This is a genomic window from Nocardia sp. NPDC003693, from assembly GCF_053981095.1.
In genome coordinates, this window is sequence record NZ_JBSFNO010000028.1 from 55466 (window position 1) to 109509 (window position 54044).

General features: G+C 68.3%; 64 protein-coding genes and 1 tRNA gene (2 of these 65 running past the window's edge). 35 read left to right on the plus strand and 30 right to left on the minus strand.

Translation table 11 applies throughout. The features are described 5' to 3' along the window. Positions 1-645, minus strand: partial view of a proteasome ATPase gene (gene arc, locus ACWDOP_RS26880; protein ID WP_454206453.1) — the 5' end (the start) only. Its footprint begins 1116 nt before the window's first position; the window shows 645 of its 1761 coding nt (coding positions 1-645); its start codon is at positions 643-645; its stop codon lies beyond the left edge, outside the window. Between the two features lie 243 nt (positions 646-888). Here arc and ACWDOP_RS26885 point away from each other — a divergent pair, with 243 nt between their 5' ends. Further along, positions 889-1350: a hypothetical protein gene (locus ACWDOP_RS26885; protein ID WP_456347255.1), complete on the plus strand. Its 462-nt coding sequence runs from the start codon at positions 889-891 to the stop codon at positions 1348-1350. 356 nt (positions 1351-1706) lie between these two features. Here the strand turns inward: ACWDOP_RS26885 and ACWDOP_RS26890 are convergent, their stop codons facing one another. Then, positions 1707-2540, minus strand: a complete 834-nt coding sequence (locus tag ACWDOP_RS26890; protein WP_454206458.1) for a tRNA (adenine-N1)-methyltransferase — start codon at positions 2538-2540, stop codon at positions 1707-1709. A gap of 86 nt (positions 2541-2626) precedes the next feature. Here ACWDOP_RS26890 and ACWDOP_RS26895 point away from each other — a divergent pair, with 86 nt between their 5' ends. Then, on the plus strand, positions 2627-3550 hold the full coding sequence (locus ACWDOP_RS26895) for a RecB family exonuclease (RefSeq protein ID WP_456347256.1): 924 nt from the start codon (positions 2627-2629) through the stop codon (positions 3548-3550). A 57-nt stretch (positions 3551-3607) separates the two neighbouring features. Here the strand turns inward: ACWDOP_RS26895 and hisG are convergent, their stop codons facing one another. The 4 genes from hisG to ACWDOP_RS26915 form a co-directional block, all read right to left on the minus strand. Continuing rightward, positions 3608-4459 carry an ATP phosphoribosyltransferase gene (gene hisG, locus ACWDOP_RS26900; RefSeq protein ID WP_454206462.1) on the minus strand — a complete coding sequence of 284 codons (852 nt, stop codon included), beginning with the start codon at positions 4457-4459 and terminating at the stop codon, positions 3608-3610. An 87-nt stretch (positions 4460-4546) separates the two neighbouring features. After that, positions 4547-4810, minus strand: coding sequence for a phosphoribosyl-ATP diphosphatase (locus ACWDOP_RS26905; RefSeq protein ID WP_067710097.1), 264 nt, complete (start codon positions 4808-4810; stop codon positions 4547-4549). Positions 4811-4981: 171 nt separating this feature from the next. Next, positions 4982-5563 carry a TerD family protein gene (locus ACWDOP_RS26910; protein WP_456347257.1) on the minus strand — a complete coding sequence of 194 codons (582 nt, stop codon included), beginning with the start codon at positions 5561-5563 and terminating at the stop codon, positions 4982-4984. Positions 5564-5648: 85 nt separating this feature from the next. Then, positions 5649-5861, minus strand: a complete 213-nt coding sequence (locus tag ACWDOP_RS26915; protein ID WP_456347258.1) for a hypothetical protein — start codon at positions 5859-5861, stop codon at positions 5649-5651. Positions 5862-6199: 338 nt separating this feature from the next. Between ACWDOP_RS26915 and ACWDOP_RS26920 the strand changes: the two genes are divergently transcribed. Next, positions 6200-7099, plus strand: a complete 900-nt coding sequence (locus ACWDOP_RS26920; protein ID WP_454206468.1) for a helix-turn-helix domain-containing protein — start codon at positions 6200-6202, stop codon at positions 7097-7099. Next, positions 7096-7299 (plus strand): DUF397 domain-containing protein, encoded by a 204-nt coding sequence (locus ACWDOP_RS26925; RefSeq protein WP_456347259.1) that lies wholly within the window; start codon positions 7096-7098, stop codon positions 7297-7299. The genes ACWDOP_RS26920 and ACWDOP_RS26925 overlap by 4 nt, the downstream gene beginning before the upstream one ends. A 43-nt stretch (positions 7300-7342) precedes the next feature. Here ACWDOP_RS26925 and ACWDOP_RS26930 read toward each other — a convergent pair whose 3' ends face one another. The 3 genes from ACWDOP_RS26930 to ACWDOP_RS26940 all read right to left on the minus strand — a co-directional run bounded on the left by ACWDOP_RS26930 (position 7343) and on the right by ACWDOP_RS26940 (position 9505). Then, positions 7343-7831, minus strand: a complete 489-nt coding sequence (locus ACWDOP_RS26930; protein ID WP_456347260.1) for a hypothetical protein — start codon at positions 7829-7831, stop codon at positions 7343-7345. A 35-nt stretch (positions 7832-7866) separates the two neighbouring features. Then, entirely contained in the window at positions 7867-8550 is a 684-nt protein-coding gene (locus ACWDOP_RS26935) for a DUF998 domain-containing protein (RefSeq protein WP_456347261.1), read from the minus strand. Positions 8551-8638: 88 nt separating this feature from the next. Continuing rightward, on the minus strand, positions 8639-9505 hold the full coding sequence (locus ACWDOP_RS26940; RefSeq protein ID WP_456347262.1) for a helix-turn-helix domain-containing protein: 867 nt from the start codon (positions 9503-9505) through the stop codon (positions 8639-8641). 69 nt (positions 9506-9574) lie between these two features. Here ACWDOP_RS26940 and ACWDOP_RS26945 point away from each other — a divergent pair, with 69 nt between their 5' ends. Further along, the gene (locus tag ACWDOP_RS26945; RefSeq protein ID WP_456347263.1) at positions 9575-10348 is read left to right on the plus strand and encodes an ATP-grasp domain-containing protein; all 774 of its coding nucleotides are present in this window, start codon (positions 9575-9577) and stop codon (positions 10346-10348) included. 96 nt (positions 10349-10444) lie between these two features. Here ACWDOP_RS26945 and ACWDOP_RS26950 read toward each other — a convergent pair whose 3' ends face one another. Both ACWDOP_RS26950 and ACWDOP_RS26955 read right to left on the minus strand, forming a co-directional pair. Further along, positions 10445-12970 (minus strand): ABC transporter, encoded by a 2526-nt coding sequence (locus ACWDOP_RS26950; protein WP_456347264.1) that lies wholly within the window; start codon positions 12968-12970, stop codon positions 10445-10447. A gap of 143 nt (positions 12971-13113) precedes the next feature. Then, entirely contained in the window at positions 13114-13314 is a 201-nt protein-coding gene (locus ACWDOP_RS26955; RefSeq protein WP_456347265.1) for a CsbD family protein, read from the minus strand. Between the two features lie 226 nt (positions 13315-13540). Here ACWDOP_RS26955 and ACWDOP_RS26960 point away from each other — a divergent pair, with 226 nt between their 5' ends. The 3 genes from ACWDOP_RS26960 to ACWDOP_RS26970 all read left to right on the plus strand — a co-directional run bounded on the left by ACWDOP_RS26960 (position 13541) and on the right by ACWDOP_RS26970 (position 16662). Further along, positions 13541-14335: a hypothetical protein gene (locus ACWDOP_RS26960; protein WP_456347266.1), complete on the plus strand. Its 795-nt coding sequence runs from the start codon at positions 13541-13543 to the stop codon at positions 14333-14335. 63 nt (positions 14336-14398) lie between these two features. Further along, positions 14399-14944: a hypothetical protein gene (locus ACWDOP_RS26965; protein ID WP_456347267.1), complete on the plus strand. Its 546-nt coding sequence runs from the start codon at positions 14399-14401 to the stop codon at positions 14942-14944. Positions 14945-15129: 185 nt separating this feature from the next. Next, positions 15130-16662, plus strand: coding sequence for an alpha/beta hydrolase (locus tag ACWDOP_RS26970; protein WP_456347268.1), 1533 nt, complete (start codon positions 15130-15132; stop codon positions 16660-16662). 212 nt (positions 16663-16874) lie between these two features. Here the strand turns inward: ACWDOP_RS26970 and ACWDOP_RS26975 are convergent, their stop codons facing one another. From ACWDOP_RS26975 to ACWDOP_RS26990, 4 genes are all read right to left on the minus strand, one after another. Beyond that, complete coding sequence (locus ACWDOP_RS26975) at positions 16875-17543, minus strand: response regulator (RefSeq protein WP_456347269.1); 669 nt, start codon at positions 17541-17543, stop codon at positions 16875-16877. Next, a complete protein-coding gene (locus tag ACWDOP_RS26980; RefSeq protein ID WP_456347270.1) occupies positions 17540-18742 on the minus strand; it encodes a sensor histidine kinase in 1203 nt (400 codons plus the stop codon). Before ACWDOP_RS26980 ends, ACWDOP_RS26975 begins: the two co-directional genes overlap by 4 nt. 162 nt (positions 18743-18904) lie before the next feature. Beyond that, a complete protein-coding gene (locus ACWDOP_RS26985; protein WP_454206484.1) occupies positions 18905-19408 on the minus strand; it encodes a nitroreductase/quinone reductase family protein in 504 nt (167 codons plus the stop codon). Positions 19409-19596: 188 nt separating this feature from the next. Then, complete coding sequence (locus ACWDOP_RS26990) at positions 19597-19965, minus strand: VOC family protein (RefSeq protein ID WP_456347271.1); 369 nt, start codon at positions 19963-19965, stop codon at positions 19597-19599. Between the two features lie 237 nt (positions 19966-20202). On the opposite strand from ACWDOP_RS26990, the gene ACWDOP_RS26995 reads away from it, so the two are divergent. The 5 genes from ACWDOP_RS26995 (at position 20203) to ACWDOP_RS27015 (ending at position 22843) form a co-directional block, all read left to right on the plus strand. After that, entirely contained in the window at positions 20203-20541 is a 339-nt protein-coding gene (locus ACWDOP_RS26995) for a DUF1330 domain-containing protein (RefSeq protein ID WP_456347272.1), read from the plus strand. A gap of 257 nt (positions 20542-20798) precedes the next feature. After that, positions 20799-21260 carry a DUF4189 domain-containing protein gene (locus ACWDOP_RS27000; protein ID WP_456347273.1) on the plus strand — a complete coding sequence of 154 codons (462 nt, stop codon included), beginning with the start codon at positions 20799-20801 and terminating at the stop codon, positions 21258-21260. 17 nt (positions 21261-21277) lie between these two features. Continuing rightward, entirely contained in the window at positions 21278-21709 is a 432-nt protein-coding gene (locus ACWDOP_RS27005; protein WP_456347274.1) for a DUF4189 domain-containing protein, read from the plus strand. Positions 21710-21821: 112 nt separating this feature from the next. Next, positions 21822-22226, plus strand: coding sequence for a hypothetical protein (locus tag ACWDOP_RS27010; protein ID WP_456347275.1), 405 nt, complete (start codon positions 21822-21824; stop codon positions 22224-22226). Positions 22227-22381: 155 nt separating this feature from the next. Continuing rightward, a complete protein-coding gene (locus ACWDOP_RS27015) occupies positions 22382-22843 on the plus strand; it encodes a hypothetical protein (protein WP_456347276.1) in 462 nt (153 codons plus the stop codon). Between the two features lie 61 nt (positions 22844-22904). Here ACWDOP_RS27015 and ACWDOP_RS27020 read toward each other — a convergent pair. The 3 genes from ACWDOP_RS27020 to ACWDOP_RS27030 all read right to left on the minus strand — a co-directional run bounded on the left by ACWDOP_RS27020 (position 22905) and on the right by ACWDOP_RS27030 (position 23840). Continuing rightward, a tRNA-Glu gene (locus ACWDOP_RS27020) sits at positions 22905-22980 on the minus strand. Positions 22981-23044: 64 nt separating this feature from the next. After that, positions 23045-23581: a hypothetical protein gene (locus tag ACWDOP_RS27025; protein ID WP_456347277.1), complete on the minus strand. Its 537-nt coding sequence runs from the start codon at positions 23579-23581 to the stop codon at positions 23045-23047. Positions 23582-23594: 13 nt separating this feature from the next. Further along, complete coding sequence (locus ACWDOP_RS27030; protein ID WP_456347278.1) at positions 23595-23840, minus strand: hypothetical protein; 246 nt, start codon at positions 23838-23840, stop codon at positions 23595-23597. Between the two features lie 683 nt (positions 23841-24523). Here ACWDOP_RS27030 and ACWDOP_RS27035 point away from each other — a divergent pair. The 6 genes from ACWDOP_RS27035 (at position 24524) to ACWDOP_RS27060 (ending at position 28371) form a co-directional block, all read left to right on the plus strand. Then, a complete protein-coding gene (locus ACWDOP_RS27035; protein WP_456347279.1) occupies positions 24524-24967 on the plus strand; it encodes a hypothetical protein in 444 nt (147 codons plus the stop codon). Positions 24968-25122: 155 nt separating this feature from the next. Then, positions 25123-25539 carry a YybH family protein gene (locus ACWDOP_RS27040; protein WP_456347280.1) on the plus strand — a complete coding sequence of 139 codons (417 nt, stop codon included), beginning with the start codon at positions 25123-25125 and terminating at the stop codon, positions 25537-25539. 291 nt (positions 25540-25830) lie between these two features. Continuing rightward, positions 25831-26085: a hypothetical protein gene (locus ACWDOP_RS27045; RefSeq protein ID WP_456347281.1), complete on the plus strand. Its 255-nt coding sequence runs from the start codon at positions 25831-25833 to the stop codon at positions 26083-26085. 212 nt (positions 26086-26297) lie between these two features. Then, positions 26298-26993 carry a hypothetical protein gene (locus ACWDOP_RS27050; RefSeq protein ID WP_456347282.1) on the plus strand — a complete coding sequence of 232 codons (696 nt, stop codon included), beginning with the start codon at positions 26298-26300 and terminating at the stop codon, positions 26991-26993. Positions 26994-27158: 165 nt separating this feature from the next. After that, positions 27159-27932: a phosphotransferase gene (locus tag ACWDOP_RS27055; protein WP_456347283.1), complete on the plus strand. Its 774-nt coding sequence runs from the start codon at positions 27159-27161 to the stop codon at positions 27930-27932. 76 nt (positions 27933-28008) lie between these two features. After that, the gene (locus ACWDOP_RS27060) at positions 28009-28371 is read left to right on the plus strand and encodes a nuclear transport factor 2 family protein (RefSeq protein WP_456347284.1); all 363 of its coding nucleotides are present in this window, start codon (positions 28009-28011) and stop codon (positions 28369-28371) included. 106 nt (positions 28372-28477) lie between these two features. On the opposite strand, the gene ACWDOP_RS27065 is transcribed toward ACWDOP_RS27060, so the two are convergent. Further along, a complete protein-coding gene (locus tag ACWDOP_RS27065) occupies positions 28478-29110 on the minus strand; it encodes a hypothetical protein (RefSeq protein WP_456347285.1) in 633 nt (210 codons plus the stop codon). Positions 29111-29449: 339 nt separating this feature from the next. Between ACWDOP_RS27065 and ACWDOP_RS27070 the strand changes: the two genes are divergently transcribed. Next, a complete protein-coding gene (locus ACWDOP_RS27070; RefSeq protein ID WP_454206517.1) occupies positions 29450-29851 on the plus strand; it encodes a DUF4259 domain-containing protein in 402 nt (133 codons plus the stop codon). Positions 29852-29953: 102 nt separating this feature from the next. On the opposite strand, the gene ACWDOP_RS27075 is transcribed toward ACWDOP_RS27070, so the two are convergent. Both ACWDOP_RS27075 and ACWDOP_RS27080 read right to left on the minus strand, forming a co-directional pair. Continuing rightward, positions 29954-31192 carry a thiolase family protein gene (locus ACWDOP_RS27075; protein ID WP_454206519.1) on the minus strand — a complete coding sequence of 413 codons (1239 nt, stop codon included), beginning with the start codon at positions 31190-31192 and terminating at the stop codon, positions 29954-29956. A gap of 117 nt (positions 31193-31309) precedes the next feature. After that, positions 31310-32593 (minus strand): NADH:flavin oxidoreductase/NADH oxidase family protein, encoded by a 1284-nt coding sequence (locus ACWDOP_RS27080; RefSeq protein ID WP_456347286.1) that lies wholly within the window; start codon positions 32591-32593, stop codon positions 31310-31312. A gap of 62 nt (positions 32594-32655) precedes the next feature. Between ACWDOP_RS27080 and ACWDOP_RS27085 the strand changes: the two genes are divergently transcribed. From ACWDOP_RS27085 to ACWDOP_RS27100, 4 genes are all read left to right on the plus strand, one after another. Next, a complete protein-coding gene (locus ACWDOP_RS27085) occupies positions 32656-33231 on the plus strand; it encodes a TetR/AcrR family transcriptional regulator (protein WP_456347287.1) in 576 nt (191 codons plus the stop codon). A 73-nt stretch (positions 33232-33304) separates the two neighbouring features. Further along, on the plus strand, positions 33305-34222 hold the full coding sequence (locus ACWDOP_RS27090) for an acetoacetate decarboxylase family protein (RefSeq protein WP_456347288.1): 918 nt from the start codon (positions 33305-33307) through the stop codon (positions 34220-34222). A 40-nt stretch (positions 34223-34262) separates the two neighbouring features. Then, the gene (locus ACWDOP_RS27095; RefSeq protein WP_456347289.1) at positions 34263-34976 is read left to right on the plus strand and encodes a type 1 glutamine amidotransferase domain-containing protein; all 714 of its coding nucleotides are present in this window, start codon (positions 34263-34265) and stop codon (positions 34974-34976) included. An 83-nt stretch (positions 34977-35059) separates the two neighbouring features. After that, positions 35060-35512 carry a hypothetical protein gene (locus tag ACWDOP_RS27100; RefSeq protein ID WP_456347290.1) on the plus strand — a complete coding sequence of 151 codons (453 nt, stop codon included), beginning with the start codon at positions 35060-35062 and terminating at the stop codon, positions 35510-35512. Positions 35513-35541: 29 nt separating this feature from the next. On the opposite strand, the gene ACWDOP_RS27105 is transcribed toward ACWDOP_RS27100, so the two are convergent. Together ACWDOP_RS27105 and ACWDOP_RS27110 are read right to left on the minus strand one after the other, a co-directional pair. Beyond that, positions 35542-36993 (minus strand): amidase, encoded by a 1452-nt coding sequence (locus tag ACWDOP_RS27105; RefSeq protein WP_456347291.1) that lies wholly within the window; start codon positions 36991-36993, stop codon positions 35542-35544. A 241-nt stretch (positions 36994-37234) separates the two neighbouring features. Next, complete coding sequence (locus tag ACWDOP_RS27110; protein WP_456347292.1) at positions 37235-38125, minus strand: LysR family transcriptional regulator; 891 nt, start codon at positions 38123-38125, stop codon at positions 37235-37237. Positions 38126-38237: 112 nt separating this feature from the next. Between ACWDOP_RS27110 and ACWDOP_RS27115 the strand changes: the two genes are divergently transcribed. Together ACWDOP_RS27115 and ACWDOP_RS27120 are read left to right on the plus strand one after the other, a co-directional pair. Next, on the plus strand, positions 38238-38615 hold the full coding sequence (locus tag ACWDOP_RS27115) for a DoxX family protein (protein ID WP_456347293.1): 378 nt from the start codon (positions 38238-38240) through the stop codon (positions 38613-38615). A gap of 128 nt (positions 38616-38743) precedes the next feature. After that, positions 38744-38917, plus strand: coding sequence for a hypothetical protein (locus tag ACWDOP_RS27120; RefSeq protein WP_456347294.1), 174 nt, complete (start codon positions 38744-38746; stop codon positions 38915-38917). On the opposite strand, the gene ACWDOP_RS27125 is transcribed toward ACWDOP_RS27120, so the two are convergent. The 5 genes from ACWDOP_RS27125 to ACWDOP_RS27145 form a co-directional block, all read right to left on the minus strand. Continuing rightward, positions 38895-39776: a MerR family transcriptional regulator gene (locus ACWDOP_RS27125; protein WP_456347295.1), complete on the minus strand. Its 882-nt coding sequence runs from the start codon at positions 39774-39776 to the stop codon at positions 38895-38897. The genes ACWDOP_RS27120 and ACWDOP_RS27125 overlap by 23 nt on opposite strands. Positions 39777-40048: 272 nt before the next feature. Continuing rightward, positions 40049-40816 (minus strand): hypothetical protein, encoded by a 768-nt coding sequence (locus ACWDOP_RS27130; RefSeq protein ID WP_456347296.1) that lies wholly within the window; start codon positions 40814-40816, stop codon positions 40049-40051. Further along, positions 40800-41999 (minus strand): hypothetical protein, encoded by a 1200-nt coding sequence (locus ACWDOP_RS27135; protein ID WP_456347297.1) that lies wholly within the window; start codon positions 41997-41999, stop codon positions 40800-40802. Before ACWDOP_RS27135 ends, ACWDOP_RS27130 begins: the two co-directional genes overlap by 17 nt. Before the next feature lie 176 nt (positions 42000-42175). Further along, positions 42176-42673 carry a hypothetical protein gene (locus ACWDOP_RS27140; RefSeq protein ID WP_456347298.1) on the minus strand — a complete coding sequence of 166 codons (498 nt, stop codon included), beginning with the start codon at positions 42671-42673 and terminating at the stop codon, positions 42176-42178. A 123-nt stretch (positions 42674-42796) separates the two neighbouring features. Then, the gene (locus tag ACWDOP_RS27145) at positions 42797-43435 is read right to left on the minus strand and encodes a TetR/AcrR family transcriptional regulator (protein ID WP_456347299.1); all 639 of its coding nucleotides are present in this window, start codon (positions 43433-43435) and stop codon (positions 42797-42799) included. Between the two features lie 160 nt (positions 43436-43595). On the opposite strand from ACWDOP_RS27145, the gene ACWDOP_RS27150 reads away from it, so the two are divergent. From ACWDOP_RS27150 to ACWDOP_RS27180, 7 genes are read left to right on the plus strand one after another with little or no spacing between them, the layout of a single operon-like run. Then, positions 43596-44465: an alpha/beta fold hydrolase gene (locus ACWDOP_RS27150; RefSeq protein ID WP_456347300.1), complete on the plus strand. Its 870-nt coding sequence runs from the start codon at positions 43596-43598 to the stop codon at positions 44463-44465. Continuing rightward, complete coding sequence (locus tag ACWDOP_RS27155; protein WP_456347301.1) at positions 44462-45490, plus strand: VOC family protein; 1029 nt, start codon at positions 44462-44464, stop codon at positions 45488-45490. The genes ACWDOP_RS27150 and ACWDOP_RS27155 overlap by 4 nt, the downstream gene beginning before the upstream one ends. Continuing rightward, a complete protein-coding gene (gene mhpA / locus ACWDOP_RS27160; RefSeq protein ID WP_456347302.1) occupies positions 45487-47241 on the plus strand; it encodes a bifunctional 3-(3-hydroxy-phenyl)propionate/3-hydroxycinnamic acid hydroxylase MhpA in 1755 nt (584 codons plus the stop codon). Before ACWDOP_RS27155 ends, mhpA begins: the two co-directional genes overlap by 4 nt. Beyond that, the gene (locus tag ACWDOP_RS27165; protein WP_456347303.1) at positions 47238-48059 is read left to right on the plus strand and encodes a 2-keto-4-pentenoate hydratase; all 822 of its coding nucleotides are present in this window, start codon (positions 47238-47240) and stop codon (positions 48057-48059) included. The genes mhpA and ACWDOP_RS27165 overlap by 4 nt, the downstream gene beginning before the upstream one ends. Beyond that, on the plus strand, positions 48056-48997 hold the full coding sequence (locus ACWDOP_RS27170; RefSeq protein WP_456347304.1) for an acetaldehyde dehydrogenase (acetylating): 942 nt from the start codon (positions 48056-48058) through the stop codon (positions 48995-48997). The genes ACWDOP_RS27165 and ACWDOP_RS27170 overlap by 4 nt, the downstream gene beginning before the upstream one ends. Next, on the plus strand, positions 48994-50004 hold the full coding sequence (gene dmpG, locus ACWDOP_RS27175; RefSeq protein ID WP_456347305.1) for a 4-hydroxy-2-oxovalerate aldolase: 1011 nt from the start codon (positions 48994-48996) through the stop codon (positions 50002-50004). The genes ACWDOP_RS27170 and dmpG overlap by 4 nt, the downstream gene beginning before the upstream one ends. A 43-nt stretch (positions 50005-50047) precedes the next feature. Continuing rightward, on the plus strand, positions 50048-51169 hold the full coding sequence (locus ACWDOP_RS27180; protein ID WP_456347306.1) for an amidohydrolase family protein: 1122 nt from the start codon (positions 50048-50050) through the stop codon (positions 51167-51169). Positions 51170-51571: 402 nt separating this feature from the next. On the opposite strand, the gene ACWDOP_RS27185 is transcribed toward ACWDOP_RS27180, so the two are convergent. Next, complete coding sequence (locus ACWDOP_RS27185; protein WP_456347307.1) at positions 51572-52543, minus strand: alpha/beta fold hydrolase; 972 nt, start codon at positions 52541-52543, stop codon at positions 51572-51574. Positions 52544-52731: 188 nt separating this feature from the next. Continuing rightward, on the minus strand, positions 52732-53280 hold the full coding sequence (locus tag ACWDOP_RS27190; RefSeq protein WP_456347308.1) for a TetR/AcrR family transcriptional regulator: 549 nt from the start codon (positions 53278-53280) through the stop codon (positions 52732-52734). A 126-nt stretch (positions 53281-53406) separates the two neighbouring features. On the opposite strand from ACWDOP_RS27190, the gene ACWDOP_RS27195 reads away from it, so the two are divergent. Next, positions 53407-53934: a hypothetical protein gene (locus ACWDOP_RS27195; protein ID WP_456347309.1), complete on the plus strand. Its 528-nt coding sequence runs from the start codon at positions 53407-53409 to the stop codon at positions 53932-53934. An 82-nt stretch (positions 53935-54016) separates the two neighbouring features. Next, positions 54017-54044, plus strand: partial view of an NAD(P)/FAD-dependent oxidoreductase gene (locus tag ACWDOP_RS27200; RefSeq protein ID WP_456347310.1) — the start only. The gene runs 1151 nt beyond the window's last position; the window shows 28 of its 1179 coding nt (coding positions 1-28); it begins with the start codon at positions 54017-54019; its stop codon lies beyond the right edge, outside the window.

The following is a 54044-nucleotide window of genomic DNA, read 5'->3' on the forward strand; positions in this document are numbered from 1 at the left end:
GACCTCGGCCTTGGGAATCCGCTCGAACGCGAACCCGGCCTTGGAGTCGACCAGCAGCGAATCCCCCGGCCGCAGTTTACGAATGGGGCGATCGGGATCGTCGATGTTGTCGACGTCCACCATCTCGGACAGCGGGCCCGAAAGCCACACCACCCGTTCCTCATCGGCGTGGCCCACCACGAGGGCGCGCTTGCCGTCGTCGAGAATCTCGCGCAGCGTGCCGATTTCACCGATCTGATCGAACCGGCCCGCCTCGACCACGGTCAGTGCCTCGTTGAGACGCACCGTTTGACCCTGGACGAGAATGGTGGTGTCGATGTTCGGCGAACACGTCAGGCGCATCTTGCGTCCCGAGGTGAAGACGTCGACCGTCTGATCCTCGTACACACCCAGGAGGACGCCGTAGCCGCTCGGCGGCTGGCCGAGCCGATCGACTTCCTCACGTAGCGCGACCAATTGCTGACGAGCTTCCTTGAGCGTGTCCATCAGCTTGGTGTTGCGAATCGTCAGCGAATCGATGCGCGCTTCCAATTCCCGTGCGCGATCCGGTGAATCGGCGAGTTGCCTCCGGAGTGCAGCCGCCTCGGCACGTACCGCCTCGAGTTCCCTCCAGGCTGCCGAATCCGAATGTTCGTTGGGGCTCATGATGCTGCTCCTCCCAGTCCCGGTCTATCAACGCTACCGGGCGATACTCGATCCCGCTTTCCGACATGGTTTCGTCGTGATCACATCTAGGCTGCGGCGGGCGGCCCGGTCAAGCATGTTAGCCTGCCCTAACCTGTTTCCGGCGAGTTACTTCGCCGCCGATCCGAAAGGGTGCCGTAGATGCTCCTTCCCACCGGCCGTATCCCTGGTATGCGCAACGTCACGCGGACGCTGCGTGTTTCCGTGGCTACCGCTGCTGCGGCCCTCGCCGTTACCGCAACTGTGGCGGGTTGCGGCTCCGAGGACAACACCCATTCCAATCATTCGACCTCGGCGAGCGCCACGACACAGGCCGCGGCCACCGCTCCCGCGCCCACCGCGGCCGAGCTCCAGGGCATCCTGACCGGCTTCGCCGATCCCGCGAAACCGGCCGCTGACAAGGCGAAACTGGTGGTCGGCGGCGACAAGCGCCTGGCCAACATCGAGACCCTGAACCAGGGCCTGGCCGGCTACCAGGTCACCTTCACCGTCGGTGAGGTCAAGACCGAGGGCAACACCGCCACGGCGACCGTCGCCGTCAGCTCGCCGCACGGCGCCATGCCGGGCGTGCCGATCGCGTTCCAGTACGACGGCGGCAGCTGGAAGCTCGCCGACGCCGGCGCCTGCACCCTGCTGGGCATGGCCCGCGCCGCCTGCCAGCCGTAATAGCTTTCTCGCATAACTCGAGAAACCCGAAAAGCGCGTTCGCACATGCTCGCTCGCACCGCCCGCCTCACCCTCGCCGCCGGCACGGGCCCCGCTCCTCGCCGCGGGCGCGGGCCGGGCCGACGGCGCCCGGCACTTTCGGAGGGCACCGGCTGCATGATTCCGGCCATGGGCACGGCGGCCTGCTGAGTCGCCGCCGCACGCGCGCTGAACGACGAAAGCGCCCCCTGCTCCGGTCGACAGGGGGCGCTTTCGCGTGAAAAGGGCCTGGTCCAAGCGTTTTCGCGACCGGGAACACACCGGGCTCGGCGTCCCCGTCACATGGACGGGGACGCGATAACGCCCTCAGGCGCCCGTCAGCCCTTTCCGGCGCGGCGCTGGGGCTTGGGTGCCACCGTGCCGTCGGCGAGGCGGCGTGCGCTCACCAGGAAGGCCGTATGGCCCTGCATGCGGTGCTCGGGGCGCACGGCCAGGCCGACCACGTGCCAGCCGCGGACCATGGACTCCCAGGCGCGGGGCTCGGTCCAGCATTCCTGGCGGCGCAGATGCTCGACGACCTCGGACATCTGCGTGGTGGTGGCCACGTAGACCATGAGCACGCCGCCGGGGACCAGAGCCTTGGAGACCGCGTCCAGGGTGTCCCAGGGCTTGAGCATGTCCAGGATGACCCGATCGACCTGTTCGCCGGAGTACTCCGCGACGTCGCCGAGGGTCAGTTCCCAGTTGTCCGGGCGTTCGCCGAAGAACTTCTCGACGTTGCGCACCGCGTGCTCGGCGTGGTCCTCGCGGATCTCCCAGGAGATGACCTTGCCCTCGGGGCCGACCGCGCGCAGCAGCGAGCAGGTCAGCGCGCCCGAGCCCGCACCGGCCTCGAGCACCTTCGCGCCGGGGAAGATGTCGCCCTCGTGCACGATCTGCGCGGCGTCCTTGGGGTAGATGACCGCCGCGCCGCGCGGCATGGACAGCACGTAGTCGGTGAGCAGCGGCCGCAGCGCGAGGTAGGCGGTGTTCTTGGCGGAGGTGACCACGCACCCCTCGTCGGCGCCGATCAGATCGTCGTGCGCGATCTCGCCGGCGTGGGTGTGGAAGAACGCGCCCTCCGCCAGCAGCACCGTGAACTTGCGGCCCTTGGCGTCGGTCAGCTGCACCCGGTCACCGATCTGGAAAGGCCCGGTCCGTCTGGCCGTCATGAATCTCCGTCCCTCATTGTTTCGCTGCGATTTTGCTGCCGAATCGGCATCGCACCTTGTCGGTGCCGGCGTTTAGCCTGCCAGGTATGTCGGTACCCGCTATCACTACCCCGGACTCGGCGGGCGAGACGCCACGCAGGCCCGCGCTGTCGCCTTCGCGCGCAATAGATTTCAAACAGTGCCCGCTGAAGTATCGACTACGCGCCATCGATCGGATCCCCGAGCCCCCCTCGCGCGCGGCGGTACGCGGCACGCTCGTGCACTCGGTCCTGGAGGACCTGTTCGGACTGCCCGCGCCCGAGCGCGATCGGGCGCACGCGGACGCGCTGATCGCCCCGGCCTGGGAACGCCTGACCGCGTCGCGCACCGACACCGCCGACCTGGTTGCCGATGATGAGCTGGAGGGCTTCTTCGCGGAGGTGCGCGCCCTGGTCGAGGTGTATTTCCGCCTGGAGGACCCCACCGCGTTCACCCCGCAGTCGCTCGAGGCGTTCGTCGAGGCCGATCTGCCCGACGGCACCCCGCTGCGCGGCTACGTGGATCGCATCGACCGCGCGGATGACGGCGGCCTGCACGTCATCGACTACAAGACCGGGAAATCACCCGCGCCCGATCACGAGATGCGCGCGCTGTTCCAGCTCAAGTTCTACGCGCTGGTGCTGCTGCGCACCTTCGGCGCCGCCCCGACGGCGCTGCGCCTGATGTACCTGGCCGACGAGCAGACCCTGACCTACGAGCCCGAAGCCGAAGAGTTGCTGCGCTTCGAGCGCATCGTGTCCGCGCTGTGGCTGGCGATCCAGTCCGCGACCGCCTCGGGCGACTTCCCACCCAGCCGATCGTGGCTGTGCAAGTACTGCGATTTCAAACCGCTGTGCCCCGAATTCGGCGGCACCCCACCGCCTTACCCGGCCGACCCGCAACCGCTCTCGGGCGGGCGGCAGGATCTGCCGACGCCGGTCGTCGTCGCGGCGGCCTCCGAGATCGAATCCGCGGACCTGCCCGCCGATTAGCCCGCTAACGACGTGCGCCCGCCGCGAAAACGCAGCGGGCGCACGATCTTCGAGGAATCAGAAGGCGCGGCAGGACCGGATGTCGGTGGCCAGGATGGCCTTCGCGCCGAGATCGGCGAGCTGATCCATGAGCTCGTTGCCGTTCTTGCGCGGCACCAGGGCGCGCACGGCGACCCAGTCCGGATCGGTCAGCGGGGACACCGTCGGCGACTCCAGGCCCGGGGTGATCCGGACCGCGGCGTCCAGCAGCTCCTTCGGGCAGTCGTAGTCCAGCATCAGGTACTGCTGAGCGAAGACCACGCCCTGGATGCGCGCGACCAGCTGGTTGCGCGCCTTGTTCTGCTGATCGGCGCCCTTGGCCTCGATGAGCACGCCCTCCGAGTCGCACAGCGAGTCACCGAAGGCGACGAGGTTGTGCTGGCGCAGGGTCCGGCCGGAGCCGACCACGTCGGCGATGGCGTCGGCCACACCGAGCTGGATGGAGATCTCCACCGCGCCGTCGAGGCGGATGACCTCGGCCTCGATGCCGCGGGCCTGCAGGTCCGCGAGCACCAGGTTGGGGTACGAGGTGGCGATGCGCTTGTCGTAGAGGTCCTCGACCTTCCATTCGCGGCCCGCGGGGGCGGCGTAGCGGAAGGTGGAGCGGCCGAAGCCCAGGGCCAGGCGCTCCTGCACGGGAGCGCCGGAGTCGAGCGCGAGGTCGCGCCCGGTGATGCCGAGGTCGAGCTCACCGGAGCCGACGTAGATGGCGATGTCCTTGGGGCGCAAGAAGAAGAACTCGACCTGGTTGCCCGGATCGAGCACGCTCAGATCGCGGGCGTCCTTGCGGCCGCGGTAGCCGGCCTCGGCGAGGATGGCCACGGCCATCTCACTGAGCGATCCCTTATTGGGGACGGCGACGCGAAGCATAGATATTCCTTTCGGGGCGGGTGGGTGGACGCGAAGACAGTGGTCGCGGGGTCGTCGGCCGCACTGGCTGTGCGGTGAATCGGCGCATCACAGATGTCGGTAGACGTCCTCGAGCCGCAAGCCGCGGCCCACCATCAGCACCTGCACCCAATAGAGGAGTTGGGATATCTCCTCCGAAAGGGATTCGTCGCTCTCATGCTCGGCGGCGAGCCAGACTTCGCCGGCCTCCTCCAGTACCTTCTTGCCCTGCGCATGCACTCCGGCGTCCAAGGCGGCGACGGTTCCGGACCCCTCGGGTCGGTTGACAGCACGATCCTGCAGCTCGGCGAACAGGGCTTCGAAAGTTTTCACGGTGAGTCATTCTCGCAGACGGCCGCATCCGGCCCGCAATTCACCCGGTCCGTTCGGTGCGGTCAGGGGCGCGGGCCGGTTGCGGACGGACGCCGAGACCCCCGGTGCACCCGCGTCGGCGGGCCGGGGGTCTCGGGGGTCGGGCGTGTGAGCGCGGGGTCGCGCGCCCGGTCAGGCCAGGCCGAAGCGCAGCAGGGCCTGCATGTCACCCTGCTTGATCTTGCCCTTGCGGTCGAGCACCTCGAGCTGCCAGTCGGGGCCATTGCGGAAGGCCCGGGCGATGGCGTTGGCGTTGTCGGTGCCCAACAGCGAGGGCCAGATGTCGGCGACCTGCTGGGTGCTGCCGCCGGTCGCGTCGTAGATCTTGAAGGAGATGTTGTTGGCCTTCTCGAAACTCGAGCCCTTCTTGAACGCGGCAGCGACGAAGATGATCGAGTCGATGGCGGTCGGAACATTGCCGAACGTCACGTGCACGGTCTCGTCGTCGCCGCTGGCCGCACCGGTCTGCTCGTCACCGGTGTGCAGGACCGCGCCGTTGCCGAGCGGATCGAGCGAATCCAGGCCCGCGAAGCGCACCGGCTCCGCGCCCTGCATGAGAATCGCGATCAGATCCAGATCCACCCCGCGCTTGCGCCGTGCGATGCCGAGCACACCGCCGCTGCTGCCCGCCGAGGGATCCCAGCTAACACCCACACTCAGTTTGGTGATCCCGCCGAGATCAGCCGCACCGTCTTCTTTTCGAAGCGTAATCACGCACTCAGCGTACCGGCGATCGCCGATTTCGTTGGGGGGCAGAGAAATAGCAGGTGACGGGGCATGAACGAAGGTTTGCGAGGCGTCAGCTGGGTCTGATCCAGATGTTCCAGGCGCCCGCACGCCGCTCGATCTGCGGCACCAGCCGGGTGTAGTAGCGCTTGGCGTCACAGTCGTCGCCGCAGTCCCGGTGCTTGTCCCGTTCGCGTTTGGCGATCTCCAGATCGAGCACGGGACGCTCGGGGTAGTTGTGGCTCATGTAGGTCTTCGTGCCGGTGGGGGGAAGGTCGTCGAACATCTCGGTCACCTCCTTGGGATTCGATGATGGGGTGGGCTGCGCCCCGAGCCGCTGGGAGAGCCTTCGGAACGGCGGTTCGTGAATCCGGTACGGACACTGACGACTACCGAACCGAAGTGCTCAATTCCCTAGCGGCCGGGGCGATCCCCAGTAGACACGTCGCTCGCCTGCGAAAACAGCACATCGGATCACCCAAAGCAGATCCGCCCATTTTCCCTGCACGGCACCCGAAGTCGACGGACAATACAGCTGGGAACCTTTCACGCTCCGCCCCGGAATTAGATATCTGCCACCCACGTACGGCGCACGCGCCACCCAAAAAATGGGGAGCCAGGCTAATGAGCGGTAAGAATCGAACCACCATCCCCGGTCGCAGACTCGGCAGACAGCTGCGGGAACTCCGCCAAGCCGCCGGGCTATCGATCGCCGATGCGGCACGACTGATCGAACGGGGCGCAGGCACACTGCAACGCCTCGAATCCGGCGAGTCACCCCGAATCCGCCTGCTGGACATCGAAGCACTGTGCAAGGTCTACGGCTGCGAACCGAAAACCGATGCGCTGAAAGCGCTGGCAACCGAGGCCGACCATCGCACCCGGCCGGTGGACGAGCGGGTGTGGTGGCATCGCTACGAGGACCTCATCCCCGACGACTTCGAGACCTATGTGAGCCTGGAAGCCGCTGCAGCACAGGTGATCATGTATCAGGCAGACATCGTGCCCGGCGTCGTGCAGACGGCCGACTACGCGCGCGAACTCGACCGCGTGTTCTTCTCGTCCGATACGCCGATGGAGCTCGAGCAGCGCATCCAGGTGCGGATGCAGCGGCAGACGGCGCTCAACCGCAGGCTGTCTCCGGTCGAAGTGGATCTACTGCTCGACGAGGCGGTGCTGCACCGCTGGTCGGGCAGCAAGCGAATCATGGCAGCCCAGCTGCGAAAACTGGCGGACACGCCCCCGAACGTCCGCGTCCGCGTTATCCCGTTCAAAGCTGGCTTTCCCCTGGGGATCCCGTCCGGGCCCTTCGTGATCCTGCATTTCCCCAATGATCCGGCCACCAAGCGACCGGTGGAACCCACGACGGTCTACATCGAGGGCTACGGCTCCCGGCTTTACTACGACCGTGCCAGCGATGTCGACAGATACCTGAACGCGCATTCGGCGCTGGGACGGGTAGCGTTGAATCCTGCTGATAGCAAACACCTTCTGAGGTGGGTAGCGAAGGAGTACGAAGCGTGAACGAACTAGACGGAGCGCGCTGGTTCAAGAGCAGTCGCAGCGGTGGCGGTGAGCATTGCGTCGAAGCGGCCCACTTGCGCGGAGGCAAGGTGGGCGTCCGCGACTCGAAGCTCGGTGCCACGAGCCCGGTCCTCGTCTTCGAGCCCGCCGCCTGGGACCGGTTCGTATCCTCGGTGGGTACGGGCGCATTCGACCTGTAGCCGAGAACGCTGACCCGGGCCCGCTTCGGGGAGTCGCCCCGGGTCAGCCGCGAAACGCCGGGTCCACCACCGACCGCAGGCCCAGGAACAACCCGTCGTCCGCGTCGGGATCGTCGGCGAGATCCTCGTCGAGATAGTCCTCGAACGGCGTTCCGCACCAGCGCATGCCATCCCACCAGCGGGCGAACGACACGATGTCGGACTCCGGATGCAGCCTCGGATGCGCGGTATGCCGGTCGATGGAAGTGGCCCACTCGGGCGCGCTGCCCCACGGATCGAAATCGGAGTTGAACAGATCGCTCGATTCATCGGCTCCGAACAACAACGCTCGGTCATCTGCCATCCACACCAGCACGAACCAGTTCCCCGCGCCGTCCTCGGAAGCGAGCCGGTCGCCGGGCCGCCGGGCCGGTGCGTCCGTCGCGGCGAGTTTCCGCGCCTCGGTCGGTTCCTCGGCCCGATTCAGGTACGCGTACCCCTCGGAAACGATGAGGGACCACAAATCCTCGGGCCGGGGCAACGCGAAATCCATGGGGCGCAACATACTCCGCGCGACCGACACTGCGCTTACGGCATCGAGGACTCGGCTCTCGCCACCACCGCGCTCGGCTCGCCGCGCGCAGGACTCTCGGCGGCCCTCCGCAACAGTCGCAGTGCCAGCAGTGCGATCCAGCTACCGCACGCGACGAGGCCGATCCGCTCGACAAGCCCGGCCGGACCGCCGTCCACCAGCTTCGCGGTCAGCGCGAACGCGATGTAGGAGACGGCGACCAGCACGCCGTTGGTCATCGAATACCGGTACCAGCCGCGGCTGTCGCGCGGTCCGGCGCCGCGCGACAGGACGAAACACGCCGCGCTCAGCGACGTGAACTGGACCAGTCCGAGGACGCTGTGGATCGCGCCGTGCAGCGTCAGGTCGGTCGGCTCGCCCGGCGGGTAGCCCAGGGACGGGTCGGGCAGGATCGGGCCGATGGCCACGAAGGTGAGGGCGTAGACGGCGAGCAGCAGCGGGCTCCGGGTGGCGGTGCGGCCGGCCGGTAGCGACCGTCTCGCACCGTAGGCGAAGGCCAGCAGCAATATTCCGGTGATGATGTAGTTGGTGATCTGCATCCATCCGCCGGGCCCCAGTTCGAGGTTGCTGTCTGGGACCCGCCAGGCGTCGTACTCGGGGCGGACAGCCCCGAGGATCAGCAGCACGGTGATATTGAGCAGTGGGGCGACGATGCCGCAGGCCAGCAGCAGTCTCGTCACCGAGGATGTCCGCACCACAGGTGTCCTCTCATCGGCCGGGTGCGGTGTGCCGAATCATGGTGAGTCGCTCCGCATCCGGGGGACCCCACTATCGACCGGCGCCCCGGCTCGAGGATTGGAAAAATGTTCCCCAGGCCAGGTCGCGGTCCCTGGCGATGGCAGGCAGCACGTCCGACCGCAACGACCCGGGCGTGCGTTCGGCAAAGATCGCCACGTCCCGGCACAGGTGCGCCTGATCGGTGTACCCGCAGGCCGCGGCCACCTCGGCGGCGGGCCGGCCCGCAAGCAGTCCCGCTGCCGCGCAACGGAATCGGGCCAGCATCGCCGCGCGCTTGGGCGTGAGACCGATCTGGTCCTCGAATCTGGACCACAACCTCTTGCGGCTCCAGCCCAGCGATCGCGCGAGCTCGGCGACCCGCACCTGCCCACCCGAGGCCACGACGCGTTGCCAGGCGGCGAGAACCTCGGGCTCCGGCACCCTGTCCGGCCGATCACGCTGTGCCAGAGAAGCGTTCGTCACCGCGAACCGCTGCTCCCAGTTCCCGGCCGCGGCGAGGCGCTCGCGCAGCCGGCGCGCGTCCGGTCCCCACAGCTCGTCGAGGGATACGACGCCGGGCCCCAGCACGTTCGCGGCGACCCCGAGCACCGAGTAGGCCCGGGCCGGTGATAACCGGACCTCGACGCATTCGGCGTACCGACTACGAATCCGCGTGGCTCCCATGGGAAGTCCCACGACGAACCCGCCCAGCTCCCGCCGCTCCCCCGCCCCGTCGACGATCAGATCCCGCCCCGCGAACTCGATCACCACCCCGACCGCCGTGGTGGCCGCGGCCCGGTAGTCCCATCCCGCTCCGCCGAGGTCGCGGTACCCGATCAGCGCCGCCCCCGGCAGTTCGCCCGCCACCGGCCCCGCGAAGTCCCACCCCGCCCCGCAGGCGTCCTCGGAAGCTCCCACGCGCTCCAGACTACGGATGCGACGTGACCGCCCCGCGGATCCCGCGCCGATCACGCTTAGCATCGGACCATGCGACCGCAGTGGATCCTCGACCTCCATGACGAGTTCCCGGGCTCGGCAGTTGTCGCGGCCGCACTCGACGACCCGCTGATCGTCGGCGACCACGATGCGCTGATGGGCCGCTGGCCCGAGGTCGAGCCGGGTCGCGCGGTCGTCGGCTACGGGACGATGCCCACGATGACCCGCCTGCGTCGCGACCCGAGAGTGGGCGAGGCGGTGTTCGATGACTATGCGGCACTGCGCTGTTCGTCCTACTACCGCCATGTCTACGACCTGCTGGCCCGCACCGCCGTGCTGGTCCCGTTCGCGGCGGTCCCCACCCTCCCGCTCGAGCGGATGTTCGACGCCGACCGAGTCTTCCTCCGCAGCGACACGAACTTCAAACTCTTCCCCGCGGGTGTGCACGCGGTGGACGACCTGGAGAACTGGCTCCGCCTGCACGACCGCCACGGCGACGAACTGGTGGTCCTCTCCGAGGTCGTGACCTTCGCCCACGAGTACCGCTGCTTCGTCCGCAACGCTCACTTCGTTTGCGGCAGCTCCTATCCCGACGAGCCCTACCTCCCCGTCCCGGCCACCGTCCGCGCCTTCGCCGAGTCCGCCGCGTCCCGCCTTCTCCCCCACGGCCACACCATGCTCACCGTCGACGTCGGCGTCTCCCCCGACGGGACCCTGCGCCTGGTTGAACTGGGCGGTGTGAACAGCTGGGGCATCTACGGTTCCGACGTCACCGACTTCATCACGGCGATGGAATCCGAGGCGGTCACCCGTACCGAGGGATGAAGCCGGCCGCCGGTTCGTTCACCTCGCGTCGCAATAAACGTGCACAATCGGTCGTCCCGTGGCGGTTTCCGCCATTTCTACCGCGATAGTGCACGATTATTCGGCTCTCAACCGCGCCGCCAAGTAGGGCGCCGTCCGACTGCCGCGCGCCGCGGCCACCTGCGCGGGCGTCCCGGCGGCGACCACCCGCCCACCGCCATCGCCCGCACCGGGCCCCAGATCGATCACCCAGTCGACCCCGGCCACCACTGTCATATCGTGTTCGGCCACCACGACGGTGTTGCCGGCGTCGACGAGGTGGTGCAGCTGACGTTCGAGCAGTTCGACGTCGGCGGGATGCAGCCCGGTGGTCGGCTCGTCGAGCACATAGAGGGTGTGACCGCGGCGGGCGCGCTGCAACTCGGTCGCGAGTTTGATGCGCTGCGCCTCACCGCCGGAGAGTTCGGTGGCGGGCTGGCCCAGGCGCAGATATCCGAGTCCGACCTCACGCAGAGTGCGCAGACTCCGTGCCGCACCGGGCAGATCGGCGAGGAATTCCGATGCCTCGTCGACGGTCATCGCCAGCACATCGGCGATGGTGCGGTCGCGGTAGCGCACTTCCAGCGTCTCCTCGGAGTAGCGCGCTCCGTGACAGGTCGGGCAGGTGGCGTAGGTGCCGGGCAGGAACAGGAGTTCCACGGCGACGAACCCTTCGCCCTGACAGGTCGGGCAGCGCCCCTCGGCGACGTTGAACGAGAACCTCCCCGCGGTCCATTTGCGTTGGCGCGCTTCGTCGGTCGCTGCGAACACCCGCCGCACGGCGTCGAACATGCCGGTGTAGGTGGCGAGGTTCGAGCGCGGCGTGCGCCCGATCGGGCGCTGATCCACGGTGACCAGGCGATCGATCCCCGCGAGTCCGTCGGCGCTGACCCCGATGCTCGCGTCCTGATCGAGATCGATGAGTGCGGAATCCGGATCGCCACCGTCGGATTCCTCGATATCCGGCGGCGCCCCGCCCGGGGACAAATGCCGGGTGACGACATCGCCGAGCACCTTGCAGACGAGCGTCGATTTCCCCGATCCGGAAACACCGGTGACCGCCGTGAACACCCCGAGCGGCACCTCCACCGTCAGATCCCGCAGATTGTGAAATCGTATGCCGCGCAACCGCAATACGCCGACCGACGTGCGCGGCCGCCGGGGCGCACGCGGGCGATCGTCGAAAAGATAGGGGCGGGTCACCGACGCGGTCGCCGTGGCAAGGCCCGCGACCGGCCCGCTGTAGACCACTTCCCCGCCGAGCTCCCCCGCACCCGGCCCCACGTCGACGATCCAGTCCGCGCGACGCACCACGTCCATGTCGTGTTCGACCACGAACAGCGAATTGCCCGCGCGCCGTAGCCGATCCAGCACGTCCAGCAGCGGCTCGGCATCGGCCGGGTGCAAACCCGCGGAGGGCTCGTCGAGCACATACAGCACCCCGAACAGTCCCGCGCGCAACTGGGTCGCCAGGCGCAGCCGCTGTAATTCGCCCGGGGACACCGTCGGCGTGCGGCGATTCAAACTCAGGTAGCCCAGGCCGAGATCGATGAGAACCTGCGTGCGTGCGACCAGATCCGCCGCGATCAGGGTGGCGACCTCGGTGAGTTCACCGGATTCGGTGGATTCCCAGGCAGCACCGGCCTCGGCGCGGTCTGCGGCCGGCCGCAGCGCGTCGACGAGATCGGTGAGCGACAGCGCGATGTACTGCGCGATCGTCCGCCCCGCGAAAGTGACGGCCAGCGCCTCGGGCCGCAGCCCGGAACCCCCGCAGACCGGGCAGTCGATGCTGTCGACGAACTGCAGCACGCGACGGCGCATGGTGGCGCTCTGCGAGTTGGCCAGGGTGTGGCGAACATGGCGTTCGGCGCTCGAGAAGGTGCCGTTGTAGTAGTAGTCGGCTTGCACGGGATGCGACTGCGGATCGATGGTGACGGTCGGCTGCTCATCGGTGAACAGGATCCAATCCCGTTTGGACTTGGCGATTTTGCGCCAGGGCTTGTCGATGTCGTAGCCCAGTGTCACCAGGATGTCGCGCAGGTTCTGGCCCTGCCAGGCGCCGGGCCACGCGGCGACCGCGCCCTCCCGGATCGTCAGCGACGGGTCGGGCACCAGCGTTTCCTCGGTCATCCGGTGGATGCGCCCCAGCCCGTGGCACTCCGGGCAGGCGCCGACCGCGGTGTTGGGCGAGAACGCGTCGGAATCCAGCCGTTCGCTCACGCCCGCCGGGTAGGTGCCGGCCCGGGAGAACAGCATCCGCAGCAGATTCGACAGCGTCGTCACCGTGCCGACGGTTGAGCGCGAGGTCCCTGCTCCGCGCCGCTGCTGGAGCGCGACCGCGGGCGGCAGTCCGGTGATGTCGTCGACCTTCGGCGCTCCGGTTGGCAACAGCAATCTACGGGCATACGGCGCGACGGACTCGAAGTAGCGGCGCTGCGCCTCGGCGTAGATGGTCCCGAACGCCAGCGACGACTTCCCCGACCCGGAGACACCGGTGAAGGCAACGAGCGCGTCACGCGGCGCTTCGACATCGACGGACCGTAGGTTGTGCACCTGGGAACCGCGCACGCGGACGAAGTGGTCGAGCTCCTGCTCGGGTGCCATCCAGCCATTCTGCTCGAACTTTCGGACGCGGCCAGCATCAGTTTGGCTACCATTCTCGGCACGCGCCGCGGGCCGGGGTGACCGCGACCACCGGAGGGCGGGTCCCCGGGTACCCGGGGACCCGCCCTCCGAATCGGTGAGTGTCAGTGGCCCTGCAGCTTCTCCTTGACCGACTCGGCGGCGTCCTTGACCTTCTCGGCCGCCTCGTCGACGTGCTGCTTCACCTTCGATGAACCCTGGTCGGCCTTGCCTTCGGCCTTCAGATCCTCGTCACCGGTCAAGCTGCCCGCTGCCTCCTTGGCCCGGCCCTTGAACTCCTCGGCCTTGTTCTCTGCTGCACTCATGGCGTTCCTTCCACTCTGCGGATGTGGCTTGCGAACGACGTCGGTGACGTTCCGATCACGCCATACCCGGGTCCGCCCGGTTCATGCCCCAGAGTTGATCTAGATTTCAGTAACGATGATCACCGTCGGCGTGGAGCCGGCCGGCGTACTGCGTCTCGCGGGGACTCGGCGGTGTGAGCAGGCGGGTCGGATAGCGTAGGGCTCCGGTGTGATCGGGAGGGGAATCATGACGGACTCGACAGCGGCGATGGAACGCGCCGAACACGCGGTGGCACGCCTGCGAGCGGCGGCAGCGGCGGCGACGGGCGCGGTCCGACTGGAGCCGGGCCTACCGGACGAGGTGATCGACGCCTGGCCGGTGCCCGTCCCCGCCGAGATTCGAGTGCTGGCGCGGGAGATCGGCGCGGTCTGGTTCGACGAGTACGACCCGATCACGTTCTCGCACAAGGAGAACAGCGAGCCGGCGTACTGCCGCGCGGGCGACCCGGGCACCTGGTGGGCGCTGCACGACAATTCCTCCGCGGACACGTACTACGTCGATATCGATCCCGAGACCGGCGCATGGGGCCGGGTGTTCTCCCATTGGGAGGACAACTCGAGCCTCCTGATCGCCCCGACCCTCACCGACTGGTTCCTGTCGCTGGCCGACGGAATAGAGTTGGCTACCCGCGTGTCCGGCGGCGAACGCGTCGAGCACCTCGCGTACGACCTCGACGATGACGACCTCGCCGACCTGGACTTCGAGACGGTGTTCCGCGATTGGTTCCAGCGCAACAGCGAGTACATCCTCGCTGAAGACGAGCCGTCGCTCCCGTCCCTTCTCGCGTCAGAGGCGCGCTACTACCCCGATCCCGATCTCGCCGCGGCCGCCGAGTTCCTCCCCGAGGGTGCGGTCCTATGCGACCTCCGCGACCCCGCCTATCCCACCCACATCTCGTTCTTCGAGATGCGCGGCGGCACAGCCACCTACCGCCGCCTGCGCGGCGGCACCTTCCTCGCCGCCATCCCGATCGAGGAGTAACTACGGTCCGCCGGACGAAAATTGGCTGTCCGCAGCGAGTCTCGCCACCGTAGGGTCCGACGAATGACCGAGCCGTTCCCCTGCCAAATGTGTGGATCACCCGACGTGCCACCCGACCCGCCCCATCGGTACCGAGGCACCTCCGAGACTCGGCTGTGCGTCCAATGCATCGAACGCGTTCTCGCGGGCGGCCCGTGGCGGACCCGGCGGCCACAGGCGGCAGCCGCACGCCGCGACGCGCTGATCACCAAGTTTCCCGAGCTGACCACGGTGAAGGACACGCCCGCGGTGCTGCAACTCCGCGGACACGTCGACGGCCTGCTGGTGGAGATCAGACTCCGGATCAAGGTGCGCGAATACACCAACGAGCGGTACATCTTCCATGTCGAGTACCCCGCGCCCGCACCCCTGCCGACCGCGGCCGAACTCGGTCTCCCGGCACATATCGCCGACCTCGTGCAGTGGGATTCACCAAAGATCACACAGTCCGAGGTGCGCTGGCTTCGGGTCGCGTTCCGCCACCTCGGCAAATGGGATACCGTGACCGCCCTCGAATGTCTGCTGCAGGTCGTGCGGCGGCAGAACGAGAGTCCTCGAGCGACATCGTGATGACAGCACAGCCGACGTTGCGGTGCAGCGACCACGACCCGAGCCACGTGCAGTACGCGACTGTGCCGTACCGGCTGGGCGTCCGTATGTCGTGGTCACGCTGTTCCTCCCGGCCTACTCGGAGGCGGGGAAAGTCGGCCGCCGGGTAGACGCCGGGCGCGGCGGCGCTGCCTAGCGTCGATTCCGTGAGCGAGAACAGAATTCAGCGGAGCGTCGCGGCGCTGGTGGCGGCCGGAATTGTCGTGGCGGGAGGAGCCGGGTGCGAACCGGCCGGGGACGAGCGGCAGGTCATCGCGTGGCACGACTGCCACACCGGGGCGGAGGACGGCATCGGGGCGAGGTTGGCGGCGGTCGGGGCACAATGCGGGGAGTTCGTGGCGCCGTTGGACTACGACGACCCCGGCGGCAGGACCATCACCATCGCGGTGGCCCGGCGTGCCGCGACCGACCAGGCTCGGCGACTCGGGACGCTCGTCGTGCAGACCGGGGGTCCGGGGCCGTCGCGGGACGGGGTGTCGATGCTGATCGAGGGGCCCGAGGGCGGGCATCCCGGAAGCGCCGAGCTCGCCGAGCGATACGACCTCGTCGGGATGGATCCGCGGTTCTTCGGCGCCAGCTCACCGCTCGAATGTGACTGGCCGACAAGCGATTACCTGAGGCTTGCGCAGACGGCGCCGGAGGATCGCGAGGGGTTCGATCGGACCGTCGCGATCGCCGAGGACCTGGCTCGGCGATGCGAGCCGTTCCGCGACCTACTCCCCCACGCCTCCACCCGGAACGTGGCGCGCGACCTCGATCTGCTGCGCGGGCTGCTGGACGAACCGGAGCTGTCGTTCCTGGGCTGGTCATGGGGTACCTATGTCGGGGCGGTGTACCTGCGGATGTTCGGCGAGCACGCGGGTCGATTCGTCCTGGACAGCGCGCTCGATCCGCACGCGCCCGGTCCGGACCTGACCCGCGCGACCGCTCCCGCCGCCGCTGCCGCGCTGGAGGATTGGACATGCTGGGCCGCCGAACGTCCCGAACTCGGTTGGGGCGCAACACCGGAGACCGTTCTATCGGGCATCAACGGCCTGCTCGAGCGGATAGCCGCCGAGCCGGTGACGCTCGCCGGTGTCACGGTGACCCGCGAGCTCGTACCCGGCCTGTTGCTGACCGTCGACGACTCCGACGCCACCTACACCGATTTCGCCGCCCAACTGCGGGCGCTGTCCGACGCCGCTCTCGGCCGGGCCGTCGAGCTACCCGACAGTCTGGCGGCCAAGCTGGCGTTGTACGCCGAGCCCACCGTGCTGCCCGAATTGGGTTTCAGCGCAACGGTTGCCAACCAGTGTGCGGACCGGCCGGCGCGCGATGCCGACGCCTACTTCACCGACATCGAGGCCCACCGCGATGCGGAACCGATCTACGGCGCTCTCGCCCGCCGCCTGACACCCTGCTCACGGTGGCCGGTGCGCCCGGTCGAGTCCGCGACCGAAGTCGGCAGCTCCGCGCCGGTTCTCGTTGTCGGGGCGGATGGCGACCCCGTCGCGCCCGAGGCCGGCCAGCGGGCCCTGCGCCGGGCGCTGACCGGGTCACGGGCAGTCAGCCTGAAAAGCGCTGTGCGCCATGGCGTATTCCTCTTCGAAACCAATACCTGTGTCGACGACGCGATCACCCGCTACCTCCTGGACGGCGCGCTGCCCGCCACTGATCTCGAGTGCCGGCGCGAACCCTGACCGCCCGACTGCCAGGGCCTCCCGCGGGACCGGGTCACGAACACCAACAGGTTGCCGGACCTATTCCCCGGGAGAGCCGCCGCAAGACCGCCGGTCACCGCCTGGATCGCGGACACGCAGTCGCGAACACCAAGCGGTGACCGGGACCCGTTCCCGGAGGGGTCGTCACGAAGACCCGGTCGCGCCGATACAGCGCGAGTCACCGGGTCCCGTCACACCTGTGTGCGACCCAGCCCTGCCTCGTGCGCGATGATCACCGCCTGTACTCGGTCCCGCACCTCGAGCTTCGCAAGAATATGCCGCACATGGGTTTTCACGGTGCCCGCCCCGACGTCGAGCGCCGCGGCGATCTCGGTGTTGGACAGCCCGCGCGCCATGACCCGCAATACGTCGGTCTCCCGCTGGGTGAGCGTCGCGACCAGACGCTGTGCGACGGGGTCGAGCGGCGGCGCGAGCCGATCGAGCAGCCGACGGGTGGTCGAGGGGGCCAGCACCGCCTCACCGGCGTAGACCGTGCGGACCGCGGCCAGAAACTCTTCCGGCGGAGCGTCTTTCAGCAGAAATCCACTGGCCCCGGCCCGCACGGCCGCGACCGCGTAGTCGTCGAGGTCGTAGGTGGTCAACACCAGTACCCGCGGCGGCCGTTCGGTGGCCAGCAGCCGCCGGGTGGTCTCGATGCCGTCGAGCCGGGGCATACGGATGTCCATGACGACCACGTCGGGCGCGGTGCGGGCCGCCACCTCCAGCGCGGCGACCCCGTCCCCGGCCTCGCCCACGACCCGTAGATCCGGTTGCGATTCCAGCACCATCGCGAATCCGGCCCGCACCAGCGCCTGGTCTTCGACCAGCAGCACGGTGATCACCTGTGACTCCGGATTCATATCCGCTCCACCGGTATCCGAGCCCGAAGCAGGTGCCCCGTTCCCCCATCCTGCCGTCCGAATTCCACGCTGCCGCCATACGCGCGGAGTCGCTCCCGCATCCCGATCAGGCCGAATCCGCGCTGGCTCGAAGGGCTTTCGACCTCCATCACGTCAGCGGCGTGTTCGAGTCCACCGTCATCGGCGACGGCGACCAGCAGTCCGTCGGGCTCGCGCCGCACCGAAACCTCGGCCCACGCACCGGCTCCGGCGTGCTTGACCACGTTCGTGAGCGCTTCCTGCACGATGCGATAGACCAGCAGCTCGATCCCGGAATCGAGTTCCGCACTGCCCAATTCGACGTCCAGCTCCACTGCGAACCCGGCCGCACGCAGATCATCGACCAGCGGATCGAGCTCCGCGATTCCCGGCGCGGGCGTGGGTTCTTCCCGTTCGTCGGGCCCCGCCCGCAGCACACCGAGCGCACGCCGCGTCTCCCCCAGCGCCGCCCGGCCCTGCTTTCCGATGGCCGCCAGCGCCTCGACCGCCCGCTCCGGGTGCGCGCGAGCCGCGTACCTGCCGCCGTCGGCCTGCGCGATGATGACCCCGAGCGCATGGGCGAGGATGTCGTGAATGTCGCGGGCGATCCGCGTCCGCTCGGACAGCACCGCCAGTCGAACCCGCTGGTCGTGTGTGGTCTCCAGCAAGGCCGCCCGGTCGGCGAGCGCGGCGAATTCGGCCCGGCGGGACCGTTGCCACGACCCGCCCAACCAGGCCGCCACCACCGTGCTGGCCAGGAACGCGCCGACGATCAGATGCGCCAGCGCCGGCATCGGCAACTGCGGCCAGCTCGACCCGCCGAGCACAGCGCCCCCGAGCCCGGCCAGCAGTCCGAGACGACTCGACCACCCGCGGCCGTGCGCGGCGAGGGTGTACACCGCGATCGGCACCGCGACATCAGCGAAGACAGCCCCGGTCGTGTCCCGCACGGTCAACCATTGCGCGCAGGCCGCCGCCCCGATGGCTACCGCAGACCACTCCGGCCAACGCCGCCGCACCGCCAAGGGAGCGATCAGCGCGACCGTGAACACGAAATAGTCCACCCCGGCCCGCACCAGCACCCCGATCAGCACGCACACCACACCGAGCGCACACGCGAGCACCGAGTCGACCAGCACCGGCCGCCCCCGCAACCAGCCCACCACCCGTTCGTCGACCACCGGCTCACCCTAATCCGGGCCGAATGATCGCCCCTCACCTCCGAGGATGAGATCCGGCGCTCCCGGCTGCCACCTTTGGGAGAGGCGGGCGAGCGGCTTCGAGCGTCCACTGTCCCGGAGTACATCTCCGTCGACGCTTCTCCGGGACAGTTCCCGAAAACCTCAGTCCTGCTCGGCGCGGGTCAGAACGACCAGAGGGAGCGGGCGGTCGACCTTGGACTGGAAATCCGCCAGCAGCGGGTTGTTGGCCAGGACCCAGGCGGCGAACTCGTCGTAGGCCGCGCCCTCGAGCACGGTGCCCACCGCCGCGTAGGTCTCGTCCCGCAGTTCGATGGTGACCCGCGGATTCGCCTTGATGTTGTACCACCAGGCCGGGTACTTGTCCTCGATGAACGAGCTGACGTACATGATCCCGTCGCGCTCGAGCGGGCCGAGCGGGGTCACGTGCGACTTGCCGCTCTTGGCCCCGGTGGTGGTGAGCAGGATCAGGTCCCCGCCCGCGTAAGCGCCCCCGACCTTGCCCGAGTTCTCCCGGAACTCCTTGATCACGTCGTTGTTCCAGTCGGCGATCCCGCCTTCGCCGTCCCACGCCTGGTTCCACGGCGCGTCCGGGTCGTTGTAGTCGGTGATGTCCGGCTGTCCCACGGTGGCTTCGTTTTCGCTCATGGGACAAGTATTTCCGGGAGTTAGGACAGTTCGAGTCCTAGTTTGGCGGGCAATCGCGACGAGTTTTCTTGGGCTGCACGGTTCGTGGCAGCGCCTGTGACCCAAGCCCGGGTCACGCCGAACGGATCGGTGCGCCGACCGCCTAGGCCGGCGCGCAACGCAGCACCTGTGTTGGCTGAACCGAACGGCTAGCTCCAGTTGCCGGCGAGAGTGAGGCAGAACGGGTGGCCGCTCGGATCCAGCAGCACCCGCCAGGTTTCGCCCGGTTGAAAATCCGGCACGGTGGCGCCCAACTCGACCAGTTGCTTACTCGCGACGTCGATGTCTTCGACCGCCAGATCCAGATGGAACTGCTTGGTTCCATTCTCGTTCGGCCAGGTGGGCGGCTCGTAGTCCGCGACCGTGCCGAAGCCCAGCGCGTGGTCCGGACCGGTGAGCATGGCGTACTCGTCCTGCACGTGGGCAATCTCCCAGCCGAGCGCGGCCGCCCAGAACTCCGCGTCCCGCCGTGCGTCGGCGCTGTCCAAGGTGACCATCTTCAGCGTGGCAATTGACATGTGACTTCCTTCCCGCAACAACCGTCGTGTCAGCCCAGTCTGCAACGCCGACGCCGCCGGCGATTGTAAGAACACGACACCGGTCGGCAACCCTCCAGCAGCTCGTGGATCCTGGCCCGCTCCGGGACCCGGGCATTACCCGCGAGGTAATTGGATGAACCGGCATCGCGTCCTACCGTCGAGGGGGCGCCCGATCCCGTCCGCGCGGTGCGTCGTCCTTGTGCCGAAGGAGTTTCCTTGTCCGCCTATGGTTTCGCGCATCTGCGCGCCCGCCGTCCGCATCCGCAGATCCTGGAGTACCTGGAACGGATCCAGGCCACCCTGGATCCGTTCCAGGGTCGCTTCGTCATTCACGGTCCGCCCACCGAAGTGGTGGAGGGCCACTGGCCGGGCAGCATGGTGCTGCTGGAGTTCCCTGATCTGGCCCACGCCCGGGCCTGGTATCACTCACACGCCTACCGCGAGATCGCCCACCTCCGCACCGACCATATCGACGGCGACCTGCTGCTGATCGAGGGCGTGGGGCCCGGCTACGACCCGAGCGAGCGAGCCGCCAAACTGCGCGCCGAAGCCTGAGGTTCTGCAGTGTCGGAGGGTCGGCTCCGTGGCGGTCGTCCACGCCGCACCACTCCCCCTCCGTCGAGCCGATCGGCTTCCGCCTCGAGCCCTACCTACGTCTCCCATCCCGTTGACCAACGAGTTTGCTTGCCAGCGTTGCTGATTGGTCGCCCAATCGTTCAGAAGCACACCGCTCTACCATGATTGGACTGGACAATCGGGAAGATCGTCGCAATGATGCCCGGGTATCGTTGCGGATTCTCGGGGGTTGAGTCATGTCATTGTTGAGCAGGTCCGGGCTGGCTGTCGTCCTCGCCTCCGGTGCGACGCTGCTGTGCGCCGAAGCAGGGACCGCACACGCGGCCGGAAATCAGTACGGCGCCATAGCCACTGATTACAGCCGGATCTTCCCCGCCGTCGACTATCCGACGCAGGCCGCCGCGAATCAGGCCGCGATGGACGCCTGCGGCAAGTACTGCATCATCAAAGTCGAGCTCAAGAACAGCTGCGCGGCGGCGGTCGAACTTCCCAACCGCGGCTGGTGGGGTCTGGTGCCGATGTCTTCCACCCTGTGGTGGGGCACCGGCGCGACGGCCGCCGAGGCGGAACAGATGGCGCTGGCACAAACGCCGTGGCCGATCCAACCGTGGGCCGTCGCGATGCAGGCTGCCTGGGGCAGCACGGTGACAACAGCTCCGTTCCTCAAGCAAACCGTCTGCACGTCGAACGCTCGGTGAGGCGAAACCCTATGTCATTGCTCAAAAAGACCGCACTGGCCACGGTCGCCGCAGCCGCCGGCCCGCTCCTCGGCGCCGCCCCCGCGCATGCCGCCGACGACCTCTATGGCGCGATCGCGACGGGAAGCTTCACGGTTGGCACGGCCTACGACTATCCGACCCAGCACGAGGCCGACCAAGCCGCCGTGGACGCGTGCGCTCGGACGAGCGCGGGCCGCTGCTTCGTACAGGTACGGGTCCACAACAATTGCGGTGTTGTGCTGGAACGCGATTCGTGGAGCCTCGTCGCGGTCCAGCCGTTCTATACCTCGGGAACCGGCGCGACCGTCGCCGAGGCCGAGGCGAACGCACGCAAGCTCGCCGGCCCGGATCTGAACCAGCCGCCGCTGTTCTACACGGTGAAGCCGCTGTTCGTCCTGGACGCCATCTGCACCTCGAACGCCAGGTAGGCGGCCTCCGGTTTCCACATCTGCTGCGCGACCGGTCAAGTCGGCCAGGCGGGGGAGGAAAGCTCCTGCGGCACAGTGTCTCTGGCCGCGCCCACCCCGCCATACTGACACCGTGAATACCTGGTGGGAGACAGCCAGTGCGGCGGAGGCCCGCGGCGACTGGGATGCGGCGATCTCCGCGGTCAGCGACGTTGCCGAGTGCTTCAGCGCCAACCCCGACCTGCACCACGCCCACCTGTGGCATCTGGACTTGCTCGTGCGTGCCGGACATCTCGACGAATTGGCCGCTCGCGGCAAGTCCGACCCTCATGCGGCACGAAGGTTGAACCGGTTTCTGTACGAGGAGGGTCGCGACACCGATCTCCGGCAGCGCGCTCTACAGGGAAACAAATCGGCGCTGTATCTCCTGGTGCGGCTGCTCCGGGAGCGCGGGGAAGACGCAGCCGCTCGGCAGGCGGTGACCGAGATCGATGCGACCGATACCTACGCGCTCGAATTGGCAGGCATGGCAGCCTGATCGGAGCGCCGAGGCTGAGGCTGGGGGTGGATGCCTGTTGCGGGCGCACGGGTCCAGATGGCAGTCCGGCCCACCTGATATCGCTGCTTCTTCCGCTGAACGGGCACCCGGTGCGGACCGAACAACCTGTCGTTGACCCGTACTACGTTGTGCGGGTGGCCGATATCTATGAGCTCGCGCTCTCCCTGGACCTATACGCCGACCTGTCGACAATGGACGTCGCAGAGTTGCGCTGGCAGATCGGCCAAGGGCCGGCGCCCGAAGACGAGGTTCGACTCTCACGAGGCTGTGTCACCGTTGTGGAGGACGAGGACGGGGAGCTGGACTGTACAGAACCACAACCGCTTCTCGACCAGAGCGGCGATGCGTGGAAGATCGACGGCGCGCTGGGCTCGAGCCTCGAGAGGACCGCGACCGGCTGGCGTCTGGAAGCCCGGCAAGAGGTTCATCCCGACGACTTCGAGGCACTGGAAGGTCTGTTGATCTGGCTGTCTCGCCAGGTTGATTCCGGCCGGGCCGCCGCGGATGGTTCCGTCGAGATCGGCCGCCTCCGCTGGTACGAGGACCTGGACTCCCAGCCGCTCCTCGTTCGAGAGGACAGCGTCCTCTGGCCCTGATCCGGGCCCGGCCGAGGGTACACATCTGCCGATGACAAGACGCGATACCCACTCGCTGATTTGGTCGCGAAGACGGGAATCGAACCCGCGCCCTCCCGTCTGAGCGAATGGTGCTCTACCAACTAAGCTACTTCGCGACCGCAGGCAAGCGTAGAGCTCGAAAACAATTGTGGCAAGGGACTTCCGTCGACTCGAGCGCGTTCAGAAGAGCTTCGTCAGTGATCCCCACAGCGTCCTCAACCTGCCGCCCGGAGCAGGCGAGTCCTGTTCGCGAAGAAGCCGAACCGCTTCCAGATCATCCCGCATCCACTGCGGCACTCGATCGCGTGGATACATCTCCAGATCCTCTTCGACGCCGAATTCGCTGTAGCACCATGCATCTGGCCTGCCATAGCCGAACTGGGTGGTGAATTCCCCGGTGGACAGGATGTGGAAGTCCAAGCGGAACCAGGTGCCTGCGCCAGGCGCGGACATGCTCGCGCGCAGGAGTTGCAGCGCCGGCGGAAAGTCGGGATCCTCGTCCAGCCAGCACGTGAACGGGCCATCCGCGGTGTCAACGACGATCTCGAGTGTCGTCATCGATCGACCAACCACGGTGTAGGACCCGTCGATCTTCGTCCACTCCAGCGGCATTCCGTCGACGTACATCTTGCTGCGGAGGTAGTCGAGAACCTCCTCGAGCAGCTCCTCGCGCGTGCGGTCGCCGTCCGGAAGCTCGGCATCGGCTGACAGGCTCATCTCAACGTACCGATCATCCTCGGACGATCATCCCCCGGCACCGATATCCGCCGTTACGTCGATCGGCCCTGATGGCCCCCACCAGGGCAGCGCAGAAGCCGCCGAACAGAATGGCTCCTGCCAGAAGGATTCCGACCCCGGCAAGGACGGTCGCGAGCACCGGGACACCGAAGCCGAAGTACATAGCGAACGGGCTCGACAACACTACGCCGACAAAGCTCCCGATCAGGGCCGCGACGAACACGGGCCGGTCTTTCATGGATTCGACTCTAGCCCTCAGGCGGTCGATCGCACGCTCGAGAGACTCGCATCTCATTGAGACCTCGATAAAGCCGGGGTCTCCGCTGAGTCCATCCGGTCCCGCCGGCCACGTATTTCTCCTCCTGGATGGCCCCGGCGACCCTCGTCTTCGACGACGTTTGGGACCTCGAGGGAGACCTCGACTTCAAGGGGATGTACATCGTCGGGTATTAGCCGGTGCAGGCCATCGATCTCCAGAGCCGGATAGGGCGGGAAGACATTCCGCTCTGGCACATCGAAGGGCATGCGTTCGATCTGAGGTTCCGCGCAGCGGATGCCGCCAATACTTCCGACAAGCCCCGGCTCTCGCTACTCGGCAGGTGCTCTCTCACGCGGAGCGTGGCGGGTACACATTCGCCGAGGACGGCTTTCGCTGACACGACGGCTCGAGCGGCGGGGCCGCTCCAAGCATTCGCTACCGCCGAGCTGTGAGCGACTCTATTTATCGTGCACTATCGGCTCTTCCGTGCCGGTTTCCGCCAAATCCACTGCGATAGTGCACGATAATTCGCCCCACCGAGGGGGCGCTACCCCGTCAGGCGACGGAGTGCAATCATCCGGCACCTCCGTGCCAGGGAACGGCCGCAACTGGTGCGTACCGCGTGAACCGAACAGGCGTGTGGTGCACCGCAGGATCGGGCTGTGCGCACCACCGCGCCCCGAACCTACCAACAGGTGCCTATGGCAGAAGATTGCCTGATGCTGGTGCGCACGGAAGTTATTTCGCAGGGACAGACGACGGTTCGGGCTCACACGCCCTTGGGTGTCGTTGACGTGCGCTGGTGCGGTGACCCGCGAGATCGGGACGGATGTCACCGCGTCGAGTGGACTGTCGACGAAGAGATTCAGTGGGGCCGCAACGCTGTGCCAGCCACTGTTTCCGAGCCCGGACTCCGGCGGGAGGGTGATCGAGTGATCATGCGCGGGCAGCTTCGGGTGAGTGAGGACGGCGGCGTCGAGCTTCGGGTGGGTGACTCGTCGATTCTGTTCGACAGTGCCGCGCCGATTCCTGCCGGCGTGGACGGGAGCTGGGTCGAGGTCGGCGTCGAAGCCGAATTCGTCAGTCTGTACCCGTATCAGCTTTGAGGACAGCCGGACCCCTCGTGGCTACTCATCGCCCAGCGCGACGCTGCCACCGACACGCTGCGATCCTCGACATCCGGGTCGGGAAGGCTGGTGTCCCCCAACCCCGGTCATTCGACCGAGGCCACCCCCGACCAGCCGCACATAGTGTTCCCGGCATGACCACAACCGAGCGCCCCGAAGTCTTCACCACCTCCGTCAGCGACGACGACCGAGCGCAACTGCACTCGCTGATCGCGGACTTGGAGGACGGATTCAACAGCAAGCGGGCCGACGTCCTCGACCGGCCGTTCGCGCGGGACGCGGTGGTCATCGTTCCCGACGGGACACTCATTCGCGGGTGGGACGAGCTGTTCGCTTATCACACCGCGCGGCTGGCCAACGTCGTCGCGAGTTGGACCACGCGGGTCCGGGTGCTGAGCGTGGCGATGCTCGACCAGGACACGGCGGTGGTGCATTTCAAGCAGGAGACCTCCACGCCCGACCGTGTATTCGCCAACCACGGGACGGTTGTCGCGGTGCGGCGCGGGGGCGCGTGGTGGATCAGCGCGCTGCACAACACCAACATCGCGTGACTGCCTATCGACCACGTCGAAATCGCTTTGCCCGCAGCGGGAATCGAGCGCTAGCGTACGCATCGACCTCGCCTGAGGCGCATTGGCCGCCGGATGAGCGCGTCCGCTGTTTCGGAGAGGGCAGTCGCCCGTTCGAGTCGGGCCGAGGTCCGGAGGGCTCCGCGTAGCTACGCGGGCCCCTCGCGCCGTCCTTCCCGCGATCGATCACTCCACTGCCATTTCCGGCCGAGCGGTAATAATCAGCGCCGCAACGCGATACAGCCGGAGAAGGCGCGGCGAGGGAGGTACGACGTGGCCGAAGACGCCCCGGAGGGAGGGCGCAGCCGATACCGATTGCGCTGGAACGTGATCGGCCGACTGCTCGTGGCCGCCGGAGCGCTGTACGTGCTCATCTGGATCGCCACGGTCATGGTGAACACCACGTGGACCCCACCCACCGACGAACCCATCTGGCAGATCAAACAGGTGCCCATCAGCATCCCCCTGACCCCGACAACACCGCCGAGCCCACCGCCTTCGGACACCCCGAACACGCCACCGCGCTGAGGACATCCACCCATTCGGACAAAGCCCTCCGGCCATGTCACCAATTCGTGACATCCAGATGTTTGCCAAGGAATTACTATCACTCGGTGGCTAACCAACCACCACCGTGATCGGACTCGAGTTCCTCCAGAACACGCGAACACCCGCGTTATGACCGTGCCGATGCCTGAAATTCGCCACCCTTCAGCCATCGGCTCAGGGACAGGAGCGACATGAACAGCAGCCGGAGCGTGGCAGTACTCGCCGTGGCCGCCGCGGCGGGCCTGGCGGCGGTTCCCGCCGGCGCAGACGATCCCGCCGAAGTCCGGGTCGACGCCCGGGTTGCCGACGGCAGGGGCGTCATCACCGTCCAGGACGGCACCATCCAGGTCAATCCGGACAGCGTGGTCATCGCCGACGCGAGCGGCGCACTCGTCCGCACGATCCCGAGGTACTTCCGGCTGGACGATTTCCGGTTCCCCGTCGACCTCGTCGTCGACGCCGACAAGGTAACTCTCACACCGGTTCTCGACACCGACCGCGCGGAATACGACCCCGCGGTTCCACCCCCGACCCCTGCACAGCCCGTGACCCCGCCCCAGGTCTGGGAGGGCGCCGCGATCGGCGCGGTCGCGGGCGGCATCACCGGCGCGGCGGCCGGATGCTTCATCGGCGCCGGGATCGGCGCGATCGTGGGCGGGGTCATGGCCGCCGCCTTGGCCCCGTTCGTGGTCCTCACGGTCGTGCCGGAGGCGCCCGAGACGGGTGCGGGGCTACTCGCGCTACCGATCGGCGGGGCCGTGGGCGGGTGCGTGCTGGCGGGTGCGCTGGGAGCGGGCGGCGGTGCGGTCACCGGTGCCCTCGTCGGCGCGGCGATCGGCCAGGGCGTCGCCAACATGACGACCAGCCCGCCCCCGCCGAACCCCTGACCTCACGCGAGAACTTCTCCCGCCGGCACCGCGGCGGCGATGACTCCTGTGCCGAGCGCGTTGGGTTGCCGAGCAGATCGTGCAGATCGCCGCCTGCAGGGTGTGCCAGCGCATCCATGACGGCAGTCAACGCCGGATACCCCACTGGGCGAGCATCCCGGAACAATGGCCGGTGTGGAAGAGGTGAAAATCGTTGTCGCCCATCAACAGCGCGTGACCGTGCGGGTAGGTGATGTGTTTCTCGAGATCGACGGTGACCAGGCACGACTGGACGCCGAGGTCACAGCAATGGTGGCCGCACCGATCCCGACACCGAATATCCTGTGGCGCAAGCCCTCCGTACTCGCCCTCTCCGCCTTACGAGGATCAGCGCTGGGCCGGCTCGGCGAGCCGTCGTCCGCAGTACCGGCCGCGTGGGCTGCGGCGGGCGAGGCGCTTCGGACACTGCACAACGCACCGCTGCCACCGCGACCCACGCGCACGCCGAACCACCTCGCAGCCGAACTCGATGCCGAGTGCGCGTGGCTGGTCCGGAACGATGTCCTTCCCGCCGAGACAATCACAGCCAACCGCGAGATCGCCCAGGCCGCGATCCGGTCGTTCACGCCGGCGTTCATCCACGGGGATCTGCAGCTCGAGCACGTGTTCGTCGATGGAGACGAAATCACCGGGGTGATCGACTGGTCCGAGGCGGCGCAGGGGGATCCGGCATACGACATCGCCACCCTGACGCTCGGTCACCCGGAACACCTCGAGGATGTCCTGTCGGGGTACGGCACCCGCGTCGATCTCGAGGTGATCCGGGCGTGGTGGTCGGCGCGAAGTCTGCGCGGTGTGCGATGGCTGATCGAGCACGGCATCGATCCCGGGGCGCCGGGGCGCGAGATCGACGTGCTCAGGGCTCAGGCGAGCCGACGCGAGACCGACCGTGCGTGGTGACAGCATGCCGGGTACGCCATTGCGCCAACAGCGAAACGGGATGCCGCACCGGCGCCGAGCTGACAGGGTCGAAGCCATGGAGACCGAGCTACGGGAAGCCGAGCGGCGACTGCAGGCGGCGCAGTTGGGCGGGGACGTCCAGGCGCTGGACGAGTTGCTCGACGAGCGGCTGATCTTCACCTTCGGCGCAGACACTTTCACCAAAGCCGACGACCTCGAGGTGCACCGCACCCGAACTCAGGTGCTGACCAAGGTCGAGGAAGAGGAGCTGACCGTGCTCGTCGAGGGCACCACCGGCGTCACGTGGTTCCTCGGTGTACTGGAAGGGAGCGTCCAGGGGGCGCCGTTCGCGGCGCGGATGCGCTACACCCGCACGTGGGCACACGACGCCTCGCGGGGATGGCGGGTCGTTGCCGCCCACGCCTCGACGGTGGAGTGATCAGCGCTTTCGGCCGCTATTCGATTCGCTCCTGGGTGATCCCGGGAATAGCGCGACTCGGGCGCTGATGGCCTGAGACAGAGGTCCCGATGCTGTCGACGAGGTGTCAGTCGACGACGCAGAACGTTGGAACGCTCCATACGTACGCGCACAGCGCCACCGTGACAACAACGCCCACCGCCGCGCCGAATACCACACTCCGTGCGCGATTCTCACCCGCTGCGGGCGCCGAATCCACGTGCGGGCGGGTTCGCACCACCGCGACGGTATGAATAACTGCGCCTACCCCGAGCGCGCCTGTGGCACCCCATAACGTCAGAACCGCAAACCCCTCGGTCATCGGCGGAATCCGGTTCACGTCGAGGTGGTGAGTGAACGTCGCAATTCCCTTGTGCTGCAACACGAGTACACCGAACAACAGCCACACGACTCCCACCGATCCCAGCCCGCCCCGCACCCGGCCGACGGGTGAACCGGCTCGACCCGGGCGCGGCGCATCCGCCTCGGTCGCGATCACGGACAGCACCAGGGCCGAGCCCACCGCGGCCCCGACAATCAGCAGCGATCTCTCGAAGGCGCTTCCCGTGGGAGCCGACCAGCACGGCGAAAGGTCGGGGAAAGGAAGTAGACCGACTCCAACCCCCGCGACCACAAGTCCGGCTCCCGCACCGAACAGCCCACGCCGCCATCGCAACAACTTGTGCCCGTCACGCTTCCGCGACGACGCTGTTTCGATCATCAATGCCCCACCCTGTCGGCCCGAATACCACCGCCCCGGAGATACCGGCGAGCACGGCCGTTGCCCGCTCCACTCGATGGTCGGCGAAGCCTATCGACAAGCTCCGACAACGCTCGAATATGTCCGCCCCGAACCACTTTGGACGAACAACGCGCTGACACTCGCCATCGACCAGCACAGAGTTCAGGCGAGCCGGCGGCACACGTCGGTTGACCGAACCAGCCGGCGCAAAACATCGGAGCGCCTTGAACCGGTAACCCGCCCATCGACGCACAACCCACCGCACCCCACCTTGATACGCTCCCCGCGAAAACACGCGGGTCGAGCGAAGAGGTTGGCATGGGAGTCTGGGGTCCGGGGAACTTCGACAGCGACACCGCCGCGGACGGGCTCGGGGAAATCACCGACCTGCTCATCGGGAACATCAGTGAGCAATTCCAGGACCCGGAGGACGACACGCCTCTCGAGCCGGACGAGTGGGGCGGGGACATGGTCCCGGCCTGGCTCGAGATTCTGGTGCAGCTGGCCGAACCGGCAAGGGTGGGAACGACATTCCCGGCGGCGGCCACGCTGGGTGAATGGCGGGAGCGGTACCTGCGGGTGTGGGACGGGTACATCGACGAGCTCGGGCCGGACGAGGAATTCAAGACCGCGCGGCGCGCCACGCTCGCGGGGACGTTCGATCGCGCCATCGCCGTCGCCACCGCTCGGGAGCGGGAAGAAGCCGAGTACGCGGGGTAGCGCCGGGGCGAGTACGAACCGCCCCGGCGCCACATGTCACTCCGAGTCGTTCTCCCCGGCGCGCGGCCGCGCGTATCGGCAGCCGAAAGACAAACCCGAACCTCAGGCGGCGGCCGGGTTCTCCAGCACGAGCGCCACACCCTGCCCGGACCCGACACACACCCCGATCGCCCCGTACCGCGCGTTGCGCTCGCGCAGCTCGGTCGCCAGGGTCAGCACGTACCGGCCACCGGTCGCGCCGAAGGGATGGCCGATCGCCACCGACCCGCCGTTGGGCGTCAGCTTCTCGTCGGGAATCGTGAAACCGCCCAGCTGATTGGGCAATTCGCGCAGCACGCCGAGCGCCTGCGCGCTGAACGCCTCGTGCACCTCCCACACGTCGATCTGCTCGGGCGCGAGACCGGCCCGCTCTAGCGCCAGCGGCAGCGCCCACGCCGGCGCCAGGCCCATGTACTGCGGGTCGATCCCGTACACCGCGGACGACACGACCCGGGCCAGCGGCTCCACCCCGAGCTCGGCGGCCCGCTCCCCCGAGGCCAGCACCAGCGCGCTGGCGCCGTCGGTCAGCGGCGTCGAGTTGCCCGCGGTCATCTGCGTCGTGCCCGGCTGCGGGGGCAGGGCGGCCAGCCGTTCGGCCGTGGTGTCCTCGCGGATGAACTCGTCGTGCTCGAACAACCGGGCGGGCGTCTTGCGCGTGCCCGGGATCTCGACCGGCATGATCTCCTTCGCCAGCCGCCCGGAGTTCCTGGCCGCCAGCGCGTTTCGCTGGGTCCGCAGGGCGAACGCGTCGATCTCCTCGCGCGTCAGCCCGTAGCGGTCGGCCACCTTCTGCGCGGTCTCGATCATGCCGATGTAGGCGTTGCGCCCCAGCAGCGCCGGATTCGCCGGACCGCCCGCGCCCGCCCACATCGTGTCGAGCAGGATCTGCGGACCCCGGGGCGCGAACGCGGCGTCGCCCTTCATGTACGCGTAGCCCGAGCGCGACATCGACTCGACGCCGCAGGCGATCCCGACCCCCAGGTCCCCGGCCTTGATCGCGTGCGCGACATTGATCGTCGCGCTCAGCGACGACGCGCAGAACCGGTTGATCGTCGCGCCGGCGGCGGTGTCCGGGAAACCGGCCGCCAGGGCCGCCCACCGCGCGATGTCACCCATGCCCTCGTGGGCGGGGTTCACACAGCCCGCGACGATGTCCTCGATCTGATCCAGCGGGACACCGACGCGCTCGCACGCGCCCTTCATGGTCATACCCAGCAGGTCGTCGGTCCGAATATGCGACAGCGAACCACCGTATCGAGCGAACGGGGTCCGGACACCACCGAGCACGAACGCTTCCGTCATGACATCTCCTTCGATCGTGTCCTCGAAGCTGCATCGAACGAGCCGAGTCAGCGTTTTCGATCTTGCCAGCCGGAGCGCTGTTCCAGGCGAAAGACTTCGTCCCGTGCGGTTTTCGCCCTACGCGGCCCGCCCGCGCAACCAGCGCCGATAGCCGCGCAGCGCGCGCTGCTGGAGCAGGGTCTCCCTGATCAGCGCCCAGCCGGGATGGATACCCGGGCGCGGGTCGCGCCCCGCGCCGAGCCTGCGCAGCTGCTGTCGCACCCGGGCCATGCTCGCCGCGGACGCGACGGCCTTGTCCCGCATCCGCACCGGTGCGATCACGACCGCGGCCGCGGGGTCGTGCCGCCACCGATTCGGCAGCTCGGGATCCAGCGCCAGCGCACTGCCCATACCGACGAGATCGATTCCGCCGGAACGTATTTCCTCGGCCACCGGCAGCCGCACCACCCCGCCGGTCAGCATCAGCGGCAGCGGACTCGAGACCGCGAGGTCTTCGGCGAGTCCGAGGAAGTACGCCTCGCGCGCGCGGGTCCGCTCGTCACCGGCCTGCCCGGTCATGGCGGGGGCTTCGTAACTGCCGCCGGACAGTTCGACCACATCCACGCCCAGCGGAGCGAGCAGCGCGATCACCCCGGCGGCGTCGCCGGCGTCGAATCCGCCGCGCTGGAAATCGGCGGAGTTCAGTTTCACCGCGACGGCGAAGCCGGGCGCGACGACGGCCCGCACCGCGCGCACGATGTCGAGCAGCAGCCTGGCCCGATTCTCCAGCGTCCCGCCCCACTCGTCCGTGCGCCGGTTCGACAGCGGCGAGAGGAACTGCGAGAGCAGATAGCCGTGGGCGGCATGGATTTCCACGCCGTCGAACCCCGCGGCTTCGGCCCGGCGCGCCGTCTCGGCGAATCGGCCGACGGTCTGTTCGATCTGCTGCGCGCTCATCGCCACCGGCTCGGCGAAACGCCCGCTGTTGCGGCCGATGTCGACCCGGATCGCCGACGGCGCCCAGGCCACGCCGGGCATGTCCGCGCGAACCTGACGGCCCGGATGGTTGATCTGCATCCACACCCGCGCACCGCCGCTCTTGGCGGCGATCGCCCACTGCCGGAACGGTTCCAGCGGCGACCGCTCGTCCAGGACGACACCGCCCGGGCCGGTGAGCGCCTCGGCGTGCACCATCACGTTGCCGGTGATGATCAACCCGGCACCGCCCCGACTCCAGCGGCGGTACAGCTGGAACAGCGCCTCGCCGGGCAGTTGCCCGGGCGCGGCCATGTTCTCCTCCATGGCGGCTTTGACGAGGCGGTTGGGGATGACGGCGCCGTTCGGGAGGGTGAACGGGTCGAAGACCGGCGAGGTGCGGACGGCCTCGTCGAGCTCGCCCGAGGTAGGGGGTGTCACTGACATCGGTGGCTCCTGCGTACGGTATGTTTACATTGCTAACATGAGGCTAGAAAGGAATGTAAGCAGTGTCAACTTCAGCGAAGGGTGGTTACCATCACGGCGACCTGCGCGCCTCGCTCCTGACCGCCGCGATGCGCATGCTCGAAGCCGGTGAGCCGTTCTCGCTGCGCGCGGTCGCACGCGAGGCGGGCGTCTCCCCGACCGCGCCCTACCGCCACTTCGCGGACCGGGACGCGCTCGAGTCGGCATTGGCCGCCCAGGGCCTGCGCGACCTACGGGAGGATCTGCTCACCGGACGCGAGTTGCCCACGGCCCCGGCGGATCTCGGCGACTTCGCGGTCGCCTACGTCGAGTTCGCGCTGCGCAGGCCCGCGCTGTTCCGACTGATGTTCGGCAACCCCTGTGACAGGTCGGACGAGGACCGAGCCCGAGCCGCGGAGGAGATCCACGAACTGCTGCGCTTCGGCATGGGACAGGTCTTCCCCGACGGCGATCGGGAGGCGCTGGCCGCGGCGGGCTGGGGTCTCGCACACGGGCTGGCCTGCCTGTACCTGGACGGCAAGCTGGCCGCGGACTCCCCCGACGCGCGCGCCGCGCAGATCCGCGCCTCGTTCACGGCGATCCTGTCCGCGCACACTTAACCGACATGTTGACAGTGCTCACATCAACTTCTACCCTCGTCCAATGTAAGCGCTGTCTACATTAGGGGTTGGTATGGCACCCGCACCACAGCAGGTCGTCGTAGAACTGGGCCGCCACTCGATCGCGGTCCCGAAAGGCGGTCTCTACGACCGCTTTCGGATGAACACCGATCTCGACGCCGTCGCGACGGATCCGCGAGTTCCCGGCGTCGACTTCTTCCGGCGCCTGCCGAAAACCCGGGTCGACTCACCGATCGGGCCCACCTGGACGCCGAACTTCTACTACCGGATCTCCACCGCGCGCCTGACGATGCTCGCGCCGCTGCGGGCGATCCGCGCGCGGCTGCCCCGGGAACTGTCCCCGCTGCAGCTCGCGCCCGGGATCGGGATCGTGTCGATCATGTTCTTCCGGTACGAGGTGTGCGACATCGACTTCTACACCGAGGCCGCGGTCGGGATCGGCGTACGGCCCGCGCGGCACGGGGGCCCGGGCCTGTTCGACCTGATCACGGGTCTGGCGAACGATCACCTGCACACGTACGTGCTGTCGCTGCCCGTCAGCAGCGACATCGCCCGGGTGCGCGGTCACGACGGGTACGGCTTCCCTAAGTGGGTCACCGGTATCGACGTCGGCATCGACGACGCGCGCGTGCTGGCCCGGGTCGCGAACGCGGACGGCGACACCGACGTGAGCCTGTCCGCGCGCACCCCGCGCCAGGTCACAACCGGTTCGGGCGAACGGATTTCGAGCCTGACCTCCTACACGACCATCGATGGCGCCTGGCATTCGACGCTGAGCCAGACCAACGTCCTGGCCACCGGCAGCGCACAGCTCCCGCGGGGTGTCGAGCTGCGGCTCGGTACCGGCCGGATATCCGACGACATCCGTTCCCTGCGACCGTCGCGAACCATTCGACTCGACGTCATGACAGCCGGGCAGAACGCCCTGCACATGCCGATCCCCACGTCCGTACCCGCGGTACCGCAATGACTTTCGAGTTCACAGTCCCTACGACAGCACCGGAGGAACCATGGTCGCGCGCATTCTGAATGTCGTCACCAACGTCGGGCATTACGACGACCCGTCCCATCCGACCGGGCTCTGGCTGTCCGAGCTCTCGCACGCGTGGGAGGTGTTCGCCGCGAACGGATTCGAGCAGACCCTGGTCAGCCCGGCCGGCGGTCGCGTTCCGCTGGAACCGCGGTCGCTGAAGTTCCCCAACTACGACGGGTCCGCGAAGTCCTGGCACGGCGATCCGGCGCGAATGGCGTTGCTGGACAACACCGCCGCGCCCGAGGACATCGCCTCGGCGGACTACGACGCCATCTTCTTCACCGGCGGGCACGCGGTCATGTACGACTTCCCCGACAGCGCCGGGCTGCAGCGGATCACCCGCGAGATCTTCGAGCACGGCGGCATCGTCGCCTCGGTGTGCCACGGGTACTGCGGACTGCTGAACACCGTGCTGTCCGACGGCACCCACCTCGTCGCCGGACGCAAGCTCACCGGCTTCGCGTGGCAGGAGGAGGTGCTGGCCCGCGTGGACAAGCTCGTGCCCTACAACGCCGAGGCCGAGGTGAAAAAGCGTGGCGCACTGTACGAGAAGGCCATGCTGCCGTTCGTTCCCTACACGGTGGTGGACGGCACTCTGGTGACCGGACAGAACCCGGGCTCGGCCAAGCGGACGGCGCGCGCGGTCGCGGCTCGGCTGGGCGCCGAAAAACCGGGCGATCGGCGGCGTTGACCTCCCCTTCGGCAACGATCGGGCATACGATTCTCGCGGGCAGCGGTGTGCGCCGGTGCCGTCGTCGAGGAACGGAGAGCGCCGTGAGCGTCGCCCTCGTGGTGATCGGCATCGTCCTGGTTGTCATCCTGGTCCAGCTGCTCTGGATCGTGCCCGTCGTCGTCCACTTCCGGGGGAAGAACGCGCGGCTGGATCAGGAACTGGCGACGAGCATGGCCGCCGAGACGGTCATCCTGCCGATGGAGCGCGGTAGCTATCGGGGCTCCACCGTGCCCGGCGCCCCCAAGGTCAAGAACAGCGGGCGCATCGGGCTGACCGGCCGACGCCTGGTCTTTCGCACCGCCACCTCGAAACTGATCGAGATCCCGGTCGCCGCCATCACCGGCGTCCGGGAGTCCAAGGCGTTCAACGGCGCCGTGCACGGTGGGACCACGCATATGGTGGTGTCGACCGCCGACGGCGAGTACGGCTTCATCCTCTCCGATACCGCACGCTGGATCTCCGGTCTCGACGGGCTGGTTCGGCGCTCGCACTGAGCCATTACGTATCCGGTTGCGGCACAGCCCTATTCGGGTCGCCGGAACCCGCCGAGACGCTCTTCGAGGAGCTCGGCCAGCCGGAGCGGGGTGCGGTCCTCGAGCATCGGCCCGATGAGCTGCACGCCCACCGGGAGACCATCGGGTGACGGGCCGGTCGGGATCGCGGTGGCGGGCAGGCCGGGCATCGTGGCCGCACCGGCCCACACGAGCTGGTCGAAGTAGGCGTGTGAGGTGCCGTCGATGTCGATCCGGCGGTCGTCGAGTCCGCCGGCGTGGTCGTGCGGGAAAGCGGGGGTCGGGGTGATGGGACAGACCACCACGTCGAACTCGGTGAACAGGTGACGCCACTGCTGCCGGTGGAGCTCGCGGCGGTGGTTCGCTTCGACCCGCTCGCGGTGACTGAGCACCGTGCCGCGCAGGCGCGTCGCGTCCAGGCCGCTGTCGTCCGGGCGCAGTGCGGCGGCGCGGGCACGCAGCTGCTCGTAGGCCTCGGCGGGCAGGCTCGCGGCGGCGGTCGACATCATCAGCAGCATGTAGATCGTCGCGGCGTCGGCGAGATCCGGGAGCAGGGAGCTGTGGTGTTCGACGCGGGCGCCCCCGTCCGACAGCGCCCGGGCGACGCGCTGCAGGCCCGCGCGCACCGCAGATCCGGTGGGAATGACCGGATGATCTTCGACGATCAGCACCCGGAAGTCCGATAGCCGTTCGTGACGCGCGGGTGGCAGGGCGAGGTCGTAGCCGACGCCGTGGGTCAGCGGGTCGGGGCCGGCCATGACATCCAGCAGCAGCGTGAGGTCGCTCGCGGTGCGGGCCATCGGACCGGCCACGGCGAGGTCGAGATCGATCGGCAGGGGCGGGGCGGGCGGCGCGATCATGCCCCGGGTCGGTACTAGGCAGAGGGTCGGTTTATGTGCGTAGACGCCGCAGAAATGCGCGGGTGTGCGTAGTGATCCGGCGATGTCCGTGCCTATCGAGAGGGCGCCGAAGCCGGCCGCCAGGGCTGCGGCCGAACCGCCCGACGAGCCGCCCGCGGTGCGGTCGCGATCCCACGGATTCGTGGTGACGCCGTAGATGTCGTTGTAGGTCTGGATATCTCGCAGGGTCACCGGAACGTTGGTCTTTCCCAGGAGCACCGCGCCGGCGGATTTCAATCGTGACACCTGCAGCGAGTCCTGCGCGGGAACGTAATTCGCGTACTGCGGCATACCCCAGGTCGTCGGCAGTCCGGCCATGTCGTAGGACTCCTTGACCGTCACCGGAATTCCGAGCAGCGGGCCGTTCTCGCCGCGGGCGCGCGCCCGGTCCGCGTGCCGGGCGGCGGCCCGGGCCCGGTCGAAATCGCGGACGCAGATCGCGTTGATCGCCCGGTCGTCACGCTCGATACGGGCGATCGCCTCCTCCGTCAGTGCCACCGAGGTCACCGCACCCGACCGCAACGCTGTCCCGAGTTCTGCCGCCGATCGAAAGCTCCATTCCATGAAATCGACGGTATGCACGGGCTGCGAAAGCCATAAAATGACTTATCGCGCAACGAGAATCGTGCGGTGCCGTGGTTCCGGGCCGAGCGAATACCTCCATTGACGCTATCCCGCCGGTCAGGACGCCAGCAGCGAATACGCGCCGGCGGCGAGGGCACGGAATGCGCACCGGGCGCAATGGGAGCGATGTCTCACCGTTCGGCGGCGGAAATCGCCCGCGGCGCACGCCGATCGGGAATTCTCACAACCGAATCGGTCCCCTTTCGGTGGCGAGTGCGGCCAATGCGCGCAGGGCGGAGTTCTCCGCGGCCGTGCGCCAGACCAGCGCCCAGTGCAGCAGCGGGGCGTCGGGCATCGGCAGGAAGACAATCCCCGGCGGGCTGTTGTAGCGGGCGGCGATCTCGCCGAGCGGGTGCACGCACTCACCGGTCGCGACGAGGGAGAGCAGTTCGTGGAACGTGCGGGCGATCGGGCCGCGCGCGATACGGCGGCCCCGCGGGGTATGTGTGGGCACCATGGCCGCGACCCAGTATTCGGGGGCGTCGGGTCCGAGATCGGCGACCCGATAGTCGGCCAGGTCCTCGAGATCGGCGACGCCGCGTGCGGCCAGTGGATGGTCGGTGGACACGGCCAGGACGCGTCCCCCGGTGAGTACGGTCGGGCCGACCGTCAGATCGGGTTCGGCGACCGGGAGCCACAGCACGTTCGCGTCGTTGTCGCCGGTGCGCAGCGAGGTGAACGAATCCCCGCCGTTGACCTCGGCGAAGCTCACCTCCGCACCCGGGTGGCGGGCCGCGTACACGTCGAGCAGCGGCCGCAGTTCGTGTCCGGCGTGCCCGAACACCCCGAGCCGCACCGACTTTCCGCCCCCGGCGCCCGTTGCCTCCGCCCGTTCCAGGGCCGCGTGCAGCAGATCCTGCACCTGCTGGAGGTCCTCGCGCAGGCGGCGGCCGACCGGGGTCAGGCGCACGGTGCGGCTGGTGCGCTCGAACAGCTCGACCCCCAGGCGCCGTTCCTGTTTGCGCACCGCCTGGCTGACCCGGGCCTGGGACACGTGCAGGCGCTCGGCGGTCCGGCCGAAGTGCAGTTCCTCGGCGAGGGTCAGGAAGATCTCGATATCGCGCAGCTCCACTGATAACTCCAGAGTTATTGATCGGTGCACGAACCGTACCTTGTTCGCCCGATGGCCCGGATCGAAGCTGAATGCGTCCGACCCACGCCACTCAGCACAATCGGAGACCGCAGTGAACCTCACGCTCTGGATCGCCACCGGCCTGCTCGCCGCCGTCGCGCTGGCCGGCGGAATGACCAAAACCTTTCTGCCCAAGCCGAAACTGGCCGCGGCGCACGGTGGCGAGTGGACCGCCGACTACTCCCCCGGCGCCATCAAATCCCTCGGCGTGACCGAACTGCTGGCCGCGGTCGGGCTGATCCTGCCCGCCGTCCTGGATATCGCCCCCGTGACGGTGGCGATCACGGCCGGCGCGTGGATCCTGCTCATGGTCGGCGCGATGCGGACCCACGCCCGCCACGGTCAACCCGCGCTGGTCGCGGTGAATTCGGTCTATCTGGCTCTCGCCGTGTTCATCGTCGTGGGCCGCCTGGCCCTCGAACCGTTCTGATCGGCATGTCCACGCGCCGACGAGCGCCGGTCGATGCCCGCCCGCCGCTCACCCTGCGCCCCAACACATCCCGCCGACCACGATCCACCCCGCGTACCATGAGGTGACGGATCGAGAAGGGGGCCGTCATGCCATCGAACACCAGCCCGGAGCCGGCCGAGGACCCGCGCGCCCACTGGCGCCACCTCCCGCCCGAGCCCACGCCGTTCGTGGAAGAGACGCAGGTGGCGGGCACGTCGTCGAGCTTCACCGTTCCCAGCATCGACCCGGCGCAGGACTTCATCCGCCTGTACGGCGGGTAGGCCGGGGGCCGGAGGCGCGAACAGCAATGCGGGACCCTTCAGGTCCCGCATTCCTGCTCGCTCGAGCGAGTTGGCTTGCAACACTGTCGAACTCCCGAAGAGTCTGATCGGCGATCAGGTAGGCCGCATCCGCCGTGGACCTGTTCACCGTGAACTCCGCCTCGAACGGCCGCGCCCGTAAGGCACGGTCCGGCAGCAGCGTTCCCGTCACCCGGAACAACGTGCGGGTTTCGGTATCGGGCTCGAGCTCTACGGCGTCGACCGTGTACCCCGCGGCCGGGGTACGGACGAGTTCGTCGACGATCGCCGACGGGCCGACGCGCGCGACGTCGCCGAGGGTGAGCCGGGCATCCGCGGCGTACCAGAACCGCAGTGCGCCTTGCCTTGCGGTGAGCTGAGCGAAGTAGAGGGTCGCGAACGCCCGTGCGTTCTCGCGGGTGAAGTGGTTGTCGTCGATCATGGCGGTCCTTCTGATCAATCCCAGGAAGTGGTCCGCGCTCAGATCGGGACGCTGCTCGGCGGTGTCGGCGAGAGCGCTGACCTGTGCGTGCAGCTCGCTCATCGCGGTCAATCGCGCGGCCAGGCCGTCGCGATGCGCCGCCAGTACCCGTGCCATGGGCACGGTTCCGGCGAGCGCCTCCGCGATCCGGTCCAAACCGAGCCCGAGTTGGCGCAGCGCCAGCACCCGGTACAGGCGCCGGACATCGGCCTCTGTGTAGCGGCGATGGCCGGTTCCGGTGCGTGCGGCCGGGCACACCAGCCCGATGCGGTCGTAATGGTGCAGCGTGCGAACCGTCAGGCCGGCTTCCGCCGCGAGTTCACCGATCTTCCACACCCGCACGATTCCCGTCTCGTCCATGCGGCGAACCACCTCCCCCTGCGCACCTCGCGCGGGCATCGAGGACGTTAGGACCTGACGTTACGTCAGGAGCAAGTGGCGATCTCCGTGCTCAGCGGCGGGTGGTTCCGGGCGGCGTTCTGCGGCGGGTACGGACGGGGCATCGCACCGAAGAACCTGGCGCCTGCGGATCACCATGCGATCGCGCGACGGAATTCCGAGTTCTTCTCGGCATCAGCACTTTTCGAGCACAACGCGGCCAGCGCCTCGCTCCGATCGCAAGCGCCGACCGGTCAGCCGGGTGGGATCAGGTCGCTCGCGCTCACGGTGTAGGTCAGGGGCGGGTAGCGGAAGGCGGTTTCGTTGTTCTCGCGGCGGCGGAGTTGATAGAACTCCCGGCGTTGATCCTCGTCGGCGAGGGTCAGGCGTTCGCCGTGTGGGAGGTGCGGGTGGCCGTTTTCGAAGCGGAGGTGGGTCTTCGAGGTTCGGAACGTCACGCCGAGCCAGTCGTTCTCCGCGGGGCGGGCGGGGGTATCCAGCACGATCTTGTGTTTGAGCAGGCGGTTCGTTTCGACTGAGAAAACCACGAAACCGTTGTGCGACAGCGGGATCTCGTACTTCTCGGACGAGCCTTTGGGTTCGACGATCAGTTTCCTGGGGGCCGTCGGTTCGGGGCGGCGGTAGCAGGAGAAGACCGCGATGTGCGAGCCGTCGGCCAGGTCGAGTGCCTGATCCGAGTGACTGCCCATGGTGGCGTAGGCGTTCGTGTAGGTCTCGATCAGCGCGTTGTCGAACGTCGCGGGTAGACCCGCCCGCGCCCTGATCTGTTCCGCGAGACGATCATGCACCGGGCGGAAGGGCTGGGCGGGGTTCTCGTACCTGGTGGTGGTGCGTACGAGCGGAACACCGCCCGCCGCATCGGATTTCGTGAGCGTGGCCCCGCGCCTGCCGGTGCCGAGCTCTTCCCACCGGACCGAGGCCGACAGCTCCGCGTACCACTCCTGCTCGAACGGCACGGTGTACGAGGCGATCCCGGGCGCGACCTCAGACCCGGGGAGCAACGTAGTCCCCCGAATTCATGCTGAAGCCGAACCGGTCGCCGTAGTCGATGTGCGCGGAGGTCTTGTTCTCCTCGGAGTACAGCCTGCGCAGCTCGTCCATACCCTCCGGCGTGGGCTGCTCCAACTCCGCGAGGCCGCCGGCCAGTTTGAGGAATGTCCGCCCATCCCTGTGCACGGCTTCGGTGCTCGAGCAGCGCACCACGTACCCCAGCCGGGTCGGCAGCGACTCCGCGTCCAGGCTCGACGGCCGGATCTCGTGGGTGTACAGGCGGTTCGTGGACAGCGGCATGAAGAAGACGGAGCCGGGATACAGGGTCAGTTCGAACTGCACGGGCAGGTCGGGGCCGGCGTGCTCGGCAGCCGAATTCTTCAGTTGGAAGCGCAGTTTGGTCAGTCCGCTGACGTTCCGCACGCCGCGATCGAAGGGATCCCCGGCCAGGGGCTCCAGCCGGTCGAGCCCGTCGTAGAACGTGCAGAACGCCATGATCCCGTTGCCGGGCATGTCCTTGGTCTTGTCCGCGTGCGCCGAGATCTTGGCTTTGGCCTGCTTGCGCTCGGGGGTGGCGCGGGTGTTGTGATAGATCTGGGCGAGCACGTGATTCAGGGGCGCGCCGTCCCGGAAGATGGTGGCGGCCTCACGATTCAGCGCCGCCACGATGTCCGCGTCGGTCGGCCCGAACCCCTCGGTGGGCCCGGAGAGATTCGTCGAACACCGCAGCAGCCGGAAATGCAGATCCGCACCGTCGCGGTGCACCGGCGTCAGGTAGATACCGCTCCGATGGGCGGCCCCCGGCTTGGTCGACTCGGTCAGCGACTGGAAGGCGTGCTCGTCGCCGATCCGGCCGAAGTGGTCGTCGCCGGGGTCGAAGAAGCGGCGGTAGTACACACCCGCGCCGTGCACCCGGACGGGAACCCGGCCGACATCTATCCGGGTCCACGCGTCACCGTGTTCGCCGTCCGCCAGTTCCCGGACGACGAACACCCGAGCGGCCGAACACACTGCGGCAGCGTCAATCCCGTCCGGATCCCCACACAGGTAAACGGATTTCCCCTCGACGTCCACCTCCCCGGCCGCGAGCTCCTCCGGCGTACGGACGACGCCGAAGAAGTCCCCGCACCCCGCCCCCGCAGGCGCGATCAAGATGTTGTCGCCACCGTCGATCCGGGCTTGCGTCGTACTCATCGCTCGGTACCCGCCGTTCGCAGATCCGGTGGTGCGCCAACGCCCGCCACCCCCTGCGCACCACACCTGGACAAACGGAAGCGGACTTTCACCCTACGTCAGGCGACACACGCGCCAGGAAACCCAACCGTTCGCCGGACCCGGCACGCGCATACCCGGCCGGTGTCATTCGATGATCACGAGCCACCACTGCTGCCGGCGAGGAGAAACGCGAGCAGACCGTGCGGCCCGAGGCTGCCGGTCTCGATGAAGCCGCAGCCGCCCTGATCGGCCGGCGTGGCGGGTGTACTACCGACCGGCGCCGCGACGACCGTCACGGTGATCGACGCGGTGGTACCCGCGTGCTTGGCGACCAACTCGTGCGTACCGGGGGTCGTCGGTATCCACTGCACCGACGCGTAGGTCCCACCACCCTCGTACCCGCCGTAGGTTCCGCTGTTCCCGATGCACTGTCCGTTGTCGAAGAAGGTCACCTTCGGATTCTGTAAGTCCATGCGAGACAGCGCACCCCACGCATCCACCGAGTACTTCTCACCCACCACGTACTGACTCGCCGCGGGGTACAGGGTGACAGTGGAGACTGTCGCCGAAGCCGGGGCTCCGACCACTGCGGCCAGGGCTGATACTGCCACCAAACCCGTTGCGCCCCTGGCGATCCAACGTCCGGTACTCATTCGAATTGCCTCCCGTTCACACCCCCGACTGAGGGGTCGGTGAAGGGTAGCCCCCGAGAACTCTGAATCGCTGACGTTTCAAAGACGGCCGGACCCCCGAATTACCGGGGCACAGACAGCGACTCAGAGGGCGGGCACCTCGGGGAGCGGGCCGGTGCTGAGGCGCTCGGCGGCGCGCTTGGTCATGCCGAACATGCGCAGCATCCGGTAGGTCATCTCGTCCGAGAGGGCGTCGGCGTCCGCGCCGGGATCCGCGTCCAAGAGCTGTAGCAGGCCCAGCAGGGCGCCGCCGGCGGACATGACGGCCAGATCGACATCCATCGGCTCGAAGCGGCCGGCCTCCTGAGCCGCGCGGATGTCGCCGCGGGCCCGCGGGGCCAGGCCCTCGTCGCGCAGCATGACGCTCATACCCGAATTCAGGACGACCTTCACCATCTCCGGGATGCGGCGCTGCAGACGACCGGTCATCCGGAAGCTGACCGCGAACACCTCGGCCGGGTCCTCGTACATCGCCACGATCCGATCGCGCATCTCGCTGTAGACCAGCAGGGCCGAGCGGACCGCCTCGTCGAAAAGCTGTTCCTTGGAGTCGAAGTGGTTGTAGAAGCTGCCGAAGCCGACGTCGGCGGCCTCGGTGATCTCCTGGATGCTCACTGCGGAGCGCCCCTCGGACAGGAACCCTCGCGCGGCGGCGAGCAGGGCGTTTCGCGTGCGCTCGCGCCGCCGATCGGTGCGGTTGGGCGCCGCGGGCTCGGCAGTCATCGGACCCCACTTCCGTCTATTGGAGCCCAGATCATATCTGACGAATCGATCAGGATCGATTCTCGACGCTTCTCACAGTTCTGATCAAACCATCAGTTTCTCCTTGACAGAGCAAACGATCGTGATTGATGATTTCATCATTAACGCTCTGGAGGCAGTCGTGACAAGCACAGACAACGAGCTCGGGACCGGGCGAACGGTCCGGGTCGACGACCGTGACATCTTCTTCACCGAGGCGGGCAGCGGCCCGGTCCTGGTACTGCTGCACGGCGGCGGCCCGGGTGCGTCCGGGTTGTCGAACTACGCGCGCAACATCGAGGTGCTGGCCCGCCGGTACCGGGTGATCGTGCCCGACCTGCCGGGCTACGGCCGATCGAGCAAGCACATCGACCAGGGCGACCCGTTCGGCGATCTGGCCGCCGCGATCGGCGGGCTCCTGGACGCTTTACAGGTGCCCCGAGCACACCTGATCGGCAATTCCTACGGCGGCGCGGCGGCGCTGCGGCTGGCGATGGACCGGCCCGAGCAGGTCGGCAAGCTGATCCTCATGGGCCCCGGCGGCGTCGGTACCACGCGCGCGCTGCCGACCGAGGGTCTGCGATCCCTGCTGTCCTACTACACCGGCGAGGGCCCGAGCCGGGAGAAGCTCGCGCGGTTCCTGCGCGACTACCTGGTGTACGACGCGAGCGCGATCACCGACGCCATCATCGACGAACGCTACCGCGCGAGTGTGGATCCCGAGGTGGTGGCGAACCCGCCGCTGCGCCGTCCCGCCGGCCCCGGCGCGCTGCGCACCGTGTGGCGCATGGACTTCACCCGCGATCCGCGCCTGGGCTCGGTCACCCACCCGACCCTGGTGATCTGGGGCGCGGACGATCGGGTCAACCGGACCGAGGGTGCGCGGATGCTGGCCGACCGCATGCCCAACTGCGATGTGTACCTGGCCGCGCGCGCCGGGCACTGGGTCCAGTGGGAACGCGCGGAACTGTTCAACGACCTCGTCGCCGCGTTCCTGGACGGGCCGGCATGAGTGACCACCCACGGATCGGTTCGAGCGAATCGGTCTATGGCTCGGTGCATCTGGGCTATCTGGTGATCCATTCCCGGCGACTTCGGGACTGGCACCGCTTCGGGGCGCTCGCCATCGGACTGCACACCGACCGCCCCGACGCGGACACCCTGCGCTTCCGGCTCGACGACCGCGCGTGCCGGTTCCTGATCCGGCGCGGCTCCGACGAGGACGTCACCGCACTGGGCTGGCACGTGGACGATCACGACACCTTCGACCGGATCCTGGCCCGGGTCGCCGACCGCGGCGTACCGATCCGCGAGGGCACCGGCGAGGACTGCGCGCTGCGCGGTGTGGAACGCCTCTGGCGCTTCCCGGGCCCCAAAGGCATTGCGACCGAGATCTTCACCACCCCGGTCAGCATCGGCGAGCCGCTGCGGATGCTGAGTTCCGGGTGGGTGACCGGCGAAGCCGGCCTGGGCCACGTGGCGATGGTGTCCCGCGAACCCGAGGCCGTGCACTCCTACTACCGCACCCTGTTCGACTCGCGCCTGTCGGATTTCATCGACGAGAACGTCTCTGGACTGCGGATGAAGATCCGGTTCCTGCGCGTCAACGAACGGCACCACTCGATCGCCGTCGCCAACATCCGCGGCATCCGGATCGACCCCATCCGCACCCGGGTCCAGCACGTCAACATCCAGTCGGCGACCCTCGACGACATGCTCGCCGCGTTCGGGCGCGTCACCGACCTGGGATTCCGGATGGCGTGGTCGGTCGGGCAGCACACCAACGACCGCGAACTCTCCTTCTACTGCGTCACCCCTTCGGGTTTCGAGCTCGAGGTGGGCTGGAACCCGGTCGTGATCACCCCCGACCTGGACCGGGCCTGGCGGGCCACGACCTATCGGGGCATCAGCGTCTGGGGCCACAACACGGTCGCCCAGCGCCCGCTGGACAGGTTCGACCAGCTGCGCACCGCCGTCGCGCGCCTGCGCACCCCGGAAATCACCGTCCCCGAACTCACCGGAAGTACAGGCACATGAACGAATTCGATCATGAAGTCGTGATCGTCGGCCTCGGGCCGACCGGGTTGACCCTGGCCAACCTGCTGGGCCGGCGCGGGATCGACGTGCTGGTGCTCGAGCGCGAACCGCACTACTACGGCCTGGCGCGCGCGGTCTACACCGACGACGAAGGCATGCGAATCTTCCAAACCGCCGGTGTGGCAGACGAACTCGCCGCGGACATGAACACCGACTCCACCGTGCAGTGGGTGCGCGGCGACGGGCGGGTCCTGGCGCGTTTCACTCAGGTAGACCGTCCGCTGGGCTGGCCGGTATCGAACTTTCTCTATCAGCCCTATCTGGAGAACAGTCTCGAACGGGCGCTCGAGCGCTATCCCCACGTGCGCGTCCGGCGGGGCCGCTCGGTCACCGATGTCGATCAGGACGCCGACGGGGTGCTGATCGACCACGAGCACTGCACGAGTTCGGGATACGGCGCCGGCCCCCTCGAGATCGAACCCGGAACCGGCGAGCGGGTCCGGGCGAAATACCTCGTCGGGTGCGACGGCGGCCGCAGCGTCGTGCGCACCCGCCTCGGAATCGATATGTCCGGCACCAGCTTTCCCGAGCGGTGGCTGGTCGTGGACCTCGAGGCCCGCGACGGTGCCGACGCGTTCCGGCACCTGCCCTACTTCGATTTCGTCTGCGATCCGGCCATGCCGATCGTGTCGTGCCCGCAGCCGGGTGGGCACCACCGGTTCGAGTTCATGCTGCGGGAGGACCAGACGAAGGAGGAGATGGAGGATCCCGCCACCGTCGAGCGCCACATCTCCCGTTTCGTCGACACCACCGAGGTGCGGGTGCTGCGCAAGCTCGTCTACACCTTCAACGCGGTCGTCGCCGACAGCTGGCGCGACCGCCGGATCCTGCTGGCCGGCGACGCCGCGCACATGACACCCCAATTCATCGGCCAGGGCATGAATTCCGGGGTCCGCGACGCGGACAACCTGTCCTGGAAACTCACCGCGATCCTGCGGCACGGCGGGGACCCCGCGATTCTGGACAGCTACGAAAGCGAACGCCGTCCGCATGCCAAGGCGATGATCGACCTGTCGGTGTTGAACAAGACCCTCGTCTCGCTCGGCAATCCGGTGCTCGCGGCCGCCCGCGATATCGCGCTGACCACCGCCATGCGCGTGCCCGGCCTCGGTGGGTGGATCCGCGGCGCGAAGATGAAGCCCGCACCGCGATTTCGCCGTGGCGCCTATCTCGGGATGGACCGTCCGATCCTGTTCGGCATCGAGGGCCGGCTCGCGCCCCAGCCGCTGGTGCGCACCTACGACGGCAAACTCGAGCGGTTCGACGACACCCTCGGGCTCGGATTCGCACTACTCGGGTACGGCGTGGACCCGCGCACCTCGCTCGGCGCCGGGGACCTCGAGACCCTGCGTGCGCTGGGCGCCCGGTTCGTCACCCTCTATCCCGTCGGCGGCCGACCCCAGGGCAAACCCGGCGACGGGCGCGACGATGTGACCGACATCGAGGACCACACCGGCGTCCTGACCCGCTGGCTGCGGCACGCGCGTGTGCGCCCGGGCGCGGTGGTGCTGATCCGGCCGGACCGCTTCGTCTTCGGCACCGCCACACCGGAGAACGCGCCCGCGCTGATCACCGTCCTCACCCGGCAACTCGGCCTCCCGGCGCCGTCGGGCCCCACCCGCACGATCGACACCCCCGGCGCCCCGGTGCATCCCGGCCCGATCGGCTACCGCTACGAGGAGACCCGATGACACTCCCCACCGCCCACCCTGTTTCGACAGCACAGCGCGCCGCCGAACGCCTGCGCGCGGCAGCGAACAGCGGCACCCCCGTCCCGCCGGTCCGCGATCTGATCGGCCCGGACGACGTGGACGCGGCCTACGCGGTCCAGCGCATCGGGGTCGCGCACCGGCGCGCTCTCGGCGCGCGGATCGTCGGCCGCAAGATCGGACTGACCTCACCCGCGGTGCGGAAACAGCTCGGCGTGGACCGGCCCGATTTCGGAGTGCTGTTCCACGACATGCGGGTTCCGCAGACCCCGCCGGCCGACCGGCCGCGGCTGTTGCAGCCCAAGATCGAGGCCGAGCTCGCGTTCGTGCTCGCCGCTGATCTCGATCACGATCGACTCGACGCCGGCGCCGTGCGCGCCGCGGTCGACTACGCGGTCGCGGCGCTCGAGATCGTCGACAGTCGAATCGCGGAGTGGGACATCAGTTTCGCCGACACCGTCGCGGACAACGCCTCGAGCGGCTGGTTCGCCCTCGGCGAGCGGCGCCTGTCACTGAGCGAATTCGAACCGCGCGAGATCACCATGCGCATGACCAGCGGCCCGGACCTGGTCTCGGAAGGGACCGGCGCCGCCTGCCTGGGCGACCCGCTCAGCGCGCTGGCGTGGCTGGCGCGTACCGCCGCCGAACTCGGAGATCCCCTGCGGGCGGGCGACATCGTGCTCTCGGGCGCGCTGGGCCCGATGGCGCCGTTGATTCCCGGCGAGCGGGTCCGCGCGGAGCTGTCGCACGGCACCGAATTCCTGAGCGCCGTCGACTTCACCTGGGAGCAGAGCGCATGAGCCGCACCAACGTCGCCGTGATCGGGTCGGGCAATATCGGCACCGATCTGATGATCAAGGTATTGCGACTGTCCGAGCACCTGCGGATGGCCGCCATGGTCGGAATCGACCCGGACTCGGACGGTTTGGCGCGCGCACGGCGTCTCGGGGTGCCCGTCACCGCCGCCGGCGTGCGGGGCCTGATCGCGCTGCCCGGCTTCGACGAGATCGACATCGTCTTCGACGCCACCTCCGCCGGCGCCCATCGCGCCAACGCCGCCGCGCTCGAGCCGTACGGCAAATTCCTGATCGACCTCACCCCCGCCGCGATCGGACCGTTCGTGGTCCCGGCGGTCAACCTCGACGATCACCGCGACGCCCGCAACGTCAACATGGTCACCTGCGGCGGACAGGCCACCGTCCCCATCGTGGCGGCCATCTCCCAGGTCGTCGCGGTCGCCTACGCCGAGATCGTCGCCGCCATCGCCTCGGCGTCGGCCGGCCCGGGAACGCGCGCGAACATCGACGAATTCACCGAGACCACCGGAGCGGCGATCCGCGATGTCGGCGGCGCTCGGCGCGGGCGCGCGATCATCGTGCTCAACCCCGCCGAGCCGCCGTTGATCATGCGCGACACCGTGCTGGCACTCGTGCACGACCCCGGCGGGGCGGCCGCGCCGCGGATCGAGAGCGCCGTGCGCGCGATGGTCGACCGGGTCGCGGCCTACGTGCCGGGTTATCGGCTCAAACAGGGGGTTCAGATCACCCCGATCCCGGATGACAGCCCGGTGCACACCCTGACCGGCGGCGACCCTGTGACACACCAGGTCTCGGTGTTCCTGGAGGTCGAAGGCGCGGCGCACTACCTGCCCGCCTACGCCGGAAATCTCGACATCATGACCTCGGCGGCGTTGCGCGTCGCAGAACAGATCGCCTCGACCCGGGAGCACACCCGATGACCGAGATCTTCCTGCAGGACGTCACGCTGCGCGACGGCATGCACGCCCTGCGCCACCGCATCACCCCCGGCACGATCGCGGCCGTCGTGACCGCGCTGGACGCCGCGGGCGTCGACGCGATCGAGGTCGCCCACGGCGACGGACTCTCCGGCGGCAGCCTCACCTACGGCCCGGGCAGCCACACCGATTGGCAATGGCTCGAAGCGGCAGCCGGCGCCGTGACCCACGCCCGGCTGACCACGCTGCTGCTGCCCGGCATCGGCACCATCGCCGATCTGCGCCGGGCCCACGACCTCGGGGTCCGCTCGGTGCGAGTGGCCACGCACTGCACCGAAGCCGACATTGCCGCCCAGCACATCGGGTTCGCGCGCGAACTCGGCATGGACGTCTCGGGCTTCCTGATGATGAGTCACATGAACTCCCCCACCGCGCTCGCCGAGCAGGCGAAAGCAATGGAATCCTATGGCGCGCACTGCGTGTACGTCACCGACTCGGGCGGCCGGCTCACCATGCACGGCATCCGCGAACGCGTGCGCGCCTACCGCGACGTCCTCGCCCCCACGACCGAGATCGGGGTGCATGCGCACCAGAATCTGTCGCTGTCGGTCGCCAACAGCGTCGTCGCCGTCGAGGAGGGCGTCACCCGCGTGGACGCCTCCCTCGCGGGACTCGGTGCGGGAGCGGGCAATACACCGCTCGAGGCCTTCGTGGCGGTCGCGGAGCTGAGCGGCTGGGAACACCGCGCGGACCTGAACAAGCTCACCGACGCCGCCGACGACCTCATCCGGCCGCTCATGGACCGGCCCGTCCAGGTCGACCGCGAAACCTTGACCCTGGGCTACGCGGGGGTCTACTCCAGCTTTCTGCGGCACGCCGAAAATGCTTCGCGCGCATACGGAATCGACGTGCGCACGCTGCTGCTGGAAGCCGGCCGCCGCGGACTCGTCGGCGGTCAGGAAGACATGATCGTCGACATCGCGCTCGACCTCCGCGCCGTATCCCGGTGAACCCGATCCGCCCCCGATTCCGCCGACCGTGAGTGAGACCGCCATGACCTCTGCCCCTTCCTCCCGCGTGACCAGCCGCCGCCGTCTCCTCGGCGGTGCCGCCGCCGGGACCCTGGGATTCGCCGCGCTCGGAACCGCGGTCGCGGCCGGGCCCGCCCGCGGCCAACAGCCCCCGTCCGGCGCCTATCGCATCGACCTGCACGCGCACTTCCTGCCACCGGACTACCGCGCCGCCCTGATCGACCACGGCCACTTCACGATCGGCGGCTACCCGACGCCGAACTGGTCGCCGGAGGAGGCCATCGGGTTCATGGACTACTACGGAATCCAAGCCCAAGCGCTGTCGGTCTCGGACCCCGGCGTGTCCTTTCTCGGCGGGCAGGACGCGATCGACATGGCCCGCTACTGCAACACCTACGCCGCGGACCTGTTCCGCGCCCACCCGACCCGCTTCGGCGCCTTCGCGGTGCTGCCCATGCCGGACCTGGCCGCCGCCATCACCGAAGTCGCGTTCGCGCTGGACACCCTGCACCTGGACGGGGTGGTGCTGCTGTCGGCCTACAACGGCGTGTACCTCGGCGACCCGCGATTCGAACCGCTGATGGCCGAGCTGAATCGGCGGCGCGCGTTCGTGTTCGTGCACCCCGCGGCCATCGCGCCCGACGCCAAACCCGAACTGCCGCTGCCGGATTTCCTAGAGGAGTTCACCTTCGACACCACCCGGGCGGCGACCCTCATGATGGTCACCGGCGTCACCCAGCGCTACCCCGACATCCGCTTCCAGCTCGCCCACGCCGGTGGGACCCTGCCGTTCCTGTCCCATCGCATCGGGGTGGCGTCACAGACGGTGCTGGGCGAGTTGTGGCCGGACTCCCTGCCCCGGCCGTCGGTCCTGGACACCGCCGCGCAGATCTCCCGCTTCTACTACGACACCGCCCTGAGCGCCGCCCCGGCGGCGATGGCGAGCGTCCTCGCCGTCACCGGCCGCGATCACATCGTGTTCGGATCGGACTGGCCGTTCAGTGCCGCCACCCTGCCCCAGAGCGGCAGCCACGATCCCGCGCCCGGACTCGGTGCCATCTTCGACGCCGATCAGCGCATGGAGGTCGAACGCCACAACCCGCTGCGCCAGCTGCCGCGACTCGCCGAGGCCGTCTCGGCCTAGACAGTTGGGTCCTGCCGCGTACAGCTCACGGGCCCATACCGTTTCACCGGCGGCACGACATCGGATGCGGTGCCGCCGCTGCTCTCGCCGCCACTCCACGCGCCTCGAGCGGTGTAGCCGACTCGGCCGGCTTCCCGCAGACGAGCTACCACTCCGGCCGCGTACTGTTCAGGGCTGCGCAGGATTGCACAGAGGTCGCCGAACGTGCCCGCGAGTATGTCTGTGCCGCTGGAAATCTCGTCATCCGTATGTGGTTCGAGGCGTGCCCCGCGGACACCGCGGCGTACGGACGCTCGCCGAACATGTCGATGGCGCAGAACAGTATCTGCGCGCGGCGTTCGTCGGGTTCGAGCCGGCGCCGCCGCGATCCGGCCCCATGTCCCCGGCGCGATCGGCGACAGCTCACTCGGGACGGCTGCCCCGCTCCTCGGCGGCGGAACCGACATGCCGGGTCAGCCACGAGCGCAGGGCGGCGATGAACTCCTCGGGGGCGTCGGACTCCACGTAGGTGCCGGCGCCCTCGACGATGACGGTCGTGTGGTCGGTGAAGGTGGCCTCGAGGCGTTCGCGTTCGACCGGGCGGAAGGCGATATCGGCTGCGCCCCAGACGATCAGGGTCGGAACATCGGAGATCGCGGGGAGGCCGGACTCCACCTCGGCGAAGAACTCCCGGCTCGCCAGTACCCGGTTGGGGAACATGGCCGAGGCCTCGCGGCGGGCGGGAGTGTCCAGGGCGTTGCGGTAGTGGGCCATCTCGGCGGGGGTGGGTGTGCGCCTGCGGTGGCCGGTGGGGATGAAGGTGTTCACCAGGAGGTTGAACCTGCGGACCAGGTACCGGCCGGGCGCGCCGCCGAGAATCCGCGAGAACGCCTCGAAGTGCAGGATGCCGTTGACGGGCCAGGCCCAGGTGTTGGCGAGGACGAAACGGGTGAAGACCCCCGCACGCCGCTGGGCGACGGCCAGCCCGATCAGCCCACCCCAGTCCTGGCCCACGAGGGTGATGTCCCGGAGCCCGAGCGCGTCGACGAAGCCGGTGACCACCTCCGCGTGCTCCTCGGGCAGGAAGCGGTAGCCGGGTTTCGACACCGACAACCCGAATCCCGGGTAATCCAGTGCGACGCACCGGAAGTCGCCCCGCATCGCGGCGATGACCTCACGCCACAGGAACGACCAGGTCGGGTTGCCGTGCAAAAACAGCAGGACCGGACCCGCCCCCTCGTCGACGTAGTGCACCGTGTGCCCGTCGATGTCGATGAACCGGCTCTCGAACGGAAACAGGTCGTCGTCGACCCATGCCGGTCGTGCCCCGTCGGTGATCTCGGCCATGTCGTTCCCCTCGTCGACCCGGTACCGCAGTGCGCTCGATTCTCTCACTCACTTCGAGGTGACGAACGCCCCCGGCCCTCGGCGCGGCGACCTCTCACCGCCGGCGACAGGTTCCGCCCCTGCGACGCCCGGGCCGTCGTCGCCACGCTGCGCGCGGAACCCGACAACATCGCAGGCCCGGCCGCGAGCGCCCTCACCCCGGAGCCCGCCCACGCGTTCGGACCGGGTACGGCGAGCTATCCCAGAATCAGATCCGTTGCGGCGGCCGCGATTTCCGCCCGTGTGCCGGTCTCGGGGGTGAGGGTTATCAGGTAGTCGGCGATCATCAGGGAGAAGGCCAGGAGGCTGCGGGCCTCTACCTCTCGGGGATCGGTGTGCAGGGTCCCGATCAGGTCGCGGAGGTAGGTCATGCGGCTGGTGTCCACGCGTTCGAGGCGGGTGGCCACGGCGGGATCGCGGCGGGCCCACTCGCGCACCGCGAGGTCGATGGGCATCAGATCCCGAGACAGGGTCCAGCGGCCGGCTTTGCGGACCTTGGACCTGGCGTCGCCGTCGTCTTCGGCCAGGCGGCGCAGGACGTCGTCGATCGCACGATGTTCCCAGGCGTCGAGCACGGCGTCGAGCAGTTCCTGGCGGCCCGCGAACTGGCGATAGAAGCCGCCGCGGGTCACACCCAGTTCCGCCGCAAGGGTTTCCACCCGGACGGCGTCCGGGCCGGAAGTGGCCAGAATGCCCAGGGCGGCGTCGATCCAGGCTTGCCGGGGAGTTCGCACCGGAGGGGCCATCGGCAGTCAACCAATCAGTCGCAGGGGCTCTTGATTACATCATCCTCGATAGATACAGTACTGTTCTGTATCTATCGGCGCGAGCGGAGATTCGCCGCCGACCTGCGACTATCCACGGGGAAAGACATGACGCGACACGACGCGAACGAACGAAACGACCTGATCGAGCGGGCGAACGTCCGGGAGATCGAGCTGGGCCCGGAGGACCTCGAGTTCAGCACCCTGACCGATATCGGGCACATCGACGCGACCCTGCTGAGTACCGCGAACGCCGCCGCCTATCCGGCCGAACAGTGGGCGCGCATCATCCTCGAGGGCGCCTCGGCGGAGATGCGGGCCGACCTCGAACGGGCCTGGCAGAAGATCGCGCTGCGCCGGCATCCGATCGGCGCGACCCGCACCGTACAGGGCTGGCCGATCGCACACGCCGAACCCGATTTCGTACTGCTGCAGGTGGCCTCGGACTTCGGGTTCGAAGGTCAGCTGCTGTTCCGGCGCGACGAGCGCGGCGTGCTGTTGGCCACCTTCATTCGCTTCGACGAACCGGCCGGGCGCGCGGTGTGGGACCGGGCGCTGCCCGCGCACCTGCGGTTCGTGCGGACCCTGCTCGAGAACGCCGGCGAGCGCGTCGCGGCCGGGCACGCGAACGGCTAGCCGAACCCCGCGCGCTCGAGCGCATTCACCCGGCTCCGGCCACGGCCCGGAGCCGACCTCTCACCGAACGAAAGAGAACACCATGAACACCGATGTCATCGTGATCGGCG

What these genes read in the sequence shown, in the direction of transcription:
- ACWDOP_RS27195 (WP_456347309.1), top strand. Translation starts at nt 53,407, where the DNA reads ATGACGCGACACGACGCGAACGAACGAAACGACCTGATCGAGCGGGCG.
- ACWDOP_RS27140 (WP_456347298.1), bottom strand. Translation starts at nt 42,673, where the DNA reads ATGAGTACCGGACGTTGGATCGCCAGGGGCGCAACGGGTTTGGTGGCA.
- ACWDOP_RS27125 (WP_456347295.1), bottom strand. Translation starts at nt 39,776, where the DNA reads ATGGACGAGACGGGAATCGTGCGGGTGTGGAAGATCGGTGAACTCGCG.
- hisG (WP_454206462.1), bottom strand. Translation starts at nt 4,459, where the DNA reads ATGCTTCGCGTCGCCGTCCCCAATAAGGGATCGCTCAGTGAGATGGCC.
- ACWDOP_RS27060 (WP_456347284.1), top strand. Translation starts at nt 28,009, where the DNA reads ATGGAGACCGAGCTACGGGAAGCCGAGCGGCGACTGCAGGCGGCGCAG.
- ACWDOP_RS27030 (WP_456347278.1), bottom strand. Translation starts at nt 23,840, where the DNA reads ATGAAAGACCGGCCCGTGTTCGTCGCGGCCCTGATCGGGAGCTTTGTC.
- ACWDOP_RS26955 (WP_456347265.1), bottom strand. Translation starts at nt 13,314, where the DNA reads ATGAGTGCAGCAGAGAACAAGGCCGAGGAGTTCAAGGGCCGGGCCAAG.
- dmpG (WP_456347305.1), top strand. Translation starts at nt 48,994, where the DNA reads ATGACCGAGATCTTCCTGCAGGACGTCACGCTGCGCGACGGCATGCAC.
- ACWDOP_RS27120 (WP_456347294.1), top strand. Translation starts at nt 38,744, where the DNA reads ATGCCATCGAACACCAGCCCGGAGCCGGCCGAGGACCCGCGCGCCCAC.
- ACWDOP_RS26890 (WP_454206458.1), bottom strand. Translation starts at nt 2,540, where the DNA reads ATGACGGCCAGACGGACCGGGCCTTTCCAGATCGGTGACCGGGTGCAG.
- ACWDOP_RS27165 (WP_456347303.1), top strand. Translation starts at nt 47,238, where the DNA reads ATGACACTCCCCACCGCCCACCCTGTTTCGACAGCACAGCGCGCCGCC.
- ACWDOP_RS27065 (WP_456347285.1), bottom strand. Translation starts at nt 29,110, where the DNA reads ATGATCGAAACAGCGTCGTCGCGGAAGCGTGACGGGCACAAGTTGTTG.
- ACWDOP_RS27135 (WP_456347297.1), bottom strand. Translation starts at nt 41,999, where the DNA reads ATGAGTACGACGCAAGCCCGGATCGACGGTGGCGACAACATCTTGATC.
- ACWDOP_RS26920 (WP_454206468.1), top strand. Translation starts at nt 6,200, where the DNA reads ATGAGCGGTAAGAATCGAACCACCATCCCCGGTCGCAGACTCGGCAGA.
- ACWDOP_RS26945 (WP_456347263.1), top strand. Translation starts at nt 9,575, where the DNA reads ATGCGACCGCAGTGGATCCTCGACCTCCATGACGAGTTCCCGGGCTCG.
- ACWDOP_RS27075 (WP_454206519.1), bottom strand. Translation starts at nt 31,192, where the DNA reads ATGACGGAAGCGTTCGTGCTCGGTGGTGTCCGGACCCCGTTCGCTCGA.
- ACWDOP_RS26985 (WP_454206484.1), bottom strand. Translation starts at nt 19,408, where the DNA reads ATGAGCGAAAACGAAGCCACCGTGGGACAGCCGGACATCACCGACTAC.
- ACWDOP_RS26975 (WP_456347269.1), bottom strand. Translation starts at nt 17,543, where the DNA reads ATGAATCCGGAGTCACAGGTGATCACCGTGCTGCTGGTCGAAGACCAG.
- ACWDOP_RS27070 (WP_454206517.1), top strand. Translation starts at nt 29,450, where the DNA reads ATGGGAGTCTGGGGTCCGGGGAACTTCGACAGCGACACCGCCGCGGAC.
- ACWDOP_RS27055 (WP_456347283.1), top strand. Translation starts at nt 27,159, where the DNA reads ATGGCCGGTGTGGAAGAGGTGAAAATCGTTGTCGCCCATCAACAGCGC.
- ACWDOP_RS26895 (WP_456347256.1), top strand. Translation starts at nt 2,627, where the DNA reads ATGTCGGTACCCGCTATCACTACCCCGGACTCGGCGGGCGAGACGCCA.
- ACWDOP_RS27090 (WP_456347288.1), top strand. Translation starts at nt 33,305, where the DNA reads ATGGCACCCGCACCACAGCAGGTCGTCGTAGAACTGGGCCGCCACTCG.
- ACWDOP_RS27050 (WP_456347282.1), top strand. Translation starts at nt 26,298, where the DNA reads ATGAACAGCAGCCGGAGCGTGGCAGTACTCGCCGTGGCCGCCGCGGCG.
- ACWDOP_RS27080 (WP_456347286.1), bottom strand. Translation starts at nt 32,593, where the DNA reads ATGTCAGTGACACCCCCTACCTCGGGCGAGCTCGACGAGGCCGTCCGC.
- ACWDOP_RS27180 (WP_456347306.1), top strand. Translation starts at nt 50,048, where the DNA reads ATGACCTCTGCCCCTTCCTCCCGCGTGACCAGCCGCCGCCGTCTCCTC.
- ACWDOP_RS27040 (WP_456347280.1), top strand. Translation starts at nt 25,123, where the DNA reads ATGACCACAACCGAGCGCCCCGAAGTCTTCACCACCTCCGTCAGCGAC.
- ACWDOP_RS26965 (WP_456347267.1), top strand. Translation starts at nt 14,399, where the DNA reads ATGACCGAGCCGTTCCCCTGCCAAATGTGTGGATCACCCGACGTGCCA.
- ACWDOP_RS26930 (WP_456347260.1), bottom strand. Translation starts at nt 7,831, where the DNA reads ATGGATTTCGCGTTGCCCCGGCCCGAGGATTTGTGGTCCCTCATCGTT.
- ACWDOP_RS27155 (WP_456347301.1), top strand. Translation starts at nt 44,462, where the DNA reads ATGAGTGACCACCCACGGATCGGTTCGAGCGAATCGGTCTATGGCTCG.
- ACWDOP_RS27095 (WP_456347289.1), top strand. Translation starts at nt 34,263, where the DNA reads ATGGTCGCGCGCATTCTGAATGTCGTCACCAACGTCGGGCATTACGAC.
- mhpA (WP_456347302.1), top strand. Translation starts at nt 45,487, where the DNA reads ATGAACGAATTCGATCATGAAGTCGTGATCGTCGGCCTCGGGCCGACC.
- ACWDOP_RS26960 (WP_456347266.1), top strand. Translation starts at nt 13,541, where the DNA reads ATGACGGACTCGACAGCGGCGATGGAACGCGCCGAACACGCGGTGGCA.
- ACWDOP_RS27145 (WP_456347299.1), bottom strand. Translation starts at nt 43,435, where the DNA reads ATGACTGCCGAGCCCGCGGCGCCCAACCGCACCGATCGGCGGCGCGAG.
- ACWDOP_RS26990 (WP_456347271.1), bottom strand. Translation starts at nt 19,965, where the DNA reads ATGTCAATTGCCACGCTGAAGATGGTCACCTTGGACAGCGCCGACGCA.
- ACWDOP_RS27000 (WP_456347273.1), top strand. Translation starts at nt 20,799, where the DNA reads ATGTCATTGTTGAGCAGGTCCGGGCTGGCTGTCGTCCTCGCCTCCGGT.
- ACWDOP_RS26950 (WP_456347264.1), bottom strand. Translation starts at nt 12,970, where the DNA reads ATGGCACCCGAGCAGGAGCTCGACCACTTCGTCCGCGTGCGCGGTTCC.
- ACWDOP_RS27190 (WP_456347308.1), bottom strand. Translation starts at nt 53,280, where the DNA reads ATGGCCCCTCCGGTGCGAACTCCCCGGCAAGCCTGGATCGACGCCGCC.
- ACWDOP_RS27170 (WP_456347304.1), top strand. Translation starts at nt 48,056, where the DNA reads ATGAGCCGCACCAACGTCGCCGTGATCGGGTCGGGCAATATCGGCACC.
- ACWDOP_RS27025 (WP_456347277.1), bottom strand. Translation starts at nt 23,581, where the DNA reads ATGAGCCTGTCAGCCGATGCCGAGCTTCCGGACGGCGACCGCACGCGC.
- ACWDOP_RS26915 (WP_456347258.1), bottom strand. Translation starts at nt 5,861, where the DNA reads ATGTTCGACGACCTTCCCCCCACCGGCACGAAGACCTACATGAGCCAC.
- ACWDOP_RS27105 (WP_456347291.1), bottom strand. Translation starts at nt 36,993, where the DNA reads ATGGAATGGAGCTTTCGATCGGCGGCAGAACTCGGGACAGCGTTGCGG.